Source organism: Streptomyces sp. NBC_00503 (assembly GCF_036346895.1).
Lineage (GTDB): Bacteria > Actinomycetota > Actinomycetes > Streptomycetales > Streptomycetaceae > Streptomyces.
The window spans coordinates 284,841-341,290 of the sequence record NZ_CP107855.1 but is presented as its reverse complement, the minus strand read 5'-3'; the positions used below and the strand labels follow the sequence as shown (position 1 = coordinate 341,290).

Here is a 56,450-nt window from a genome sequence, read left to right as displayed (position 1 = left end):
GGCGCCTTCGCCACCCTCGTCCCCGGAGCCGGTCGCCGCGACCTGCTCCTGCAGATCGAGGAACTCCACCGCCACCAGCGGACCTCCACAGGAGCCGGTCAGCTCACCCTCACCCCGGCCGGCGCAGGCCCGTACCCCGGGCCGAGCGGTCTGCCGGTGATGACTCCGAGCGAGGAGCTGGAGGCCGAGCTGGAGGTCATCGGCATGGACGCCTCCCGGCACCTGATGGAACCGCTGCACCCGCTGCTGGCCGAGCTCGGCGTCACCCCCTCCTACCAGCTGGGGGACCGGCCGGCCGGCGAGACCGTGCTGGTGGCGGGCGCGAAGGTCGCCATCCAGACCCCGCCGATGCGCTCCGGGCGGCGCACCATCTTCGTGTCCCTGGACGACGGCAGCCCGGGTGGCCAGATCGACCTGACCTTCTTCGACGACACCCACGAGCAGGCCGCCTACCCGCTGTTCCACCACTTCCTGCTGCTCGCCCGAGGCGCCGTCTCCCGCCGCGGCAAGTCCGTCTCCGTCATCGGCACCCACGCCTGGAACCTCCAGGACATCGCCGACGCCCACCGGGACGGCGGCCCCGCCGCCGTCCGCGCCCTCCTCGCCACCGCCCCCCGCGCCGATCACTCCGATGGAGCCGAAACGGGCGTCCGCCCCGCCCGGTCCGGGGGAGCGGGACGGCTGTGGCACGCCAGCCAGGGGAGCGCCGGATGAACATCGCCACCAGGGTGACGGTCCTTCACCTGCGCATCCACGGAGCCCCGTTCGACACGTACCGTGAACTGTTCACCGTGCTCGGCGACATCACACCCGTCGTCCAAGCCCTCCCGCCGGACAGCGCACTCCTCGAACTGGACGGAGCCATCCGGTACTTCGGGCAGTCGCCGGCCCAGCTCGCCGACCTGCTGCAGACCCGCCTCGCCGCCCGCTACGGCCTGCTCAGCACCGGTGGGATCGGCCCCAACCGCATGCTCGCCACCATGGCCGCCGACGCCGCCGCCCCCGGCACCGTCTCCGTGCTGGGTGACGACCCCGTGGAGCAGGCCGGATTCCTGCGGACCCGGACCGTCCGCGAACTGCCGGGCGTCGGAGCGGCGTTGGAACGCTCTATGGCCAAGTACGGCATCCAGAGGGTCGGAGACCTGGCCGACCTGCCGGTGAGCACCGTGCAGCGCATCGCCGGAGCCTCGACCGGACGCCTCGTCCACGAACGCGCCCACGGCACCGACCGACGCGCCGTGACCCCGGCCGGACCGCCCGCCACCCTCACCAGCGGCCACCGCTTCGACCACGACGTCCTCGACCACGAGCAGGTCCGCCGCGCCCTGCTCGCCGCCGCGGGCGACCTCGGCACCCGCCTGCGTGCGGCCGGGCAGGCCACCCGCACCGTCGAGCTCCAGGTCACCTACGCGGACCGCTCCACCACCACCCGCTCGCGCACCCTGCGCGAGCCCACCGCCCACACCCCGATGATCCGGGACGCCCTGTACTCCGCCTTCACCTCCCTCGGCCTGCAACGGGCCCGCATCCGGGCCGTCACCGCCCGGACCGGAAACCTGGCCGCCGCCACCGGAACCGCCGTCCAGCTCACCTTCGACCGGCCCACCGAGAGCCACCGCACACTGGAACCCGTCCTGGACCGGGCCGCCAGGCGCTTCGGCTCCGGCGCGACAGTGCCGGCAGTCCTCGGCCGCCGTCTTCCCCGCGGGCAGGACACACGGTGAGGTGCTGCTCCGCATCGGAGCCGGTGGCGGGCCCGGTGGCGATGCCGTGCTGCTCTTCGTCGGGGCGGCCCTTCTTGGGCAGCAGGAAGGTGATCGCGAGGAAGGCCACCAGCAGATACGCCTGGACCAGCAGCGCGCGGTGGAAGCCGCCGACGAAGTCACCGGTTTTGGCCTGGGCGAAGAACACCGAGCCGAAGACCGCGACGCCGATGGAGCCGCCGATGGCCTGCACGGCCGACAGGACGCCGGAGGCGGATCCGATCTCGTCGTCGTCGACCGGGGCCAATATGAAGCTGAACAGGGCGGCGATCACCATGCCGGCGCCGATGCCCGCCACCGCCACGCCGGGAACGATGTCCCGGATCGAGAACGAGGCGGCATCGAGGCCGTCGAGCTCGAACCACAGCACGGCCGCGCCGACCAGCTGGACCAGCGGTCCGGTCTGGAGCACCTTGCGGCCGATCCTGTCGGCGAGGAACGCGCCACTGACCGCGCCGCCGATCGCCGTTCCCACGGCGAGGGGCAGGTTGCCCAGTCCCGCTTCACCGGCGGTGAAGTGCCGGCCGATCTGGAGGAACAGGGTCAGTACGAGCTGGATGCCGATCAGTCCGCCGAAGAACAGGGCGATGCCGCCGAGGCCGATGGTGAAGGCCGGCTTGCGCAGCAGGCCCGGGGTCACCAGCGGCTCGCGGCTCGCGGCCCGCGGCGGCCGCGCGGCGCTGCTGGAGGGCGAAGAGAGCCACGGCCACGGCCACGGCTCCGCGCAGGCGCATCGCCGCGCGTGCGCTCAGGGTTGCGGGCGACCGGCGTTCTCGGGTGCGGCCGTTGTGGTGTCCCAGTCGATGTGGTGGCCGTAGGTCTGGCGGCTCTGCTCGCCGTTGGCCAGCCGCGGCAGGATCAGCGGCATCACCAGGTCGCGGATGATCCGTCCGGCCGGGCCGGCGGCCTTGTTGTTGTTGACCCGGGCGGCCTGCTTCACGATCCGTTCGACGCGCGGGCGGCGCAGGGCCTCGTACGCGGTGAAGGCGCTCTCGATCGTGGGGAGATCGCGCAGGGCCTTGGCCAGTTCCACGGCGTCCTCGACGGAGAGGGAAGCGCCCTGTCCCGAGGTGGGGGAGGGGGCGTGGGCGGCGTCACCGATGGTGATCATCCGGCCGCGGTGCCAGGCGGGGAGCGTCAGCAGGGCGTGCATGGGGCCGGCCGGGGTGATCTCCTGGCTGGCGCGGACGAGGGCCGCGGCGGGGCCCGCGTCGTCGGCGAAGAGGTCGGTGAGCTCGCGGCGCCACTGCTCGGAGCCGATGTTCTCCAGTTCGCCGCGGGCGGGCTCGGCGGGGCGGGGCAGGTTGGCGAACCACCAGACCTCGCCGTCGGGGGCGGGCACGTAGCCGAAGAAGGCGCGCTTGCCGAACATCATCCGGTAGCTGCCCGTCCGCGTGTCCACGGGCACTCCGCGGGTGTAGCCGCCGAGCCCGATGAGCCCGGAGTAGGCAGGGGCGGGGGCCGCGGGATCGATCAGGCCCCGGACCGTGGAGTGGATGCCGTCGCAGCCGATCAGCAGGTCGCCGTACTCCTCGCTGCCGTCGGCGAAGACCGCGCGGACTCCGTTTCCGGTGTTCTGTGCGTCGACCAGGCGCTTGTCGTGCTCGATGCGGATGCCGCGGCGCAGCGCCTCGTCGCGGATCGCACCGTAGAGGTCGGCGCGCTTGAGGGTCCGACTGGTGACGTTCGCGTCCGGGCGGCTGGTGCGGATCCGTCCGAGCGCCTTGCCCGTGGTGGAGACGATGTCCATCGTCGGGGTCGCGAAGCCGGCGGTGATGGCCGGGGCGTCGGCGTCGATGGTGCGCAGGGCGTCGATGCCGTTCGAGCCCAGGGTCAGGAAGACGCCTACGCCGTCGGCGCCGGTGGTGTGGGCCTCGTAGACGACCGGGTCGATGCCGGCCTTCTGCAGCGCCATGGCGGCGGCGGGTCCGGCTATGCCGCTACCGATGATCAATGCCCTCACGGTGGGTCCACCCTTCTGTTTCGTTTCGTTGCGGTGAGTCATTCGGACAATCCAAGGCCGGTCGGCCGGCCTTGCGGGACGGGTTGGTGGCCCGGCTCGGACCGCTGGCGGCGGGCGGACTCGCCCGCCACCTGAACCCTCGAGCCGGCCTCCGCGGCCGTGTCAGGCCGCGGCGTCCAGGGCTGCGGCGTCGAGGGTCGCGGTGATCTTGCGGATCATGGACGCTTCGGCGGGACCGGCCTCGCCCCGGTGGGCGCGGGAGGCGGCCTCCATCACGACGGCGATCGTCTCGCGGAAGTTGTCGACCTCCTGCGGGGCCTTGGCCTTGAGCAGCGCGACCGAGGAAGTCAGCGCGGCGAAGACCCGGTCGGCGACGTCGGCGGTGGACTTGCCGCCGAGCTCCATGCCCTTCGGGCTCGCCGCCATGACCCGGCCGACGGCGCCGGTGGCGGAGGACAGGGCCTTGCCGCCGGCCATGCCGGAACGGGTGGACGAAATGAGGCCGGGGTCCGCGGCGGCCATCAGGCCGACCACGCCGTGGGCGGCGGTCTGCAGGATGAGCTGCTCGTCGGTGGTGAAGGTGATCTCGGACATGGCGGTGCTCTTCTCTGTGGGGTGTGGTGGCGTTCCCTTATTAGCTCGAATCTCAGGTATCTTGGATGTCGAGCGATTGATGTCCACCATGAACGGAGATGGCTTGAATGTCAAGCGAAGAGGAGGGGGTTGCGGCGAAGCTGGGCGGAGCCGTCCAGGGCTACCAGTCGACCGTTGACGACTACGACCGCGAGACGGCCCGCCTGTTGGGCGTCAACGAGACCGATCTGCGGTGCCTGGAGATCCTCATGGCCACCGAGGAGGCCGCCCCCAGCGCGCTCGGCACGCAGCTGGGCCTGACCACCGGCAGCGTCACCGCGATGCTGGACCGCCTGGAGAAGGCCGGCTACCTCACGCGCAGCCCGCACCCCACCGACCGGCGTCGCACCCTGGTGCGGGTCACCCCCGAGGCCTCCGGGCGGGCGTACGCCCTGATCGCTCCGTTCATCGAGGACTCCACGCGACAGGTCATGGGCCGCTACAGCGCCGAGCAGCTCGAACTCGTCGCCGATTTCCTCACCTTCAGCCAGGGCGTCCAGCAGTAGCACGTACAGCGCCTGCGCGAGATGCCCGCACCCGGCCCCACCCGCAGCGGCGGCCGCCAAGCCCCGGGCCCCCGCCGCACCGGCGCCTCCGGGAACCGGTGACTCGGGCCGCGCGTGGGCCGGCCGGCGGGGTGGCGGGCGGGGATGGCGGTAGTAGCGGCCCCCGGCCGCTTTGACCTTGCCGCGACGTCACGGCTTGCCGGTGAATCCCGCGGCCTCCCGGGGCGGGGGCCGGAGGTCCGATCGCGCCGCGCTCCGGGTGGAATCCGCCAATTCGAGCCGGTGCGGCCCCAGTTGGCGAGGCGCGCGGATAGCGTCCCCCAATGCCTTCGAACGCACGGACGCCCTACGTCACTTCGCCCGCCGCCCCGCCCGCAGCGGCACCCAGCCGCCGGACCCTCCTGCGTACGGCCCTGGCGGGCACCGCCGCCGCGGGATCCGTCCTCGGCCTCGGCTCCGCCTCCCCGGCCGCCGCCGCCCCCTCCGGCGGACCGGCCGAGGCCGCGGAAGTCGAGGCCGCGGAAGCCGCGGGTGGTTCCCGTCCCGCGACCCCGGGCGAGGCGCTGCGCCGTCTGACGGCCGGGAACCGGCGCTGGGCCGCGTACTGCCAGCGGCATCCCGACGAGTCGCCTTCGGTGCGTGTTCGGGTGGCCCGGGAGCAGCACCCGTTCGCGATCGTGCTGGGCTGTGTGGACTCCCGGGTTCCGCCGGAGCTGGTCTTCGACCAGGGGCTCGGTGATCTGCTGACCGTCCGCGCGGCGGGGGAGGTGCTGGACGAGGCGGTGCTCGGCAGCGTCGCGTACGGGGTTCTGGAGTTGGACGTCCCCCTGGTCGTGGTCCTCGGCCACGAGTCGTGCGGGGCCGTCGGTGCGGCCGTCCGCGCCGATGAGACCGGCGCCCAGCTGCCCGCCCACATCCAGTACCTGGCCGAGCAGATCCGTCCTTCCATCGACCACGGCCTCCAGGGCGCGGCCCGGATCGCGGCCACCATCGACGCCCATGCGCGCAGCACCCGGGCCCGGCTGGCGGCGGAGCCCGACATCGCCCGCGTCATAGCCGCCGGTCGACTGGCCGTGGTGGCGGCCCGCTACGACCTGCGCGACCAGAAGGTCCGGATGCTGCGATAGCCGACCTGGTTTTCGACGGCACGCGATATCGAGGTCGGCACGCAAAAACACCCCGGAACCGTTTGACGGCCGGGGTGTTTGTCTGCGTATATTTGATGTTTCACATCTTCGCCGAGCGATGACGTGAAGAAGCTTATGAGGACACTGTATCGCGTCAGGAGTGGAATTGTCAACCGAAGAATTCCGGAATGAACAGCAATTCATCACCGCCCTCTACACGCGCCTCGACGACCTGCGTGACCAGGCCGAACGTGCCGTACAAGGGGCCCTCGGCGCCACCGGCAGCGGGTTCCAGGCGCGGCTGGAGAGGGATGTCCTGGTTGCCGAGCAATCCGGTCTGCTTTCCGCTCTGAACTCCGGCGAGAACGGCCTCTGCTTCGGCCGCCTCGAGTTCTCCGACGGGCAGGACCACCACATCGGCCGTATCGGGATCAGGCAGGACGACACCGAGCGCACCCCCCTCGTACTGGACTGGCGGGCCGATGTCGCGCGCCCCTTCTACCTCGCGACCGGCCATTCCCCCATGGGGTTGCGCCGACGCCGCCACATCACCACCCGGGGGCGCGAGGTCACGGCCCTGCACGACGAGATCCTCGACCTCGCCGACACCGAGCGCACGGGACACGAGGGCGCCGACGCGGACGCCGTGCTGCTCTCCGCGCTCGACGCCGCCCGGACCGGCCGGATGCACGACATCGTGCAGACCATCCAGGCCGAACAGGACCGCATCATCCGCTCCACCCACCGGGGGATCCTGGTCGTGGAGGGCGGGCCGGGCACCGGCAAGACCGCCGTGGCCCTGCACAGGGCCGCGTACCTCCTCTACGCGCACCGCGAGCTGCTCGCCAAGCGCGGCGTACTGATCGTCGGGCCCAACCCGGCCTTCCTCGGCTACATCGGCGAGGTGCTCCCGGCCCTCGGCGAGACCGGAGTGCTGCTCGCCACCCCCGGCGAACTCTTCCCCGGCATCCGCGCGACGGCCGCCGACCGCCCCGGCGCCGCCGCGGTCAAGGGCCGCGCCGCGATGGCGGAGGTCCTGGCGCAGGTCGTACGCGACCGGCAGACACTGCCCGAGACCGTGCCGGCGGGCAGCGGCGAGGAGGCCGACCTGGTGCCCGAGCCGGCCCTGGAGATCGACCACGACGACTACGGGACCCTGCTGCTCGACCGGACCATGGCCCACGAGGCCCGGGACCGGGCCCGCTCCACCGGGCTGCCGCACAACCTGGCGCGCCCCTACTTCGCCTTCCGGATCATCGACGCGCTCACCGAGCAGCTCGCCGACCGCCTCGGCGCGGACCCCTACGGCGGCCCGAACCTGCTGGGCCCGGACGACATCGCGCAACTGGGCAAGGAGATCGCGACCAGAGCCGAGGTGCACGCCGCCATCGACACGCTGTGGCCGCCGCTCACGCCCCGGCAGCTGATCCGCGACTACCTCGCCGACCCCACGCACCTCCCGGAACGGGAAGCCGACCTGATCCGCCGTACGACGACGGGCGACGCGGACTGGACACCGGCCGACGTCCCGCTGCTCGACGAGGCCGCCGAACTGCTCGGGGTCGACGACACCGCCCGGCGCGCCGCCGAAGAGCGCGAGCGCCTGGAGCGCGTCGCGTACGCGCAGGGCGTCCTCGACCTGTCCGCGGGATCGGAGTCGTACGAGTTCGAGGACATGGAGAACGAGTTCCTCGCGGCCCACGACCTCATCGACGCCGAGCGGATGGCGGAGCGGCAGGAGGAGGACGACCACCGCAGCGCCGCCGAGCGGGCCGCCGCCGACCGCACCTGGGCCTTCGGCCACGTGATCGTGGACGAGGCGCAGGAGCTGTCCGCGATGGCCTGGCGCCTGCTGATGCGCCGCTGCCCGACCCGCTCCATGACCCTGGTCGGCGACCCGGCCCAGACCGGCGACGAGGCCGGCTGCGGCTCCTGGCAGCAGATCCTGGCCCCCTACGTCGAGGACCGCTGGGAGCTCGTGCGCCTCGGGGTCAACTACCGCACGCCCGCGGAGATCATGGACGTGGCGGCCGCCGTGCTCCGGGCCCGCCACCCCGGCTTCGAACCGCCGAGCTCGATCCGCTCCACGGGCCGGCGCCCCTGGGTGCGTGCGACCGGGGATCCGGCCGCCGCGGTCGCCGCGGCGGTACGGGACGGGGCCCCGGCCGGGGGCCGGATCGCGGTGATCGCCCCGCGCCCGCTGCACGAGGCGCTGGCGGCCGCGCTGCCCGGCGTGCGCGCGGGGGAGGAGCCCGACCTCACGCGCCCCGTCGTGCTGCTGGAGCCGCGCCAGGCCAAGGGGTTGGAGTTCGACACCGTGATCGTCGTGGAACCGGCGGACCACGAGCCCAGCGATCTCTACGTGGCCCTGACGCGTGCCACCCAGACCCTCGGGGTGGTGCACACCGGGCGCCTGCCGGAGGGGCTGGAGCAGGGGCTGGAGGAGCGGCCGTAGGGAAATGAGGTGGCATCGGACGGCGAGGTCCATATGGTGACGATCATGACCGACTTGATCACCACCCCCGTGGAACCCGGCCTCCTGCGCGGTGCGCTCGACGTGGAACGCACCGCGCACGGCGTGCTGCCCCACCGGCTGCCCGCCCGGGCCCGCGCACAGTTCCCCGACCCCTACCTCGCCATGGTGGAGGCCCAGCCCTCCGGAGTCCGGCTGGTCTTCCGCACCCGCGCCACGGTCGTCGAACTGGACGCGCTCCCCACCAAGACCGCCTACGCGGGCGCACCGGCGCGGCCGGACGGCGTGTACGACCTGCTCGTCGACGGCCGGCCGGCCGGGCGGGGCAGCGTGCCCGGCGGCAACCTCCGTACGGTCGTGGACATGGTCACCCAGGCCTCGGAGTTCAGGCCCGGCCCGCCCGGCACCCTGCGGTTCGACGGCCTGTCGGACGAGATGAAGGACGTGGAGATCTGGCTCCCGCACACGGAGGTCACCGAGCTGATCGCCCTGCGCACCGACGCCCCGGTCGAGCCCGCAGCGGACCGCGGTCGCAGGGTCTGGCTGCACCACGGCAGCTCGATCAGCCACGGATCCAACGCCGCGAGCCCGGCCACGACCTGGCCGGCGCTGGCCGCGGCGCTCGGCGGCGTGGAGCTGGTCAACCTGGGGCTGGGCGGCAACGCCCTGCTCGATCCGTTCACGGCCCGCGCCATGCGGGACACGCCCGCGGACCTGATCAGCGTCAAGATCGGCATCAACCTGGTCAACACCGACCTGATGCGCCTGCGCGCCTTCGGCCCCGCGGTCCACGGATTCCTCGACACGCTGCGCGAGGGGCATCCGACCACGCCGCTGCTGGTCGTCTCCTCCGTCCTGTGTCCCATCCAGGAGGACACCCCGGGACCCCTCGCGCCGGACTTCAGCGGCGGCAGGCTGGGCTTCCGGGCCCTGGGCGACCCGGCGGAGGTTCCGGCCGGACGGCTCACGCTGTCCGTCATCCGTGCGGAGCTCTCCCGCATCACCGCGCAGCGGGCGGCCGAGGACCCCAACCTGTACTACCTGGACGGCCGTTCCCTCTACGGCGAAGCCGACTTCGCCGAGCTGCCGCTGCCCGACGACGTGCATCCGGACCCCGCCGCCCACCGCCGGATCGGCGAGCGGTTCGCGGAGCTGGCCTTCGGCGAGGGCGGGGCGTTCGCGGTGTGACCCGCCCGTCCACCCGGGTGAGTCCGCGGCCGCCGGGCCCCGCGGGAGCCCGGGGCCCGCTACAACCTGGATCGTGATCAGGAACCTGCGGGCCCGCCGGCCGTCCCTCCGCAAGGCCGCCGCATGCGCGGCCGCCTTGCTCGCCCTGCCCCTGACGGCAGCTCCGGCGCATCCGGCCGAGGGGGTGCCCCGTACCGGCTTCGAGGCCGCGTACGGCAGGCACTGGACCACCGGGTCCCAGGAGGGGGAGTTCCTCGACGCCCTCGACCGGGACCACGAGGAGGTCCTCGTCCAGCGCATCGGCACGACCGTGCGGGGCCGCCCGCTGCGGCTGGTGAGCATCGGCGGCCACCCTGCGGGCCACGGCGGCCGGGCCCCTGTGAGCGTCCTCCTCGTCTGCAGTCAGCACGGTGACGAACCGGCAGGGCGCGAGGCCTGCCTGAGCACCGTCCGGGACCTCGCGTACGCCCGTGACCCGGCGCTCCGGCGCCTCCTGGACACCGTCACCTTCCTCGTCGTCCCGACCGCCAACCCGGACGGCCGGGCGGCCGGCACCCGCGCGAACGCGGCCGGCACCGACATCAACCGCGACCACATCGCCCTGGCCTCCCCCGAGGCGCGGGCCGTCGCCGCCGTGCTGCGCGACCACCGCCCGCAGGTCGTGTACGACCTGCACGAGTACCGCGCCACGCCGGGCAGCTACGACAAGGACCTCTTCGACCTCTGGCCGCGCAACCTCAACACCGACCCGGGGGTCTACGCCCAGTCCCGCCTGCTGTCCGCCGAGTACGTCAGGGAGGCGGCGCATGCCGCCGGGTACTCCACCGGCACGTACGGCATCCGCACCGACCCGGCCACCGGCGCCCCGGTCGGACAGACCGCCGGCGACGGCCAGGAGCGGATCCTGCGCAACGCGGCGGGCATCAAGCACGCGGTCACCCTGCTCATCGAAAGCCGCATCGAAGCGGCCGGCGAAGCCGAGAAGGCGGACGAGGCCCTGAACCGCCGCCGCCGCGTCGACTCCCAGCTGGCGGGCCTGCGCGGCCTGTTCGGCTACCTCGGCGAGCGTACGGGCCCGCTGGCGGCGGCCACCGCCGCGGCCCGCCGGGCCGGGTACCGGCAGGACGCGGGCCCGGTCCGGCTGGGCGGCGCGGACAACGTACTCGCGGCCGACGGGGAGGTCCTGAACGATCCGCCCTGCGGCTACCGCCTCACCCCGACCCGGTACGCCGAGGTCGCAGCCCGTCTCGCACTCCACGGCGTACGCGCCACCCGTGCGGGTGCGGGGGCGGACGTGATCGTTCCGCTGCGCCAGCCCCTGCGCGCCCTCGTCCCGCTGCTCCTCGACGGCCGGGCCCGCGACCGGCTCGCGGCGGGGGAGCCGGTGACGGACTGTCGAGCCTGACGGGGGGTCGACAAGTGACAAGTGCGCTGGTCATCCGGGTGGTGTGAGCTATCTTGGGACCGGATCGGTGCGAGAGGGAGGACCTTCGGTGTCATCGGGGCAGAAGGCGCGCGCACAAGCGGCCGCGATCACGCCGAGCGGGCAGGCGGCCGACCACGAGCGGGTACCGGTCGACCGGGTCCAGGCGCTCTTCGACGGCCACGCCCTCTCCCCGGGACAGCGCCGGATCGCCCAGTACCTGGTCGACCACCTCACCGAAGCCGCGTTCCTCTCGATCACCGAACTGGCCGAGCGGGCCGGCGTGAGCCAGCCGTCCGTGACCCGGTTCGCGTCCTCCCTCGGCTTCAGCGGCTACCCGGCCCTGCGCGAGGTGCTCCAGCCGATCGCGCTCAGCGCGGTGGCCGGCGCCCCGGACGGCCGCGAGCAGACCCGCCGCAACGAGCTCCAGGCGGCCGTCGACGCCGAGATCGAGAACCTGGAGAACCTGCGCAGGCTCTTCGTCGACACCAACCAGGTGCTCGACATCGGCCGCGAACTGGCCCGTTCGGTGCCGTTGACGGTCCTCGGGCTGCGGATCTCCGTCTCCCTGGCGGAGTACTTCGCGTACGCGGCCCGCCGGATCCACCCCGACGTACGCCTGGTGACCGGCGGCGGCAGCGTCGCCTACGACGCGCTGCTGCAGGCCCGTGCGGCGGGCGGCAGCTGGGTGCTGGCCTTCGCCATGCCCCGGCACGCCAAGGAGACCCTGGCGGCGCTGCGGGCCGCCCGCAGCGCCGGGTTGCGGATCGCGCTGATCACGGACCGCACGCTGGGGCCGCTGGTGGACGAGGCCGACGTGGCGCTGACGGCGGGGACGGGCTCGCGGCTGGTCTTCGACTCCTACGCGGCTCCGGGCATCCTGTCCGCAGCACTGCTCCAGGCCATGGCCGATGCCGAACCCGAGCGGACGCAGGCACGGCTCGAAGGCTATGAGCAGGCCGCTGACCAGCACGGATTCTTCCTCTAGGGCTGATCGTGGGGCCGATCAGGCCAATATATTCAGGCCATCCCCAGGCATGAATATTTTCATACGCTTGCCTACTCTGCGGTATATATGTTTACTGATGGCGGCGCGGTGATCCGTCAACATGCCAGGGAGAGCGACCCCACGCCCTCCCAGAACAGATGCCCGGCGTGACGTTCCTCCTCCTCACGCCCCGCCAGGCGTCCCGTCCGGCTTTCGGATTTCCGGAGCGCCTTTGCGGCCTCGGCCAACCCCTGGGCCGAGGCCGCCGCAGACCCCTCATGGAAACCTCCCGATCAGAGCTCTACACCCTGTGGAAGCGGCAAGAATGTCTCAGACGGCACTCATCACGCGCAGCCCGGACTGGCCCCTCCAGGTCAAGCGCCCCGGGAACCACGACTGGGAGCGCACGGCGATCCGCTGGCTGCGCGACCTGCTGCCGGCCCGCTACGCCGGCTACGTGACCCTGACCCGCAGCCCCGTACTCCTCGCCCGCCACGCACAGTTGCAGGTGCAGCACGAAATGCGGGCCGTACGCGTGGCGTTGACGACCAGCCGGGCCGAACTCCCCGCCCTCGGCGTGGCCGAGGTGGTCATCGAGAACTCGATCAGGATGTACGCGGTCGAGCTCGAACAACTGGCCCGCCTGGCCCGCGGCATCCGCCTCGTCACCGACGCCCTCGCCCAAGCGGCGGCCCCCAGGCGGTAACCCCTGGGCCGGACGCGAACACCTGGGCCGAACGCGCGGAATGCGACAATCGCCGACTCGGTGCCCGCCTGCCCCGGTGCGTGCCTCTTCGGCCAGGTATGTCGACGGCCGCGGACCCGGACGCCCGTGCATCCGCGGCAGGCACCGGGCCGCCCGGCGGGGCGGCGTCCGGATCGGGCCAGCCGGCGGACGGTACGGGATCGGTGGTGGGTGCACCGAATTTGCCACGGGCGTTTGCGCCCCCTCGACGCGGGTCCCGGCGGACTTGTTGAGTCAGGCCGGAGCTCGGCGCGGAACGTGCACCGAGCTCCCTCTCAACAGATTCCGAGGAGACTCCATGCGCATGATCCGACCCGGCCTCGCCCTCGCCGCCACCGCACTCGCGATGGCGACGGCCGCCGCCGGCCCGGCCTCGGCCGCCGAACCGGGCGCCGCCCCGGCTCCCAAGACGCCCACCTTCTGCACGTACGTGGTCGACACCGGCGAGGGCGGCTGCTTCGCCACCAGGGCCCAGGCCGCCGAACTGGGCGCACAGGCCGAATACAAGGACTTGGGCCGGATCTGGAGCGACGCCAACTCCGGCGGCAGCGAGTTCACCTTCCGCGGGAGCGTCGGCTGCAACTGGCGCTACCCGGAGTTCAACGACCTCTCCAAGTGGGGCTGGAACGACACCGTGAGCTCGGCCCAGGGCATCACCTGCCCGATCACCCTCTGGGAGCACAAGGACTTCCGCGGCGCCCACCAGACGTACTACGGCTACAACGCGTACGTCGGTGACGGCATGAACGACAAGGCCACCTCGGTCAGCTTCGACGTCCGCTGATCCCGGGACCGCGGTGGGTGGGCCCGTACGCGTCCGCGCCCACCCACCGCGGTCCCCGCCGGGGGCGCGTACCGTGTCCGCGCACGGGACGTACGCCACCACAGGAACGGGAGACGCGCCATGAACGCGGTCGACTACCGGGGCCAGACCACGCTGATCACCGGAGCCAGCTCCGGTCTCGGAGAGGAGTTCGCCCGCCGGCTCGCCGCACGGGGCTCCGGCCTCGTCCTGGTCGCCCGCCGCGAGGACCGTCTGCGAAAGCTGGCCGAGGAGCTCTCGGCGTCCCACGGGATCGAGGTCGCGGTCGTACCGATGGACCTCGGCGCGGACCGGGTCGGAGAAGTGCTCGCCGAGGAGCTCGCCCGGCGCGGCATCACGGTCACGAGCGTGATCAACAACGCCGGGTTCGGCACCTTCGGGCCGCTCCACCTGGAGGACCCCGTGCAGCTGCGCCAGGAACTCGCCGTCAACATCGGCGCGGTGGTCGACATCAGCCGCGCCTTCATCGGGCCGCTGCGCACCCACGGCAAGGGGGTGCTCGTCAACGTCGCGAGCATGGGCGCCTACCAGCCCGTTCCCCACATGGCCGTCTACGGGGCCACCAAGGCCTTCGTACTGAGCTTCACCGAAGCGCTCTGGTACGAGTCCCGGGGCACAGGACTGCGCGTGCTCGCGCTCTCTCCCGGCGCGACGACCACCGAGTTCTTCGATGTCATCGGCACGCGCGAGGTGAACGGCGGCACCAGGTTCCAGACCTGCGAGGAGGTGGTCCGCACGACCCTGCGGACCCTCGACCGCAAGAACCCCGGCCCGAGCGTGATCTCCGGCGCCCTCAACCGGATGATGGCCGTCGGCGGCCGCCTCCTGAGCCGCCGCCAACTGGTCAAGTCGGTCGGCCGCCTCATGCCCGCCCCGGACGGCGAGGGCACGAAGGCCCCCGCCGCCTGAGCTCACCCGACGGAGGTGAGGCCCGCGAGCTGCTCCGCGATCACCTCGGCGGAGGGGAACCGCATCCCCATCGTCGAGACGTGCTTCCAGTGCAGGGTGCCGTCCGGCGCGATGACGAAGACGGCCCGGCGCAGGCCGATCAGGGGCGCCGCGATGCCCAGCGCGCGGGCCACCTCGCGGTCGGTGTCGGCGAGCAGCGGCATCCGCAGACCGCGCGACCGGGCGAAGTCCTCGTGGCTGTCGACGCCCTGCGGGCTGATGCCCCACACCTGGGCCCCGCAGGCGCCGAGCGCTTCCAGCCCGTCGGAGTAGGAGCACAACTGCGCGGTGCAAATGGGGGTGTTGTCGCCCGGGTAGAAGGCGAGAACGACCGGGTTCCCGCGCTGCCGGCCGAGCGTGTACTCGCCGCGCACGAAGGTGTCTTCGGTGAGCTGACCGCCGGGGAGCGTGAAATCGCCCACGACGTCGCCCACGGCCGGGATTCGGGTCACGATGGCCGTACCTCTCTGTCGGTGAAGGCCGTACGGTACCCCGGTCGCGCTGACTTCGGTTCAGCGGCGGTGCATGGTGTGCAGCGCCTCCAGGAGGACCCGTGGATCGTGGCCGCCCTTGTAGACGGGCGGCGGCTGCCGGTCCAGGTGGAGCAGCCCCGCGACGGCGGTCCAGGCGGTGCGCACCGAGTACTCGACGGTGAACACCACGTCGTCGGGGACCTCGGCGTACTGCCCGATGAAGGCCAGGTTGGTGGAGCCCGCCGGGACGACCTCGGGCCGGTCCCCGCCCTTGCGGACCAGGAACTGGCTGGTGATGTAGGGCATCAGCGCAGGCCGTACGACGGAGGATTCCAGGATCTGCTCGCTCTGCGCGAGGCGCAGGTGCCCGAGCACCTCCGTCAGGATCTCGCGGCCCGTGCACTGGGCCATCGTCTTGCCGACGTGGTCGCCCGGCTTGTCGGGGAAGAGTGCGTAGCCCCACCAGACGAAGGTGCCGTCGGGCTGCTCGTGGAAGTGCGGCTGGTGGTTGAGGACGATGGTCAGCAGCCAGCCGGAGTCCTTGAAGGTGATCAGCCCGCCCTTGCCGGCCTCGCTGCCGGAGAACTCCTCCATGGCCTTGAAGAACACCGGGTCCTGGCTGGTCACGGTGAAGGATCCCCAGGTGGAGTCCGCTACGGAGGAGTCGAACACGGAGGGGTCGCCGAGCCGTCCCGGGCGCTTGGCCGCCAGGGTCTGCCACAGGCGCCACGAGGCATCGGGCGCGGAGGTGTCCAGTACGGCGGGGGTGTCGGTGGTGCCCAGTGTCGAGTTGGCGGTCATCGAACCGTTGGTGACGAACACCAGGTCCTGCGGCCCCACGGCGATCCGCTCGGCGGCGCCCTCGCGCGTACAGGCCAGGGCGCTGACGGTGATCCCGTCTCCCTCGGCCAACTCCACGTCCGTCACCGTGGTGTTCATCGAGAACGAGACGCCCTGGTCGCGCAGCCACGACTGGAGCGGGCGCACGATCGAGTCGTACTGGTTGAACCGGGTGCGGTAGATGCCCGACATGGTGTCGAAGGTCTTGAACAGGTGGACGAACCGGTTCAGGTAGCGGCGGAACTCGATCGCCGAATGCCACGGCTCGAAGGCGAAGGTCGTGCACCACATGTACCAGAAGTTGGTGGTGAAGAACTCCGGGGTGAAGCAGTCCGAGATGCGCTTGCCGTCCAGACGGGACTCGGGGGTGGCCACGCACGCGACGAGATCGAGCCGGTCGCGCTCGGAGAACCCCATGGAACGGGTGTCGACCCGCCGTCCGGCCGCGTCGACCAGGCGGGCCTTGTCGTTCCAGGCGAAGTCCTCGTGGAAGGCGAAGGTGTCCTCGGTGACCGAGGTGCCCGGCGCGTCCAGGGAGGGGATGGAGCGGAGCAGGTCGTAGGTGCACTCGAAGTGCAGCTCGAACATCCGCCCGCCGCGCATGGTGTAACCGTTCTCGGGGTCTCCGGAGGCGTCCAGACTGCCGCCGGTGCGGTCCTGGGCCTCCAGGACGGTGATGTCCGAGCCCGCGAACTTCCCCTCCCGGATCAGCAGCGCGGCTGCCGACAGAGAAGCGATCCCCGCACCCACCAGATAGGCCTTCGCCACGACACGTCTCCTCAGCCAGGCCGCCGCGGCCCCGGTCGGCCGCACGGTCACCCCGCCAGCCCACCACCCCCTACGGCCCGTCGCGACCCGGGGTGCGCCATCCGCATGGTGAGATGCGGTTCCACGGACCGGGGGCCCCGTGCCAGACTCCTCCCCATGCTGCGCCAGCTGATTATTAGCGCCGGCGTGCCGGCCCCGAGCTGACCGGGCGATCGCCCGACAGCTCACCGCCCGCACGCAGACCTTTCGCATCCGCGAGGGGTCTTCTTGTTTTTCCGGGCCCGATCTCAGAACTGCCCCCCGCACAGGACAGGAGACCCCACTCATGACCCTCAGCGCTGTTCTCCCCGCTGTCGCCTCCGCCGCCGCGACCGCCTCCGTCACCGCGACCGCGACCGCCTCCACCGGCTGCCACACGCTGACCGTCACCGTCCGGGACGGGGGCCATGCCCTCACGCGCATCTCCGCGATGCTCAACAACCTGTCCGTCAGAGCGCTGTCCTACCGGGCCGCCGACAGCAGCGGCCTCGCCGTGTGCGAGATCGTCGTACCCGCCGCCGACTCGCCCCGCGCCCAGGCCAAACTCCTGCGCTGCGTCGAGATCGTCGAGCTCACGGCCCACCCCGCCGTCTGAACCCCGGACCGGCCGAACCCGGTCGCGGCTCGCCCGCACGGGTGGTGTCCGGGCGCCGCGTGCGGGTCAATGCCGCGCCCGGAACGGGGCGTCACGAGGATCACACGCATCACCATGCCGTCCCGCGTCCTGGCGGGCGGCGATGCGACCGGGGAGCCCGCTCCATGATCGTCACCCTCGTCGTCGCCGTCCTCGCGCTCGGCGCCGGCATCGCCGCGAACCGGTACCTGCGCCCGAGACTGATTCCGGGTGACGACGGCGAGGGCATGGGCGTCCGCGACCTCGTCGCGCCCCTCATGACGCTGACGATCCTGATCCTCGCCTTCATGCTCGTCACCGCCTCCGCCTCCAACGGGAGGGCCGACGACGCCGCGCGCTCGGAAGCCCACGCGCTGGACCACCTCGCCGAAGTGGCCGACTTCACCTCACCTGGCCTGCGTCAGCGCCTGCGCGGCGACGCGGTCTGCTACGCCCGCGCCGTCCAGCACGAGGAATGGCCGGCCATGGCCGAGGGCAGGAGCTCCTCGGTCCCCAGCGTGTGGAGCGGGGACTTCCGCAAGGGTTTCAAGGAACTCGGCAACAACAGCCCCCTCTTCGGACTGCTGGTCAACGCGGACAACCAGCGCTCCCTGGGCCGGCAGGCGAGGATGGCCGAATCCACGCCCACGATCCCGGGCCTGATCTACTGGTTCATGCTCCTGACCATGGCCGTCACCGTGACCGGCCTCGGCCTGTGCCTGCCCCGCAGCAACAACAGGGGCCCGCTCGCCGCCCTGATCGTCGTCACCGCCCTGCTGACCACGACCCTGCTCATCATCCGCGACGTGGACCGCCCCTTCGGCGGTGTGATCATCGTGAAGGCCACTCAGATGGCGCAGATCGAGGAGGAGTCGACCCGGGACTACCTGGCCGACTACAAGGCGGACCAACTGCCCTGCGACGACCGGGGCCGCCCCAAACCCGGTTACCAGCACTAGGCTTGCGGCGATGGGTCAGCCGGTGATCGAGAAGAAGATCGAGCCGTCCTCGGCCCACCACCAGGCTCCCTCGCCCTTGTTCCATTCCGAGGCCCAGCCGTCGAGGGCCTCGATGAGCTCCCCGAGGTCGTACCGGAGATCGGCGTCGACGCGGTCCAGCACCGCGCGGTAGGCCTCCACCGCGGGGCCGGCCTTCGCGAGGGGCCAGCAGCCGATCTCCGGTGAGCCCTCCAGGGGATGGGGGATGTGGAACCCGATCTCCGAGGGCGGGCCGCTGAAGACGTACTGGTAGGGCAGCAGCTCGGCCGGGACGCCCACCGAGCTGAGGGCGTCGTCCAGGGCGGAGAAGTAGGTGACGGGGCTCCGGTAGCTCGCCAGGGTCGAGCTGTCGCTCGCGTTGTGGTCGATGATGATCTGGAGGGCCGCGTAGTAGGCGCAACCGGCGTAGTCCGCCGAGGAGTCGGCCCGGCCGGAGAGCAGCTCCTCCAGGGCGTCCGGGACCGACAGCCCCCAGTCCACGTCCTGGTGGTCGAGGCTGTCCTGGCGTGCCTCCGCCGTGACGCGCATGTTGTCCAGGCGTCGTGATTCGTCGGCGCTCAGGTCCAGGGCGGGCGCGAAGCGCACGATCTGGCCGCGGTTCGCCATGCTGTAGTTCACTACCTTGCTCATGGGTTCATGCTGCCAAAGGGCACTGACATCCCTGTGTCCGGGACCGGTTCGCAGGTGCCGGAGCCACCCAGCACCCCCTAGCGCACCACCGGCGAGGACCCGCCCGCGACCAGCAGCCGGGGTGCGCCGGTGCCGTCCGCGGGGACGGTCCAGATGTCGCTCGCGCGGCCGTCCGTGCCCGGGAGGGCGTAGGCCAGCGTGCCGTCGTCCGTCCACGAGGCCTGGTCGTCGACGCTCCGCGTCTCCGCGAGCGGGGTCTCGCTCATGGTCCCCAGGTCCAGCACGTACAGCCGCCACGGCGCGGCCGGGTCCTCGGAGACCTTCCTCTTGAAGGCGATCCGGGTGTTGTCGGGGGACAGGGAGGGGCACTCGACGTTCTGCCGCAGCGCCTTCGCCGACCAGTCCTTCATGTTCCCCTCGACCAGGTACGTACGCCCCTTGGTGGAGACCGTCGCGTAGAAGCGGCTGTCGTCGCGGGCGAAGCTCACCCCCCAGTAGTTGAGGTCGGGAGCGTGGTAGCGGACCCCGTCGATGGTGAGGGGGATCTCCTCAATGGACTTGACGAGATATCCGGTCCGCAGGTCGAGCACGGCCGTCCTGGTGGAGAACGCGGTGGTGGCGTAGGAGTCGCCGGTCGCGAACACCGTCCACGCCAGCATCTGCCCGGAGGCGGAGACCCGGGCCCGGGTCGGGATGCCCGGCACGGTGATCCGGCGCTCCTCGCGCAGCCGTTCGTCGAGGACGATCGCGTACGTCTTCGGCAGCACCCCCGGTTCCGCGCGCAGGCACAGTGCGGTGGGCCCGGCGGTGTGGAACCGGTCGCAGACGGGTCCTCCGGAGACCCGGGAACCGCCGGTGGCAGGGGCGGGGGAGTCGGCGGAAGCCGTCGGCAGCGGCTGGTGTGCGACGCGCCCCGTGGCGGAGTCCCGGAAGTACAGGGCGCCTTCGCCGAGGGAGAAGGAGGTGTCGGCGGCGCCGCGCGCGCGGTCCGAGCGGTGTCCCGCGTGCAGGGCGTAGCCGATGGATCCGCCGGTGAGGAGCACCACCGCGGCCGCCACGACGGCGCTACGGGCCCACGGGCCGAGCGGGCGGCCCGCGGATCTCGGGAACCTGGCAGTCATCCGGTGCGCCTCTCGAGGGTGTGGGTACGGGGTCGGCCGTCCGGCGGGTCCGGCGGGTCCTGGGGGCCGGGGCCCGGGCCGCCCGACGGAACGCGGGGCAGCAGGGCCCAGCCGCCGGCCAGGGCGGCGAGCAGCGCCGCCACCGCCGACCAGAGCGCGGGGCCCGGCCCCCAGACCGTCCACGCGGCTCCGAAGCCCGCCGCGGCGAGCATCCGGGCCACCGCCTGGCCGGTCTGCAGCAGGGCGAGCCCGCCCGCCCGGCCCTCGGCCGGCAGCACCGGTCCGGCGAGGGCCATCAGCACCCCGTCGGTGGTGGCGTAGAAGACTCCGAGCAGCACGAGGACGGGCACCAGGAGCAGTGCGGCCGGTCCGCGGTCCGGGGCGAGCAGGGCCCCGTAGGCGCCGAGCAGGGCGAGGTGTCCGTACAGGAAGGGCAGCCTGCGGCCGATCCGGTCCGCGATCCGGCCCGCCGGAACGGCGAGCAGCAGGTACGTGGCCGCCGCGCCGAGCGGGAGCAGCGGGAACCAGGCGGTGGACAGGCCCAGGCGGCGCTGGAGCAGGAGGTAGACGAAGGCGTCGCCGATGGTGGCGGCGCCGAGCAGGGCGGCGGCCGCGAGGATCCGCCGGAAGGCGGGGTCGCGCAGGGCGCGGAACGGGGTCCCGGGACGCGGAGCCGGAGCCGGGATCGGAGCCGGGACCGGACCCGGGATCGGAGCCCGGCCCGGAGGCGGCGCGGTGGGATGCCGGTGCCCGGGAACGTAGAGCACGAGCAGCAGTACGCCGAGCAGGCCGACGCAGAAGCTGACGACGAACACCGTGTCGTACGCGCCCGCGTTCGCCCAGAGCAGGGCGAAGGCGGCCAGCGGGCCGAGCAGGGCGCCGGTGGTGTCCATGGCGCGGTGCACGCCGAAGGACCGGCCGAGGGCGTCGGGGTGGCTGCTCAGGGTGATCAGGGCGTCGCGGGGCGCCGTCCGGATGCCCTTGCCGACCCGGTCGGCGGCCAGCGCCGCCGCGATCCCGCCGGTGGCGCCGCCCGCGAGCAGCAGGCCGAGCCGGGAGCAGGCCGAGAGGGCGTAGCCGAGGCCCGCGACCCGTTTGTGCCGCTGCCCGCGGTCGGCGAAGTGCCCGCCGATCAGCCGCACCAGGGCGGCGGCGCCGTTGAGCAGGCCGTCCAGGAAGCCGAATTGGAGGGGGGAGAGACCAAGTCCGAGGACGAGGTAGAGCGGTAGCACCGCGGTGACCATCTCGGAGGAGATGTCGGTGACGAGGCTGACCGCGCCGAGTGCCAGAACGGTGCCGGGGAGGCGCCGGCCCGCCCCTTCGGAGAGGGGCGGGACCGACGTGTCCCGGCGGCCTGTGGTCGCCAGGTACATCAGTGGCAGGTGTACTTCGGGCTGGTGTCCTGGGTCTTGCCCTCGGTGTCCACGTAGCTCCAGCTGTAGCCGGAGTCGGTGAAGTCCAGCTTCAGGACGCCGTATTGGCCGCTGATCCGCTTCTGGCTGTTGGGCTGGACGTTCTCGATGGGATACGGCTCGGCTCCGCCCATGCCGCCGACGATCTCGACGATCCCGTCCGCGGCCGCCTTGCCGTCGGGGTTCTGCGGGGCGAAGCGTTCGTAGTGGTGGTCGTGCCCGTTGAGCACGAGATCGGCCTTGGCGCCGTAGAGGATGTTCCAGACGGGCTTGCTGACCGGGTCGTTGCCGTGACCGCCCGAGGAGTACAGCGGGTGGTGCCAGTACGCGGCGATGCAGGACTTGCCGTTCGCGGCGAGGTCGGCCTTGAGCCAGTCGATCTGGGCCTTCTGGTCGAAGGAGTTGGAGTCCAGGGCGATGAAGTGCCAATTGCCTTCGTCGAAGCTGTAGTAGCTCTTGCCCTGGGGGTAGGCGACGGCCCCGAAGTAGGACTTGTAGCCGGCCAGGGAGCCCGCCGGGTCGTACGTCTCGTGGTTGCCCGGAATCGGGTGCGTCTTGTCCTTGAAGGCGCCCCAGCTCTTGTCGTAGTAGGCGCGGTAGTCGGAGATCCGGGCGTCGTCGTACTGGTTGTCGCCCATCGTCAGATAGAACTTCGGGTTGATCTTCTGGGCCTGCGCGGCGGTCTTGGGATGGGCGCAGCCGCTGTCGGAGGCGGTGCACTGGGCGGCGATGTCCCCGGCGGCCACCACGGTGAAGGCGCCGGTCTGCGGGGGCGTGCCGCCGTCGAGGGTGCCGTACACCTCCACCTCGTGCAGCGAGTAGCCGTACGCGGTGCCGCGCGCGGTTCCGTACACGCGCAGGTAGCGGCCCTTGCCGGACAGGGCCGTCCAGTCGTCGGAACCGCCGTTCCCGGCGGTCTCGTTGGCGAGCCGGGTCCAGGTGGTGCCGTCGGCGGAGATCTCGACCCGGTACGCCTTCGCGTACGCGGCCTCCCAGCTCAGCCGCACCCGGGTCACGGAGGCGGTGGCGCCGAGGTCCACCCGGATCCACTGGGGGTCCTTGCCCTCGACGCTCGCCCAGCGGGTGGCGGCGTCGCCGTCGAAGGCGTTCTGTGCCCCGAAGCCGGAACCTTCGACGGAGGAGGCGGTGGCGGGCTTGCCGCGGGAGATGAGGGGGTCGGCGGCGGCGCCGGCCCGTTCGGGGTAGGCGAGCAGCAGGCCGCCGACGAGGAGGAGTACGGCGGCGATGACGGCGCCCACCGTGCGGGGGGACGTGGCTGGAGCGGGTGGAGCTTGGGTGTTCAGGCGCATTCCTGACTCCCTGGCCTTGGGGGTGGCGAGAACTGGCACGGGTACGTGACCCCGCGGCCCTGCTCGCGTGCGGGCAGGGCGGGACGGCGTCGCAGCGGCCGGGTCAGAGCTCTCGCTGAGCGCGTCACGCCCACAGGATCGGGGCGCCGCGCCAAGCCGCCGAGCGGGATGCTAGCAAACAGGAAACTTTCCTACCAGTCATTCGACGGCCGTTTGGAATGCGCCTGAACCGGCGCTCCCAGCGGCCTTCCGGCGTCCCCCCAGCGGCCTTCCGCCGTTCTCCCGGCGGCCTTCCCCTCCCGAGCCCCCGGGCGCTTTCAGTCGCGCCCCGTGGCCGGTGGGGGAGCGTGGCCGACCTCGTCCGGCACGGATGGGGCGGCGGGTTCGGGCCCGTACACTGGGCGCATGAGTCGCATGGGTGCTGAGAGCGAGAGCCTGCGGGCCGCCTCGGCGCCGCGCCCGGCCGCCGTCATGGCAGGTCGGGGTCCGGTGCTCGGCTCCGGACCGGTGACCGCCGAGGCGCCGAAGCCCAGCCTCTGCGCCCTGCACGGTCACGGCTAGCTGCAGATCATCCAGTACCGCGGAGCCGCTCGAAGCGGCCCTCGCAGCGTGCCCGCGCAGCGGCGGGCGACGCCGGAAGACTCCCCGCTGACCGGTGAAACGCCGGGCATCGACCCCGTGTGACGGAGCGTCCCGCTCGGGCCTCGTCCACGGATCCCGGCACCCACATCCATCCGCACCGCCCTGGGACCACCAGGGCTCCGGCGGGTCGGGTACGTCTCTTCTTCTCCTCCCTTCCCCAAGGCACCAAGGCTCCGCCGGCCGAGCGCGTCCTGCGCGTCCGGCTCGCCGAGCAGCCTGCTCCACGTCACCACCGCAGCCACCGGCATGCCGCCGCCGCTGCAGTCCGGCGACGGTCGCGCGACCGGGCCGCGCGCCCAGTTCGAAGGGATCACTGTGAAGCTCAGCGACATGCTGGCCGGCCACGACCACGAAGTGCTCCGAGGCGACACCGATGTGCTCGTCACCGCCGGAACGACCTTCGACGTCCACCGGGTCACCTCGGGCTCCCTGTTCATCGCGGTGCCGGGCCACCGGGAGGGCGGCCCCGAGTCCGTCGCGGCGGCCATCGCGCGAGGCGCCGTAGCGGTGCTCGTCGAGAGCGGAGCGTCGGAACTCCCGGCACCGGTACGGGCGTCCGGCCCCGGAGTCTGCCTGGTCCGGGTGCCCGACACCCGGAAGGCGGCCGCGATCGCCTCCTCCCACTACTACGGTGAACCGGGCCGCCGGATGGACATGGTGGCGATCACCGGCACCAACGGGAAGACCTCGGTCTCGTACATGGTCGAATCGGTGCTGCGGATCGCCGAGGGCGCCAGCGTCGGAGTCATCGGGACGGCCGGCAGCCGGATCGGCGACGAGCTGATCCCGATGCCGCCCTCGGTCCTGACCACCCCGGAATCACCCGACCTGCAGTACCTGCTCGCGTGCATGCGGGACCGGGAGGTCGCCGGGGTGGTGCTGGAGGCGACCTCGATGGCCCTCCTGACCCACCGGGTGGACCGCGCGTTCATCGATGTCGGGGTCTTCACCAACCTCACCCAGGACCACCTGGACGACCACGGCACGATGGCGAACTACCGGGACGCCAAACTGCGCCTGTTCCAGGGGCTGTGCCGCCGCGCCGTGGTCAACGCCGACGATCCGGTCGGAGCCACGATCCCGGCGATGATGCCGGGCGCGGTGACCACGTACGCCCTCGACGCCGAGGCGGACTACCGGGCGACCGACATCTTCATGGACGCCTCGGGTACGCGGTTCACCCTGCGCCACGGCGGCCGCGCCTACCCGGCCTCGATCCCCGTCCCCGGCCGGTACTCGGTGGCCAACGCGCTCGCCACCGTGGCGGCCTGCCACACCCTGGGCCACGACCTGGCCGGGCTGGTGGCGGCGCTCGAGCGGATGCCCCCGATCCCGGGCCGTTTCGAACGCTTCGAAACCTCCGACAAGACCTCCGTGATCGTGGACTACGCCCACTCTCCCGACTCCCTGCGCAACGTCCTGACCACCATCCGGGGCTTCGCCACGGGCCGGGTCGTCACCGTCTTCGGCTGCGGCGGGGACCGCGACACGACCAAGCGCGCCGAGATGGGCGAGATCGCCGGAACCCACTCCGATCTCTGCGTCCTCACCTCGGACAACCCGCGCACCGAGGACCCCGAGGCCATCCTCGACCAGATCACCCCGGGCCTCACCGCGACCGGCACGCCCTTCGCGCGCTTCGCCGACCGCCGCCTCGCCATCGCCTACGCGCTGGCGTCCGCCGGGCCGGACGACATCGTCCTGGTCGCGGGGAAGGGCAGCGAACCGCACCAGATCGTCGGCGAGGAACTCATTCCGTTCAGCGACATGGCGACGGTACGCGAGCTCGCCGGCGCCTGACCCGGCCGCGCGGGAACGCGGGCCGTCCGGGCGGCGTCAGCATTGCCACAGGAAGTCAGCACTGCCACAGGAAGGCGGCCCGCGCGCAGGCGGCGCAGGCGAACGCGAACGCGCTGCCGCCACCGCCGAAGTTCATGGCCGTGGCGGGAGCGGGGCCCTCCTCCAGCTGCGCGACCAGGTCCATGGGGCGGGCGCAGGCCGGGCACGGGGGTGTCTCGTCGCCCTGGAGCCAGTCGGGAGTTCCGCCGAGCTGTCCCAGGACCTCCCGCGGGTTGTTCCCGCCCAGGTCGGCCCATTCCTGGCGTGCGCCGCGGTAGTCGGCGGCCGGCATCACCACCAGGGCAACGGAGTTGACGGCTCCCAGGACGAAGGCGTCCTCGTCCTCCGGCGGCTCGGGAGCGGGCACCGGCATCGGCCGCAGGGCCCCGGCGGGGAACAGGAGGGCGCGGTTGCCGCCCTCGGTCGGACTCCACTCCTCGCACATGCCGGGATCGTTCTGGCACATGAAGACCGCCATGACACGGTCGGCCCGGATGTCGCCCCCGGTGACCGGGCGCCCCTGTTCGTCCAGGACGATCTGGGCCAGGAACTGCATCGGCCCGTCGCAGGTCGCGCAGCGGGGCCAGGCCGTGCCCGCCGGGGCGAGCGGATTTCCTCCGGTCCGCGTCACCAGGGCATCGGGCTCGCCAGGTCCCGCGTACGTCATCAGCGTCGTCGTCATGGGACCGACCCTACGGCGGATGCGCGAGCGCGGCGTCGAAGCCGTCGCCGTGTCACCCGTACCGCCGGTCGGGTGAACCGCGTGGCCCCGGGCCCGGCGAATGCGGGGTGGTGGGGGGCCGCGTACGTGTACCCATGGAGGTACAGGTGAGGGGCTCCTCCGCGGGTACCTCGCGCTCGGAACCGCATCGCAGGAGGAACGCATGCTCGGCACCGACTACCGCACCGGCTCGCCCAACTGGATCGACCTCGGAAGCCCCGACATCCCCCGGGCCGCAGCCTTCTACCGGGCCGTGTTCGGCTGGGAGTTCCAGCTGCTCGGGCCCGAGACGGGCGGGTACGGGTTCTTCCAGATCGACGGCAAGACCGTCGGAGCGGTGGGCCAGCTGGACCCGGGCGCGAGCTCCGCGTGGACGGTGTACTTCCAGTCAGAGGACGTGGACGCGACGACCAAGGGCGTGCGGGACGGCGGCGGAACCGTCCGCGTCGAGCCCATGGACGTCATGGGGGAGGGGTGGCTCGCGCAGTACACCGACCAGCAGGGCGCCGACTTCGCGATCTGGAAGCCGACCAAGACGCCCGGACTGGGGGTGACGTCCGCCGACAACACCCTGTGCTGGGTCGAACTCCACGTGCCGGACCCGCTGGCGGCCGTCGAGTTCTACGGCACCCTCTTCGGGATGCGCTCCCAGGACATGGACGCGCCCGGCATGACCTACCGGGTGCTCAGCATCGCCGACGGGGACCAGCAGGACGGATCCTTCGGCGGGGTGGCGCCGCTGATGGAGGGCGAGACGAACGCGCGCTGGGTGCCGTACTTCGCCGTCGCCGACGTGGACGCGGTGGTGGGCACCGCCCGGACCAGCGGCGGGACGGTGCTGATGCCCGGGGCGGACGTGCCGGACGTCGGGCGGATCGCGTGGCTGGCGGACCCGAGCGGGGCCGTCTTCGCCCTGCTCAAGCCCAATCCGCGAGCGAACTGACCGACCGCACGGGACCGGACCACGAGCCGGGATCGGCCTCGGGCGAGGGATTGGCGTGAGGCGGGCCGAGAGTCGCGTACAGTTGGGTTTACCGACGCGGGGTGGAGCAGCTCGGTAGCTCGCTGGGCTCATAACCCAGAGGTCGTAGGTTCAAATCCTGCCCCCGCTACCAAATGATTCGGCCCCCTCGGCGCGCAAGCGCCGAGGGGGCCGTTTTGGTTTGTCCCCGCGAGTGCGAGACTTCTGCTCACCTCACGAGGGGGCGGGGCGATGAACGGCGGGAAGAAGCGGGCGGCGCCGGTACGGGGGCTCGGGCCGCGGGGTATGGCGGTGGCGTGGATCGCGGTCATCGTGCTGGCCGCGGTCGGCACGTTCGGGCCGGCGATGTTCGACCCCGGCCTCGGGATCGTCTTCGGCGTCATCCTGCTGATCACGCTCTACGCATGGGTGCTGCGGCGGATCTCCTTCGGCAGCAGACCCGTACCCCGCTGGGCCAGGACGGCGTACTGGACCGGCGGCGCCCTGATGGTCATCGGCGGGTTGCACGCACCGGACGCCTTCCTGGCCCTGACCGGCGAGCAGGGCACGGCCACGGTCGCCTACAACTCCACGGGGACCGGCGCCCACGGCACGCAGTACACCCGCTGCTGGATCGACCTGCCGAACGGCAACAACGAGCAGCTCCCCGGGACGGGCCCCTGCCCCGCGCCGCACGGCACGCCGCTCACCGTCGTGTACTCGCCGGGCGGCGTCGTCGGCCCGATCCTCGGGGCCGAGGACGACCTGAAGTGGTGGTGGGCGGCCGCCTTCCAGCTCGCGGGCATCGGGCTGCTCACCGCGACGGCGGTGGTGACCGTCCGCGATCCGGTACTGGAGTGGCGGCCGGGGTGGCTGGTGGGACGCTGAAGGGGTGCGTGTCCTCGCCGGCCTCCGGACGGGCACCGGCACCCTGCCGGCGGCCGCGCGCCGGGCCGTCCGGGTCACCCTCGCCGCCTGCGCCGGCTTCTACGGGTTCCTGTACGGGCTGGACCAGCACGTCGGCGCCACCTACGCACTCTTCTCGGCCGTCGCGCTGGGCGCGCTCTCGCAGGTCCCCGGGACCGGTCGCCGGCGGGCCGCCTTCCTCGTCAGGGCGTTCCCCACCGCCTGCGCGCTGGTGATCGTGGGCACCTGCCTCGCCGTACGGACCTGGGCCGCTGTGACCGGCATGCTGCTCATCGGCTTCTGCGTGGCCTTCGCCGCGGCGGCCGGACCCCGTCAGGCGGGCGCCGCTCCCGGGCTCCAGCTGCTGTACATCCTGCCCAGCTTCCCGCCGTACGCCCCCGACACCATCGGTCAACGGCTGACCGGCACCGTCACCGGGATCCTGCTGCTGATCCTCGCCGAGCGGTACGTCCTGCCCGACCCCCGCGTCCCCCGCTACCGGGACCGGGTCGCCGAGGCCGCCGCCGGGGCCGCGCGGTGCGCCGCCGCGCTGGAGGAGCCGCCGTACACCCTCGGGGAGGCGCGGGAAGCCGAAGCCGCGGCGCTGGCCCAGGCCCTGCGGCCCTCCCGGGTCCCCGAGGCGGAGCGGCCCGCGGGACCCGGCGTACGCGAACGCGCGCTGGCCCACACCGGGCTGGCGGCCCGAACCCTGCTGGCCAGGCTACGGGCCCTGCCGCCCCCGGATCCCGGCCCGCGGGCCGGGCCGGCCGGGCCGGACCTCCGGCTGGAACTCGTACGGGCCGTGCGGGATTCGGCGACCGGGACCGCCGCCCTGCTCGGCGCGGGCCGGCCACCCGCGCCGGACTCCGCCGCCCTGCGCGAACTGCGGGACTCCCTCGCCCGCAGCCCCGTCCCGCAGCCCGGGTCGGGGCGCCGGCACGCCGCGCTGGTGGAGCTGGCGGACGCGGCGCTGATCCTGCGCGGAGCCGCCGGGATCGCGGTACGGGGACGCGCGGCAGCCCCGGCCCCGGAACCGGAGCCGGGATCGGGCCCCGGGGCGCGGTTGGCCGCCGACCGGTACTGGTACGCCCGACGGAGCACCCTCGCACTCTGGTGGCACCGGCTCTCAGGGCACACCGGCCCCCGGTCCGTGCACTTCCAGAACGCCGTCCGGCTCGCCGTGGCCCTCGCCCTCGCCCGGACCGTCGCCGGTGTGAGCTCCCTGCCGCACGGCTTCTGGGCGATGCTCGCCGTCCTCGGCCTGACCCGCACCACCGCCGTGCAGACCCGGGCCACCGTCCGCCTGGCGCTGATCGGCACCAGTCTGGGCGCGCTCGCCGCCGGCGGGGTCCTCGCGCTCGCCGGGGAAACGGGCCTGGTGTACGCGATCGCGCTGCCGCCCCTGATGCTGTTCGCCTTCTGCGTCGGACCGGTGCGCGGGGTGGGCTGGTCCCAGGCCATGTTCACGCTGGTCATCGCCCTGGCCTTCGCCCAACTGGCCCCCGTCACCTGGCGGCTGGCCGAAGTGCGGCTCATGGACGTGCTCGTCGGCAGCGCGATCGGGATCGTGTGCGGGCTGCTGGCCTGGCCCCGCGGCGCCCAGGAGGAACTGGGGCGCGCGGTGGCCGAGTTGCTGCGCGCCGCCGCCGACGACGTCCAGGCGGCCACCGCCGCCGTCGGGCGGGACCGCTCCCCGGAAGCCGACGAGCGGGTACGGCACGCGCTGACCATGGCCGAGAGCGCGTACGCCCAGTACCAGACCGAGCGGCAGCGCCCGGCCGGGCCGCCGGGCCAGGACTGGCACGCCGCGATGATGGCGGGCCACCACGTGCTCTGGGGAGGCCGCCGCCCCCGCGGAGCTCCTCCCGGGCCGAGCGAGGAAGCCGCCGTCAGGGAGTACGGGGCCCGGGTGGCGGCCGGGCTGCGCCGGGCGGCCGACCGCGCCGATCCGGCCTGCACGCGGGCCTCCGGCCCCTCCGGCCCCGTACCGCCCCGGCCCTCGCCCGCGGCGGCCGCGCCGCCCGTGTTCTTCGCCGCGATGGCCTGGCTGGACACCCTCACCGCCGACCTGGCCCTGCTCGACCAGGGCGCGGCCGAGCCCGCGCAGGCCTGAGCGGGCCAACGGACCGGCGGGAACGGGCGGATGACCCGCTCAGCCGTGCGGGCGGTCCTGGCGCCTGCGGCGCTGGAAGAGCCAGCTGGCGGCGGCTCCGGCGAGGAAGGTGACCACGAGGACCAGCCACATCGGGGCCTGGGCCCAGAAGACCCAGAAGTGGATCCGGACCGTGCGGGTGTTGATGAGGACGAACCAGACGCTCAGGACCACGAGCGCCGCACCGACGAGAACACGGGGAGAGGCGGGCAGCCCCGCCGTCTTCCTTCCATGCTGTGTCGTCATGGACCCTCTCCTCCGCCGTCGCGCGGCGGAGATCGCCGCAGGCCGCTTCGATTCAGCCTTTCACGAAGGATGTGATGGCGCACCCGCGGCGGTTCGCCGGGCTCCCCGGGGCAACTCGTAAAGTGGCCGGGATGTGGCATGACTTGTTCGACGCGGGAATCACCTACGGCGAGAAGGCCGTCCGGACCGTCGTGGTCTACCTGGCCCTGATCGTGTTGCTGAGACTGGTCGGCAAACGCGGGCTCGCGCAGTTGAACACCCTCGACCTGGTGGTCATGCTCCTGCTCTCCAACGTGGTGCAGAACGCCGTGATCGGCGAGGACAACTCGCTCAGCGGCGGACTGTTCGGCGCGGCCGTGCTCATGGCGGCCAATTCCTTGCTGGTCCGCTACGCCGCACGCTCCGACTGGCTCACCTGGTTGTTCGAAGGCAGTCCCAGTGTGTTGGCGAGGAACGGCGCCTACGACGAGCGGCAGGTACGGCGCCTGGGGCTGCGGCGCGCCGATCTGGACGTGGCGGTGCGCCACCAGGGCGGGGACGGCATCGCCGAGACCAAGCTGGTGGTCCTTGAACCCGGCGGCACGATGGTGGTCGACCTCCTGGACGGTGACCAGACCGCGGACAAGAACGACATCGCGGCCCTGCGGGAGCAGCTGGACCGGCTCCAGCTCAGGCTCGACCGGCTCGCAGCCGAAGGCGCCCCGGCCTCCCGCTGTTGCGGCGGGGGAGCCGAGGGGCCGGGCGCAGCGGAGTAGATCCGCCTCCTACGGGACTACCGGCCAGCGGAATCCGGGGAGGGCTTCGGGCGCAGCCGGAGCAGCGGGGTCGTGGGTACGCGTCCGGAACCGGAGCAGGCCGCGCCCGAGAGCTCGTCCCAGTGCGCGGGCAGGCGGCCGTCCTCCATCGGCTTGAAGAGCTGGTCGAGCCGCCCGCTGGTGCACTGCTCGCGGGCGGGGCACAGGGCCATCCCCACGGCCCATTCCACGTCGGTGAAACCGGCGTCCAGCTCGGCCCGCCGGAGCTCGATCCCGGTCGGCGCGGGTTCCGCCTCTGCCTCCGCCTCCGGTTCCGGGGCGACCGGCGGGGCCTGTCGGCCGAGGAGTTCGGTCAGCCGGTCGACCTCCGCGAGGGCCGCGTGCAGGTGCGCGGCCCAGCTTCCGGGTTCCGGGTGCGCCGCGGTGGCCGCGGCGGCGCGGGCCGCTTCCAGCGGAGTCGGGTCGGTCACGGGGATTCCTTCCGTCTCCCGGAGGGCCGGGGTTCTGCGTTCGGACAGGTCAGCATACGTGCGGGCCGGTCGGTCGGCGGCCGTGGTGCCGGCGGACGCGCTCCGGACCGACATGAGATGATCTTGAGCGGAGGAGGACCCCGGCGCGGCGATGCCGGGGCCCTCCTCTTTTCCTCACCCGGCCCGGGAGCGGTGCGCCAGTCCCGTGCGCCAGTCGCGCGTGTCAGTCCCGCGCGACGGCCTCCAGCGGGCTCAGGGCCGCTGCCCGGCGGGCCGGGGCGGCCGCCGCGACCGCACCGATGATCGCGAGGGAGGCCAGGCACACCACGAGCAGCGTCCCCCAGGGCGCACCCGAACATCGCGTCCTGCAGGTTGTCCACCGAGGCGTCCTTCGCCCCGGTCAGGGACACCAGCAGCCCGGCGCCGAGGAGGAGCAGGACCAGACCCAGTACGCCGCGCACCCGGGAGGCGGTGGCGGTCGGCGGCTGCTCGGACGAGCGCAGCGCCTCGACGGGCGCGACCCCGGCCGCCCTGCGGGACGGCAGCCACGCGGAGAGCACCGTGATGCCGACGCCCACGCCGAGCGCCGCCACGACCGGGAACGAGCCGATGAACAGCGAGACTCCGGCGAAGACCATCGGCATCTTCTGGTAGCCCCGGGTCAATACGTCGATGTAGGTGGCCTGTTGGGCTGCCTGGGCGGCGCGGCTGGTGGCCTCGGCCCCTTCGGGCTCATCGCGAAGCGGTCGGATGTCGTGCCCCCAGCCGCCCCCGCCCCCCTCGAACCCCCAGGTCAGACCCAGTGGAGCCGCCGCGACCGACGGCACCCCGGCGAGCCCGTTCCGCCGTGCCGGCGTACCGATCGATGGGCAACCACGCGCTGCCCGATACCCGTCGGATACAAAACCCGCCGCGCCCGTGTCCGTCACGCCGGTTGGGGCTCGGGGACCGGAGCTGCCCGATTTCCGGCGGGCCTTGCCACGTGGCGTCGGTAGGCGCTGGGCTCCATGCCGACCAGCTCGGTGAAGCGCGTACCGAAGATGCCCGGCGACGGGCAGCCGACCGCGAGGCGGACCTCACTGACGCCGAGGTCGCCATGGCGCAGCATCGCCGTGGCACGCTCGATGCGGCGCGCCGTGAGGTACGCGTACGGGGACTGGCCGAAGGCCAGCCGGAACTCGCGGCCGAGGTGCCTGGGGGCCATGCCCGCGTCGCGGGCCAGCGCCTCGACGTCCAGCGGCCGTGCGTACTCCCGGTCGATCCGGTCGCGGACGCGGCGCAGCCGTGCGAGGCCGCTCAGGCGCTGCGCCGCGGTACGCGCGCGCCCCCATGCGGGGAGACACATAAGGGAACTCCTCTTCGAAGACGACAGGAGGGCAGGGCGGCGCGACCTGCGGCGCGACGCGGCAGGACAGGACGCGACCGGAGCGGGCGGCTCAGCGGCGTTCTTGGATGCGGATCAGGTTGCCCGCCGGATCGCGGAAGGCGCAGTCGCGGACCCCGTAGGGCTGCTCGGTCGGCTCCTGCACGACCTCGGCGTCGGTCGCCTGCACCTTCTCGAAGGTGCCGTCGAGGTCCGGGGTGGCCAGCAGGATCCAGCCGTAGGTCCCCTTGGCCATCATCTCGGCGATGGTCCGCCGCTCGTCCTCGGTGATCCCGGGGTCTACGGCCGGCGGAGCCAGCAGGAGGGAGGTGCCGGGCTGACCGACGGGGCCGACCGTGATCCAGCGCATCCTGCCCTGGCCGACGTCGCTGCGGACCTCGAAGCCGAGGGCGTCGCGGTAGAACGCCACGGACGCGTCGGGGTCGTCGTGCGGCAGAACGCTCGTGTGAATGCTGATGTCCATGACGCAGATGCTAGGCGGGGCCGTGCGTCCCCCGCTTCTCGAAACCTGACCGATGGGCGCGGAGTTCGTAGCGGGGTCAGACGGGTCGCCTCGCGTAGCAGAAGAAGTGCTCCTCGGGCCCCGCCAGAGGCCCGGCGGGGACGAAGGACGAGGTGTGGTGGTGCAGTACCTCGAGGCCCGCCCCGGACAGCCGCGCCAGGTGCTGCTCCACGGAAAGGCTGCTGACGGTGACCGGGTGGCCCATCCACTCGATGTCCAGCCCTCGGATGTCTCCCGGCACCGTGGCCAGCACCAGGTACCCGCCCGGTGCGACCCACGACGCCATCCGGTCCAGGGCCGCCTCGATCTCCGGCTGGTCCATCACCAGGAGCGGGAAGAACGAGCAGACGCCGTCGAACCCGCCCGCCTCCGGTACGTACGTGCGCACGTCGGCCTGCTCGAACCGCGCACCCGGGACCAGGGTTCGGGCCGCCTCGACCATGGCCGCCGAGACGTCGATGCCGGTCACGGCGTACCCGGCGTCGGTGAGCGCCTGCGCGGTGGGCCGGCCGGTGCCGCTGCCCACGTCCAGCACCCGGGCCCCGGCGGGCAGCCGGTCCGCGAGCCAGTCCAGCGCGGCCAGTTGGTCGGGCACCCGGCCGAACAGGTCCTCGTACCGCTCACCCAGCGCGTCGAACAGCTCCGCGGCACTCTTGCGTCGTGTCGTCATGTCCCCTCCTGGACTCGGCTGTTGCCACGCTACCGGCGGCAACGTCCGGACACACGGGGTCCGTCGCCGCGGGGGCGACCGGAATCTCATCCGCGCTCACGGAGGTACGCCTCCAGCTCGGCCGCCCCGTTCAGCATCGCCCGTCCGCGGGCGGACAGCCGGCCGTGCCAGTCGCGCAGCGCGCCCTCCAGCGGCTCCAGCCCGCCGGCCTCCCGGACCCGGGCGATCAGCGGGGCGATCTGTTCCAACAGGTAGCCGCCCCGCCTGAGCTGGTGGACCATCCGGACGTCCCGTACGTCGGCCTCGTCGTAGACGCGGTACCCGGTCCGTGCGTCGCGGCGCGGGCACACCAGCCCGGCGTGCTCCCATTTGCGCAGCGTCGCCGGCCGGATTCCGAGCCGCCGTGCCAGCGGCCCGATGAACGTGCCGCCGGGCCCGGCCGCCGTATCCGGTTCGGGCGCCGGGGTGGGGCCGAGGTCGCGCAGGGCGTCCTCCACGGCCCGTAGGGTCCGCCGGTCGTCGAGGAGCTGGGCGTGGCTCTCGTCGATGAGGCGCAGCGCCTCGTCGACCGCGCCCTCGTTCACGGCCCGCATGATCGACGTCGCCGTCCGGTGCCCGTGGCCGGGCAGGAGGGCGAGGAACGCGCGCAGGGCCCCCGCGTGCAGCGGCGTATAGGTGCGGTAGCCGTGGGGGGTCCGGGCGGCGGCCGGAAGGATGCCGGCCTCTTCGTAGTTCCGAACCGCCTGCGTGGACAGGCCGTGCCCGCGCGCCAGATCGACCGGCCTCAGGCGCTCACTGCTTTGAAGGTTTCGCCCCATGCTCCTGCCGATTTCCCGGAAAAGTTTCAACCGAAAGTTCAACGATACCGTTGAAGGCATGGTCACTGACAGCGACATCAAAGACACCGACATCCAGGACATCGACATCAAGGACACCGCCCGTGCCGTCGGGGCGGCCGCCGTCATGCGGCTGCTCCAGGGCCGGCCCCGGCTGCTCGCCCTGGGCGAGCCCACCCACGGTGAGGACGCCCTGCTCGACCTGCGCAACGAGATCTTCCGACAGCTCGTCGAGGAAGAGGGCTACCGGACGATCGCGATCGAGAGCGACTGCCTGATGGGCCTGGTCGTGGACGAGTACGTCACCTCGGGCACGGGCTCCCTCGACGAGGTCATGGAGCGCGGGATCAGCCACGGATGGGGCGCGTCCGCGGCCAACCGTGAGCTCGTGCGCTGGATGCGCGACTACAACGACGGCCGGCCCGCGACGGACCGGCTCCGCTTCGCCGGGTTCGACGGCCCGCTGGAGATCACCGGCGCCGCCAGCCCCCGACAGGCCCTGACCGCACTCCACGGCTACCTCTCGGCCGAGGTGGACGCGGACCTGCTCCCCTGCACCGCACACACGCTGGACGGGCTGCTCGGCCCCGACGCCCCGTGGTCCGAACCCGCCGCGATGAGGGACCCGTCCCGGTCCGTGGGTCAGTCGCCGGAAGCCGGTCGGCTGCGGCTGATCGGCGACGATCTGGTGGCGCTGCTCGAAGAGCAGGCGCCGCACCTGATCGCGGCGACCTCGCGGGAGGACTGGGACCGGGCCCGCCTGTACGGGCGCACCGCGACCGGCCTGCTGCGCTATCACCACTGGATGGCCGACACCTCAGCGGCCCGTATGACCCGGCTGGTGGGCGTGCGGGACCAGATGATGGCCGACAACCTCCTCGCCCTCGCCGCTCGGGGCCCGGCGCTCGTCCATGCCCACAACGGCCACCTGCAGCGGGAGAAGAGCTCGATGCGGATGGGCGGGAAGCCGCTGGAGTGGTGGAGCGCCGGTGCGCTGGTGAGCACCCGGCTCGGTGAGGAGTACGCCTTCGTTTCCACGCTCCTCGGCACGATCCGGCACCGTGCTGTGGACGCGCCGCCGCCGGACACCCTCGAAGGTCTCCTGTACGCGCTCCCACAGGACCGCTGTGTCGTCGACGCCCGACAGCTGGCCGCCGCCCTCGGCGACACCCCGCCCGCACCCCAGGTGTCCCCCTGGTTCGGCTACGCCCCCTTCGACCCGGCCCACCTGGCGGACAGCGACGGCATCGTCTTCGTCAAGGACGTCCCGCGGCAACCCTCTCCGCAGTAATGGCGGGCCGGTCGAGCACGCCCCTCACGGCCCCCGCCAGACATTGGCGAACGCGGCCTTCTCGATGGACCGCCGCTGGCGTACGGCCTCCAGCTCCATCACCGCGTCGTTGACTCCGGCCAGCACGGTCGTCACCGCCTCGTCGTCGAGGCCCGGCCCCTGCGACTCACCGTTGTGGATCCCCACGGCCGAGGCGAGGGCGGCGAGGACGGGTTCCTCCGCCTTCCAGCGGCTCACCGCCCCGCGGCGCGCGGCCGAATCGGTCAGCTCCAGGCGGTCGGCGCCGAAGGGCGACCGGCCGCGCCGCCCGCGGATCAGGTGGCCGTCCTCCTCGAGGGCGGCCTGATAGGCCGCGGAGAGGTCCCGGCCCCTGCGCCACAGCCACTCCTCGACGGGCTCGTAGGGCGCCTGCCGGTTGAGCGCCGCCGACGCCCGGTCGAGCAGTCCGTCCTCCAGCGCCGGCTGTCCGTCCGGCACGATCCGGTCGCCGTCCAGCGCGACGGCCCGCGCACCGATGAGGTCGATCAGTTCGGCTCCCGCCAGTGCGAGTGAAAGGTCACCCTGTCCCACGGCGGCGTCCGGCTGTGCGTCCATGGAGATGATGAACAGGTCTTTCGCCGTGCTCATGAACGGCTCCCCTCGCAGTCATCGGGCCAGCTGCCTCCAGTATCGCCCCGGGCCCCGCCAAGCAGGGCCGACCCCGTAGAACGCGCGGGAGCCGGGCCCGCGGTCCGCGGGCCCGGCTCCTTCCCCTTCGGGGGCTCGCGTCGGGTCAGACGCGGTCGGCCGCGATCAGGAGGTACTGGAACGAGCCGTCCTTGTACGAGTTGATGAATGCCTCCTCGATGCCCGTGACCAGGGAGGAGGTGGCGCGCAGCTCCCAGTAGGGCAGGGTCGCCGGGGTCAGGTCGATGACGGCCTGCGGTACGAGGCGGTTGTCGGCCATGGCGCGCATGTACTCCCGGCGGGAGTGGATGTTGCACTCGAAGTGCGCGTTGATCTGGGAGACCCACTTCGAGGGCTGGCCGTAACGCGGGTTCCAGCAGCCGGTGATGGTCACGTAGCGGCCGCCGACGGACAGGATCCGGGAGTGCTCGGCGAAGAGGTCCTGGAGGTCGACGTACATGCTCGACTCGTTGTTCCAGGAGGCCGCGGCCGTGCCCGTCTCGAAGGGGGTGTCGAGCATGTTGCAGACGCGGGCGCGCACGGAGTCCTCGATGCCGAGTTCACGGGCGCGCCGGTTCGCGAAGTCGGCCTGCTTCGCCGACAGGGTGACGCCCTCCGCCTTGCAGCCGAAGCGCTGGTGGGCCATCACCAGGGAGCCGCCGCGGCCGCAGCCCGCGTCCACGAGCGTGTCCTCGCGCCCGATGGGGCCGAGGTGGTCCAGGAGGACGTCGGTCTGGGCCGACTCCAGCCGGTGCAGCTCGGCGATCAGGTTCTTCTCGTAATTGCTGTCCTCGGTGGAGCCGAGGGCGGCGTGGTCGACGTCGCCGATGCCGTAGTGGTGGTGGTACAGGCCGTCGACGTCACCGAGGCGCAGGTTCACCGGCCGGGCCTCGTGGTCCCAGTAACGGGCGATGTCGCCCTGGTACGGGGTCACGGGGGAGGGGATGAACGCGGTAGCCGGAGCGGTGGCGATGTTCGTGCTGGTGCTGGTCACAGATAAATCCATCCTTACCAGAAGTCGGGCAGGCTGTATCGATAGGTGTTGGTCTGGTGCCAGTAGTGGTTGCCGTCGACCCATACGGCCACACCCCGCAGGAAGCGCAGCATGCTCGGTACGGGGAAGGCGGCGGCCACGTCGGCGGCCGCGGCCTCGAAGGCGTGCATGAGGTCGTTGTGGACCTCGACGGCCTTGAGGAAGGCGTCGCGGACCGAGCAGCCCTCGCGTTCGGCGATCACCACGGGCAGGTTCAAGTGCAGCCCGGGGCTGGCGAGTTCCTTGGTGTAGGAGTACAGGTCGTTCACGATGGTGGTGGCGTTCCCGGCCAGCGCGATGACCCGCTGCACCGCGGGCTGTGCGTGCAGGTCCGCGGGCAGTTCGTAGCCGCCCACGGTGTCGGTGATGGTGGGGCAGGGGCGGAAGTTGTTGAACTGCCGCATCGACAGGTACTCCCAGACCTCCGGGACGTAGTCCGTCTCGGTCCAGGCGGCCTCGGCCAGGTATCCCAGGTGCAGCCGGGCCATGTCGTGCCGGAAACGGTCGGCCTGGGAGGGGCTGGCGGCCTGGACGAAGTACTGCATCGCGGAGCCGTAGGCGCGCCGGGGGGCGTCCGAACGCAGTGACTCGGCCCACTGCGGCTGATATTCCGCCGTCGTGTGCACGGGGTCCAGGGCGGTGTGCGCGAGCAGCAGGCGTCCGCCGAGGCCGACGGGCGAGCCTCCGTGGTCCTCGCAGTAGACGTCGTCGACCGCGTTCTCGGCCGCCATCAGCCGCGTGGCGATCATCAGGTGGTCGACGGTGGGAGCGTCCGGATGGCAGGCGACCATGTAGCGACCCAGCGAGAACCCGTCGAACTGGTCCTCCCAGTCCGGCGGGAACAGCTCGACCTCCTCCACCGCCCACTCCTTGATCCGGCGGCTGACCTCCTCCACCCGTACGGGGTCGGGTTCCGGCACCGGGTGGAAGTACAGCCCCGGCACCGGATTCCCCACCGCCTCCGGGACTCCGGGCACGGCCGCCGCAGCCCCGGACCTGACCAGATGGAGCCCCGCCGCCCCCAGACCGCTGGGGCCGCGCAGGATCCGCTCCAGGTCGGGAAGGGGTGTCCGCAGCGCGGCGGCGCCCTCCGGGACGAGAGCAGCCGTCAACTCGCCCACAGCGACCACGCTTTCCGGGCCCACGGCTACGGGTGCTGCGGGTACGAGCACGGGCGCGGGCTCAGCCGCCCGGACGGGCACGGTCCCCGTGACGGGTACGGACCAGGAGGGCGCTTCGGGGACGGGAGAGGGATCGACGGGATCGACGGGATCGGTCGGGGTGGTCTGGGCGGACGGAGCGGGCAGGACGGGCAGCGCGGACGGACCGCTGCCGACGGCTCCGATGCCATGACCATGGCCGTGGGCCCCGAATTGGGCCCCGAATTGGGCCGCGGCGGCAGGCAGGCTCGACTTCGGGGAGGAAGGCCCAGGATCGGGCATCCGTAGCTCCTTGGTGGGGTGGTTGGGCTGTCCCGGATCCCGGGCACACTCGGCCCGGCCGCGGCGCGGGCGCGCCACGGCCGTGGGGCAGGGGTCCGCTAGTGCCTGCGGGCGATCTGCACGTTCTCCAGCACCCCGAGCGCGTCGGGCACCAGGATCGCGGCGGAGTAGTAGGTGCTGACCAGGTAGGAGATGATGGACTTCTCGTCGATGCCCATGAAGCGCACCGACAGGCCGGGCTCGTACTCCTCCACCAGACCGGTCTGGCGCAGGCCGATGACGCCCTGCTTGTCCTCGCCGGTTCGCATCACGAGGATCGAGCTGGTGTTGTCCTTGTTGATCGGGATCTTGCTGCACGGCAGGATCGGGACCCCGCGCCAGGCCGGGACCTGCTGTCCACCGAGGTCGACGTGGTCCGGGTACAGTCCGCGGGCGTTGAACTCGCGGCCGATCGCCGCGATCGTCTTGGGGTGCGCGAGGAAGAACTTGGAGCCACGGCGCCGGCAGAGCAGCTCGTCGAGGTCGTCCGGGGTCGGGGGACCGGAGTGGGTCTGGATCCGCTGCTTGAAGGCGGCGTTGTGCAGGAGCCCGAACTCCGGGTTGTTGATGAGCTCGTACTCCTGGCGCTCGCGCAGCGCCTCGATGGTCAGCCGGAGTTGCTCCTCGGTCTGGTTCATCGGCTCGTTGTAGAGGTCCGCGACCCGGGTGTGGACCCGCAGTACGGTCTGGGCGATGGAGAGTTCGTACTCGCGCGGGTTGAGGTCGTAGTCGACGAAGGTACCCGGCAGTTCGGCCTCACCGGTGTGGCCGGCCGACATCGCGATCTCGGCCTCGCCGTGACGGTTCTGCCGTTGGAGCGGAAGCGAGGCGAACTGCCGCACATGGGACTGGAGGTGCGGAGCGCCGGCCACGATGGCGGCGAAGTCGGCGCGGGACAGGGTGAGCAGGGTCCCGGAGGTTTCGGCGGTGGCGGTGTAGTCCCACGTCGCATCGGCGTCCAGCAGGGCGTTCTCGCCGAACTGGTCGCCGTCCGCGAGGACGGCGACGGCGACCTCGTCGTCGTACTTGCCGACGGTGGTCTGGCTGATCCGGCCGTGGGCGATCAGGTGGATCCACTCGGCGGGAGTGCCGCGCTGGACGAGCACCTCACCGGCGCGGAAATCACGCTGCACGCAGCGCCCGGCCAGCGCGTTCAGCACGTCCTCGTCGTCGAAGTCGCGCAGTACCGCGAGCTCGCCGAGCTCGCGGGGGATCACCCGGACCCGGGAGCCGTCCTGGACGAACTCGATCCGCCCGTCGCCGACGGTGTAGGTCAGTCGGCGGTTCACCCGGTAGGTGCCGCCCTTGGTCTCCACCCACGGGAGCATCCTCAGCAGCCAGCGGGAGGTGATCTCCTGCATCTGAGGTGCGGACTTGGTCGTGGTGGCGAGGTTGCGGGCAGCGGCCGTACCCAGGCTGGACTGCCGGGGATCCGACTGCGCCTCGGGGCTGGTGTCCACGGTCATCAGACTGGCTCTCTTTCGTAAGGGCAGTGATCGACGTCCGCGCGCATCAGCCGGTGAAAGAAGAAAAAGAAGGCGAATATCCGGGCATTCCGTCGAGATCAAGGAGCACACTAACGGCCGGTTCGGCAGGTCAGGCCCCGTAAGCCATGGGCATTACCTCGATGCGGTGATCTTGTCCGCTAAAGCGTTTAGGGGCGGCCCGGGTGATATTTCGAGCCCATTCGAACACCCGATGCCGGACCTGCGGATCCCGGCCCCGGCGCGACATGCGACGTTTGGTCCGCTGCCAGGCGATATGCGACCCGGACGCGGCGATTGTGCCGGGCGGCGGCAGTGGCGCCGCCCATCATCAATCCACGGAAATGGCTGAATTAATGTTCCGCGATGGCGAATTCCCCCTATCGCCGCACCGGCTTCAGCTGGCCGAATCACGGCGGACCGTTATGGGGCGGGTGAACGCACTACCGTAGCGGGGGAGTGGGTAGCGGGGCGCCCTGCCTGGCGCTCAACGCCATGACTGCCAGGGAGTCCGTCCAGCCGAGCGGCGCGACGGATGAGGGGTTCCCCGCGCCGTTGACCGTCTCGGGAAACTCGCCGAGCCCGTTGCGCTTGGCGAGGACCCAGTTCAGCACCGCATCCGCCCGGTTCGTGTCGCCCAGTTGCGCCCAGGCCAGCGCGAAGAAGCTGGTGCTCGCGGTCCAGGCGTACGAACCCCATGGCGCGCCAGGGTCATTGCCCGGGAGCAGTCCCCCGTTGGGCAAGAGCAGGGCGCGGTAGGTGGATGCCAGGTCGGCCGGTAGATCGGCCGGGGCACTGTTGAAGGGCGGCGCCATGAACGTTGCCGCGCTGTCCCGGCCGTGTTTGCCGTCGACGGTGCGCTGGTAGCCCAGCGGCGCGAAGTACCGGGCGATCGCGGCCGAGAGCTTCCGGGCCGCGGTGGTCCACTTCACCCGGTCAGCGTCCTGCCCGAGATCTCCCGCGAGGTCGGCGGCCGCGTTGAGACCGGCGAGGAGCGGCGCCGCGGTACCGATGTTGGTGGTGGCGGTCGGCAGTTCCCAGTAGTCGGGGGAGGCCGGCGGGAGCCCGTTGGAGCCGAGTGAGGCAGCGGACCGGTCCGCTGCCTTGCTTACCATCGGGTAGAGAGCGCTCAGCCGCGCGTTCCGGTCGTCGGCGGGTGCCGCCTGGTACCACTGCCATGTGGCCCAGGGCACCCAGCCGTTGGCGTCGAGCTGCCAGGGGCGCGCGTCCGGCGGACCGCTGCCGTCCAGCTTCGTCCGGGCCTCCCAGGTCCCGTCGGCCCGTTGCGTGTGGGCGTCGTACTGGAGGATGCGGTACGCCTCTTCATCGTGGCCGGTGGCCGCGAAGGCCGCCGCCACGAAGGCACCGTCGCGCGGCCAGGAGTACTCCCACGGCGGCGACCAGGCCGCTGCCGAGGCCCCGTTGGGCTTGAGGAGGGCGCGCATCGACAGCAGCGCACGGCGTGCGGCAGCCCGCTGGTCGTCTGTGTTTCCGGGGACCGTGCCCGAGGCCAGCCAGCGCTTGCTCTCGGCGATCTGGGAGAGCGCGCCCGGGTCGTTCGCGGGGACCACGACGGAGGTCCGTGCCCCAGCAGGGAGGTATCGCCAGCGGCCGGACGGCAGGCGCAGCACGTTGCTGTCACCCACATAGGAGGCCCCGACCGCGAAGTCAGGGAGCACAGCTTCAGTGGAGCCGAGGTTACCGAGCACCCCTGAGGTACGGGCTTCGAGCGCCGTGGTGGGGACGTAGCACTGCTGCGTCTCGCCACACCGCTCGCTGCCGGTGGGCTCGACGTAGAACGCGAGCCGGGAGTCGTAGGCGTGCCAGCCGCCCCAGTACGCCTTGTCGTAGTTCCAGCTGGTCAGGGAGCCCGGCGCCGAGGAAACGGTGCCGTACCAGGCGATCGGCTTGTTCTCCGTCGTGGTCGCCTGCAGGTGGAGGTAGTAGGTGGCGCCCGGGGTGACGGCAGCGTTCACAGGGAACTCCAGCCACCCCGCGCCGGCCCCTCCCAGAGAAGCCAGGTTGATGGTCCTGCTCGCGATGGAGGAGGCACCGTCCGCCCTGTTCCTGCGGATCTGTGCTGTGATCTGACCAGTGGCGGCTCCGCTGGCCACGTACGCGCTCACTCGAGTGATGCGGCTGTTCCCCGTGGTGAAAGCCTGCGCTGCCGCGTTGTTCGTCGCTTTGACGCTGAACAATGCCGTGCCATGAAGCGACTGGCCGTCGTACGGCGTCGCCGCGACGGAAGAGGGCGCAGCTCCCCCCATCACGGTCACGGCCATCACGGGTGCAAGGATCTTAGCCACCGGAATGATCAATGCCCATGCCTTTCCGAAGCCGTGCGGCTTGGAAGGGCCGCAGCACCGGCACAGCATGCCATCGCGTGACCGCAACTACAGGAGCACCCGGCGGCCTCCCACCCGGACAGCGTAAGCATGCAGTCGTCGACCTCGGCACCCCACGTGGCCCTGATCCAGCCCCGGGTCGAAAGGCGGCACCGTGCGGCCAGTACGGCCTGTACGTGCCGCACGGCTTCCGGCTAACGGCTGAGCGAGCCGAGCGCCGCCGCGTCGTACGGCTTCAGCTCGTCGAAGCGGTTGCCGAGGACCTTCGCGGCCCACTGCGGGTCCTGGAGCAGCGCCCGGCCGACGGCGACCATGTCGAACTCGTCGCGTTCCATACGGTCCAGGAGGTTGTCGATGTCGCCGAGCGCCGCGCCCTCGCCGGCGAAGGCGCGGAGGAAGTCGCCGTCGAGGCCGACCGAGCCGACGGTGATGGTCGGCCGGCCGGTGAGCTTCTTGGTCCAGCCCGCCAGGTTCAGGTCCGAGCCCTCGAACTCCGGGAGCCAGTAGCGCCGGGTGGACGCGTGGAACGCGTCGACGCCCGCCGCCGCCAGCGGGGCGAGGATGGCCTCCAGCTCCTCGGGGGTCTGCGCGAGCCGTGCGTCGTAGGCCTCCTGCTTCCACTGCGAGTAGCGGAAGATCACCGGGAAGTCGGCCGGGACGCGCTCGCGGACCGCGGTCACGATCTCCGCGGCGAACTTCGTACGGGCCACCGCGCTGCCGCCGTATTCGTCGGTGCGGCGGTTGGTCCGGTCCCACAGGAACTGGTCGAGCAGGTAGCCGTGGGCGCCGTGCAGTTCGACGCCGTCGAAGCCGATCCGCGCGGCCTCCGCGGCGGCGTCGGCGAACGCGCCGATGACGTCGTCGAGGTCGGTGCGGGTCATCGCCCTGCCGGTCCCCTCGGTGCCGTCGACGCGGATGCCGGAGGGGCCGACGGCGGGGGCATCGGCGTACGGGGCTTCGCCGTGCTTGCGCACCATGCCTATGTGCCACAGCTGGGGCACGATCGTGCCGCCGGCCTCGTGCACGGCCGCGGCGACCTTCGCCCACCCCGCCAGCTGGTCCTCGCCGTGGAACCGCGGCACCTGGTCGCTCTGCCCGGCGGAGTCGTGGCCGACGTAGGTGCCCTCGGTGACGATCAGGCCCACGCCCGCGGCGGCGCGGCTGGCGTAGTACGCCTGCACGTCCTCGCCGGGCACGCCGCCGGGGGAGAACATCCGCGTCATCGGCGCCATGGCGATGCGGTTGGGGACGGTCAGACCGTTCAGCTCGATGGGCCGGGACAGGATCTCGGCCGCACGGGAGGCGGTGGACGTGGTGACGGTCATGCGGGTCCTCCGGGTTAAGGCTGTGGCTCGTCGGACGGCAACGAGAAGTGCATAGTACACAGGCTATGTATCATGCATATTGCAGTGTCCGCGATAATCGACGATCGACCATGGAGCGGCGGGCCGGACCGGGAGGCGCAGTGCTGGAGAAAGTGGAGCGGGAGCTGATGCTGCTCTCGCGGCACCAGGTGCTGGCCCGGCGCGAGCGCGATCCCGAACGCCTGGAGCGCTCGGCGTACCTGCTGCTCAGCCGGATCGACACACAAGGCCCCATGTCCATCGGGCAGTTGGCGGATGCCTTCGGGCTCGACACCTCGACCGTGAACCGTCAGACGGCCGCGCTGCTGCGTTGCGGACTGGCCGAGCGCGTCGCGGACCCGGACGGCGGCATGGCCCGCAAGCTGTGCATCACCGTGGAGGGCGGGCGCCGGCTCGCCGAAGACCGTGAGGTCAACCGGTCCTGCCTGGCCCGGGTGGTCGCCGACTGGTCCCCCGAGGAAGTGCGGGAGCTGGCGGAGGTCCTGGTCCGGCTCAACCGCAGTGCCGAGGCCCTCGAAGGACGGTACTGGCCGCGCACGGAGGACGAGTAGCGCCCACCGGCACGCCGAGCCGGTGCCCGGCCCCTGCGGGGGCGGGACACCGGCTCCGTGGGTCAGGAGACGGTGACGAACTTCGCGATGCTCGGCACCCCCTGGGCGTCGAGCGCGAAGAGCATGTAGGTACCCGGCAGCACCACACCGGGATCGGCGGGTACGGACACCGCGTACGTCCCGGTCCCCGTGGCGGCCGACACCAGCGGGATCCGGCGCTGGTCGTTGTCGGTGGAGTGCGTGGCGGCCGCGGCCCGCATGAGGACGAAGGAGGCTACGGGGCCCTGGGTGCTCACCGTGAGGGAGGTGCCCGGGGCGGTCCTGGGGGGCACGCCCGCGGTGATGAGCGGACGCGGCTTCGGCGAGCCGTCCGCGTTGAGCAGGTACGGCGGGGTGAAGACGGCCCCGTCCGGGTGGTTGGTCGCGCAGTCACCGCACAGCCCTCCACCGCCCGAGAAGATGCGCCCGTCCGGCAGCAGGTTCGCCACGCTGTGGTAGTTGCGCGGGATGGCCATGGTGGCGAGCGGGGTGAAACCGCCGGTCGCCGGGTCCCACAGTTCGGGGGTCAGGACCGAGGTCGCGTCGCTGAACGGCACCGGAAGGGCCTGTCCGCCGAAGACGGCCACCTTGCCGTCGGGCATGACGACGCTGTTGCCGAAGCCGCGGGCGTACCCCATGTCGCCGGTACGGGCGGCCCGGACCTGGTCGCCGTCGACGGTCACGGTGTAGGCGCGCTGGGTCGCGGGGGTGTTCTGGTAGGCGGGCGAGCCGCCCAGGGTGAGCAGCTTGCCTATGTCGTAGGCGACGGCGTTGCCGGTCATCGCGTCCCCGCTGTCGGCCCGCGGGCCCGCGGAGGTGATGCTGCCGCTCCCGCTGGTCGAGATCCAGTTCATCTGCTTGCTCGGGCCCAGCTGGAGCACCTTGCCGCCCGAAGTGGCGTGCAGCCACATGTGGTTGTCGGCGCGGTACGGCCCGGCCGGGTCGGCCGTCTGGGCCGGAGCGGCGGGGACGCCCGGGAGGGTGCGCCAGGTCCGGGTGTCCGGTGACCAGACCTCGCCGGCCTTGTCGCCCGCGGTCCCGCTCCAGGATCCGCCGAGGACGAAGGCCTCGCCGGTGGAGAGCAGCGTCATGGCCTGGTAGCCGCGGGCGATGTTCATGCTCGTGGTGGCCGACCAGTCGTCGGTCGCCGGGTCGTAGATGCTCGCCTTCTCGGCGTTGCTGCCCCCGGTGACCAGCACGCGGCCGTCCGCCAGCATCGCGATCCCGGGACAGAACATGTCGTGCCCGGTGTTGTCGATGCGGCGCTGGGTGACCTTGCCCGTCTTCAGATCCAGGACCGCGGTCTGGGTGTACCCGTTGCTGCCGCCGAACCGGTCGACGGCGTACGCGGACCAGGCCAGGAGTTTGTCCCCCGGCAGGACCGCGGTGGCCACCGGGACCAGGGGGAAGCCGGTGATCCGGTCCCAGGACCCGTGGACGGCCGGGCTGGCCGGTCCGCTCAGGCGTATCTCCGCCGCCGAGGTCCACGGACCGCGTGCGCCGGCCTCGCCGGTCACGGTCAGGCGTATGAAGCGGGTGTTCTCGGCGCGGGTGAAGGTGGCGGTCTTGACGGTGTCGTCGTCCCGCCAGGCACCCGCGGAGACCGGTGCGCCGAAGGTGGCGCCGTCCGTGCTGGTGGTGATGGTGTACGCCCCCACCCGCCCGTTGGCCCCGTCGGGGCGGGGCTGGTAGGCGAGCGCGGAGACCACGGCCGTGCGGTGCATGTCGATGGTGATGCTGTGCGGGAAGGGGGCGGGGGCGGCTCCGCTCCACTTGCTGTGCCAGATGGTGTTGCCGTTCCCGTCGAGCACGTTCGCGGCGCGCCCGTTCTCGCCGCTGGTCTCCTCGTCGCTCGCCGCCGCCGTCCACCCGGTCCGGGGCAGGTCGACGGTGGCCGCCGGGGTTCCGGGGTCACCCAGCAGGTTGATCTCGGCGGCCGAGGTCCAGGGCCCGCGGCCGCCGGCTTCGGTGAGCGCCGTCAGCCGTACGAACCGCATCCCCTGAGGGGCGAACCCGAGCGTCTTGGCGCCGGCGTCGTCCGCGAGGGTTCCGGTGGCCACCGGGCTCGCCCAGCTCTGCCCGTCCGCACTGACACTGATGCTGTACTCGCCGATGCGCCCGTTGCCCCCGTTGGAGCGGGGCAGGTAGACGAGCGCGGAGACCACGGCCGTGCGGTGCATGTCGATGGTGATGCTGTGCGGCAGGGGAGCGGGGGTGCCGCTCCACTTGCTGTGCCAGATGGTGCCGCTGTCACCGTCGAGCACGTTCGCGGCGCGCCCGTTCTCGCTGCCGGTCTCCTCGTCGCTCGCCGCCGCCGTCCACCCGGTCCGGTCGAGGGTGGGGGCCGCGGGCTCCATGGCGTTCGCAGGGACGATGCCGTGGTGCGGGGACTTCGTCGCCGGCTGCTGATCGAAGGGCGCGAGAGTGGATCGGGGATCGTGCCCCCGGTCGGCCGCCGCCGAACTCTCGACCCCGAGCATCGGCGTCAGCGCGAGCAGCAGCGAGCCGATGCCGAAACCGATGAGCAGATGGGACCGGCGTAACGCGCGGCCGAGGAAATGGGGCTGCCTGGACTGCAATCTGACCTCCTGAAGCGAACTGGTGTGCCCACAGAAGATAGGCCAGATGGGCAACAACCCCCTTGAAAGGACAGGGAGTCAGCGTGAAACCGCGAGTGCCTGGCCGATTTGGCGCAGGCCTGCGACCGGCACCGGGCCGGGGCCCGAACGGCCTTCCGGCGGTGGTGGCCCCGCGGACCCGCCCTTAACTTCGTTTCATGGACTCGACGAGCGGCGACCCGCCGGCTGCCGGGAGATCGCCTGCCGGGGATCTGCCTGCCGGGACACTGCCCGCCGGAACGCCGGCCCGCCTCCCGGCCGGACTCGTCGTGCTGGCCTGGCTGACGCAGTTCCTCGTGGGGACCGACCTCTTCGTGGTGGCCCCGCTGCTTCCCGCCATCGCGACCTCCCTCGACGTGTCCCCCGCCGGCACCGGGCTGATGATCACGGTGTTCTCCATCGCCTACGTGGTGGCTTCGCCCTTCGCCGGCTGGCTCTCCGACCGCAAGGACCGCGCCACGATCCTGGTGTGGGCCCTGCTGCTGTTCTCCGTGGCCAACATCGCCACCGCCCTGGCTCCGAACTTCGGCCTGCTGCTGGTGACCCGCGTGGTGGCCGGCGTCGCGGCCGCGGCCACCGGCCCCACCGTGTACTCGCTGGTCAGCAGCCGTGCACGGCCCCAGGCGCGAGCCCAGGTACTGGCCGTGGTGGGCTCGGGACTGCTGACCGCCCTGTGGGTGGGCGCCCCGGCGGGGGCGCTGCTCAGCCAGCACGTGGGCTGGCAGGCCACCTTCGTCATCCTCGCCGCGGGCACGTTCCTGCTGGCCCTGCCCAACGCGTTCGTCTGGCGCCGCGGGCCGGGTTCCCCGAGCGGCCCACCGAAGGAGGCGGTGAAGAGCGGGCGCAACAGCACGGGCGTCGCGGTGTTCGGAGTCGCCGTCACCACCCTGTGGGCCTTCGCCGTCTACAGCCTCTACACCTTCCTGGCCATCGCCCTGCACTCCGACGGCAGGAAGGGCGACGTGACGTGGCTGCTCGTCGTCTACGGGGTCGGAGCCGTCATCGGCGGGCAGGTCGGCGGCCGGTTCGCCGACCGGGCCGGCGCCGTACGCGTCACGAGGACGGCCCTGGCCCTGACGGCCGTACTGGAGGCGGCGGTGGCCCTGGTCTATCCGGCCACCTGGGCCCTGGCCTGCGCGCTGGGACTCTTCGCACTGGCCGCCTACGCGTTCTTCCCCGCCCAGCAGCGGCACCTGGTGGACATGTTCCCCGAGCGGGCCACCGGCATGCTGTCGTGGAACAACAGCGCGCTGTTCGTGGGCCTCTCCCTGGCGGGCGCCGTCGGGGGACAGGCGGTGGATGTCCTCGGATACCCGACGTTCCTGTACATCGGCGCCGCCGTGGCCGTAGCGGCCTGCCTGGTGGCGGGCGGGCGACCCGCCCGTCCACCCCGCCCGGCCCCGCCCGACGGGCAGGAGGCCCGCACATGACCGATTCCCCTTCCCCCGATTCCCCTTCCACCGCACTGACGCCACCCGATAGCGGCCGGTACGGAGCGGACCTGTTCGAGCCCGAGCACCCGCGCGAGGCCGAGCGGATCGACGCCGGCGCACTGGTCTACGACCCCTTCACCACCGGGCGGCTACGGGAACTGGGCGTCGGGCCGGGCCTGCGCTGCCTGGAGGTGGGCGCCGGGACCGGAACGGTGGCGCGCTGGCTGCTGGAGGAGGCGGGCGTCGACGAGGTGGTCGCCCTGGACAGGGACACCAGCGCCCTGGCCGGCCTCGCGGACGCCCGGCTGCGGATCGTCACCGCCGATCTCACGGACGAGGACCTGCGGCCGGGAACCTTCGATCTGATCCACGCCAGGTTCGTCCTGATGCACCTGCCCGAGCGCCGCCGACTCCTCTCGCGGCTCGCGGGCTGGCTCAACCCCGGGGGCTGGCTGGTGCTCGGCGACGCCGTGGAGGTGCCGGGTACCCCCGATCTCCCTTCCGCCTACCGGCGGACCATGGACGCCATGTGGCAGGCGCTGAGGACGACCATCGGCACCGACACCTCCACCGTCCCCGCGTACCCGCACTTCCTGAGGGAGGAGGGCCTGCGACACGTCGCCGCGGAAATGTTCGTACCGCCCCTGGTCGCCGGAAGCCCGCTGGCCCTCTTCTGGTCGCAGACGTGGAGCCGGATGCGCCCCGCCCTGGAGGACACCGGCCGGGTGGACGCCGCCGTCATCGACGAGGCCCTGGCCTACCTGGCCTCGCCCCGGCTCGCCGAACTGGGGCCGGGCCTGATGACGGCCTGGGGACAGCGCCCCTGACGGCTGTGGCAGCACGGCGGAAGTGCTGAACACAGAGATCAACGGCCGGCCCGCCACCGTCGGGGACGTGCACAGGGCCGTGACGTGGAACTACGGCCACTTCACCTCGATGCAGGTGCGTGACGGGGCGGTTCGCGGTCTGGAACTGCACCTGCGGCGGTTGGAGGCGGCCTCGCGCGAGCTCTTCGCCCATGCCGCCGGGATCGACGGGGACAGGATCCGGGGGCCGGTCCGCCACGCGCTCGGCGACGAGCGCGCCGCGTCGGTCCGCGTGAGCGTCCTGCCCGCGGTCACCGCGCCCTCGGCCACCGACGTCATGGTGTCGGTCTCCGACCCCGTCGCCGATGCGCCGGCCCCAGCCCGGCGGGTGGTCACCACCACGTACGAGCGCGATCTGCCCCATCTCAAGCACATGGCGACGTTGGGCCTGACCTACCGGGCGCTCCAGGCACGGGAAGCGGGATTCGACGACGTCCTGTTCGTGGGCCGTGACGGGTACCTGCGCGAGGGATCGGTCTGGAACGTGGCGTTCTGGGACGGCGAACGAGTCCTGTGGCCCGAGGCCGAGGTCCTGACCGGCATCACGATGCAATTGCTGCGCAGCGGACTGGACGGGACCGGCGTGCCGTGGGCGATCCGCCGTCTGACCAAGAACGCCCTGCCCGCGCTGCGGGCCGCCGCGGCGACCAATTCCCACTGCCCCGGCCAGCCGTTGGCATCCATCGACGAGGTCACCTTCCCCGACGACGGCACCTTGACCAGGGCCTTGAACGCCGCTTGGGCCGAGATCCCCTGGGAGGCGCTCCAGGCCCGGTGCCGCGCCATCTGCTGATCCTCCTTGACCTCAAGCTGAGTTGAGGTCCTACCGTCACGTCTTGTTGATCACCACCTGACGGCAGGAGAAGACAGATGATCCTCGTGACCGGGGCCACCGGAAACATAGGCAGCGCGCTCTTGAGGGAGCTCGGAGAGTCCGAGGCCGGACCGTTGAGGGGGCTCACGCGTGACGTTGCGGGAGCCGCCTTCCCGGCCGGGGTCGAGGCCGTCGAAGGCGACCTCTCCCGGACGGCTTCGCTGGAGCCCGCCCTGGAGGGGGTGCGTTCACTGTTCCTCGTGTCGCGCATGGGCTCGGACGCCGAGATCATCGAGGCCGCCCGCCGGGCAGGCGTGGAGCACGTGGTGCTGGTGTCCTCCATCACCGCCCAGACCCATCCGCACCTGGGGCCCGCCCGCGAGAACCTGGTCGTCGAGCAACTGCTCAAGGACAGCGGAATGGCATGGACGATCCTGCGGCCGACGCAGTTCGCCTCCAATGCCCTGTGGTGGGCGGGAACCATCCGCGAACACGAGACGGTCCGCGTGCCCTACGCGGACATCGGCCTCCCCACCATCCACCCCGCGGACATCGCCTCCGTGGCCCGGGCCGCCCTGACCGGGCCGGGCCACCGCGAGCGTACGTACGCGCTGACCGGTCCGGAGCGGATCACGGCCCGGGAGCAGGTCGCGGCCATCGCGGCGACGCTGGGACGGGATGTGCCGTTCGCCCGGATCAGCCGCGAGGAGGCCCACGGGGCAGCTGGCGGCCATCCTGGGGGACGAAGGCGCGGACGCGGTCCTCGATCTGACGGGCGGCGACATCAACGACGAACTGCAGGCCGTGCGCGATACCGTCTCCGAGGTCACCGGTGCCCCGGCCAGGACGTTCTCGCAATGGATCTCGGAGAACGCCGCCGCGTTCCGCGGAACCGCCCGGCCCTGAGCACCGTCTGGTTCGACTGACGTATCCCCTGGAAGGAGGGCCCCAGATGCCCGCGACACTGCCGGTACCGATCGAGTTCCGCATACCCGGGCCCCGTGTACCCGGCGGCCGCCTCGCCGTGCGCCCGGAGACCGGGGAAGGGGTCTGACGATGGGTCGACTCTGGGACAAGTACACGGGCACCCTGCGGCCGGACGAGGGCGCCACGGCGATCCCCACCCAGGAGCTGCGCGCCGCACTGCTCGCGCTGAACGCCCAGGGCGTGCCGTTCACCGTTCGCGAGACCGGCAGCGAAGCAGCCCACCTGGTGGCGGAGTGGAAGGTGCTGGAACCCGCCACGGGCTCCGGCGTGACCCGCCGGCAGGTGGAGCGGACGTTCAAGATCTGGATGCGCCTGCTCCCCATGGAACGCGAGGTGCGGGCCGTGGACGAGCAGTGGGCGGTGACCCGGGCCGGCAACGCACCCGGCCGCACCGTGCGGCGCGAACGCGGTCGCGGCCCCATCCACCACGTACAGAAGGAGTGGACCTTCGAGCGGGGCCCCGACGGACGCCGGCGCAAGGTGGAGACGTTCAGCCTGGACACCCGGGACATGAAGGACCCGCTGCGGAAGACCGCCGTCGCCGCCGGCTGGACCTGGCGGGGCGCGCTCAAGCTCTAGGGATCCCAGCCCTCCCGACGGTGCCAAAAAATCTTTGGCCGGGGATGTCGAGAACCTGTGCCCGGCTCCGTCCCCGTAGTGAACGCGACCAGAATGGGTCGCACCCGCACCGAGGAGAACGACCATGGCCAAGTACCTGCTGCTCAAGCACTACCGCGGCGCCCCGGCCCCGGTGAACGACGTCCCCATGGACAAGTGGACCCCGCAGGAGATCACGGACCACATGCAGTACATGCACGACTTCGCGGCCCGGCTCGAGGGGACCGGCGAGTTCGTCGACGGTCAGGCGCTCGCCCCCGAGGGGACCTTCGTCCGGTACGACGGGGAGGGCCGCCCGCCGGTCACCGACGGACCGTTCGCCGAGACCAAGGACCTCATCGCGGGCTGGATGGTGATCGACGTCGACAACTACGAGCGCGCCGTCGAGCTGGCCGGGGAGCTGTCCGCCGCCCCCGGCGCGGGCGGGAAGCCGATCCACGAATGGCTCGAGGTGCGCCCCTTCCTGGCCGCGCCCCCCACCATCACGGAGTGAGTACTCAGATGAACGAGGCCCTGCTCCGGAGCCTCACACCGAGCGTGCTCGGGATCCTCGTCCGCCGCGGAGCCGACTTCGCGGCGGCCGAGGACGCCGTACAGGACGCGCTGGTCGAGGCGGTCCGCGTCTGGCCGGCCGACCCTCCGCGCGACCCCAAGGGCTGGCTGGTCACCGTCGCCTGGCGCCGGTTCCTCGATGCGACCCGGTCGGACACCGCCCGCCGTCGCCGCGAGGACCTCGTGGACGAGGAGCCGGCCCCCGGGCCCGCGCCCTCGGTGGACGACACCCTCCAGCTCTACTTCCTGTGCGCCCACCCGTCCCTGACCCCGTCCTCCGCGGTCGCGCTCACGCTGCGCGCCGTCGGAGGGCTCACCACCCGCCAGATCGCCCAGGCCTACCTGGTGCCCGAGGCGACCATGGCGCAGCGCATCAGCCGGGCCAAGCGCACCGTCGTGGGCGTCCGGCTGGGCGAGCCCGGCGACGTCGCCACCGTCCTGCGCGTCCTCTACCTGGTCTTCAACGAGGGCTACTCCGGCGACGTGGACCTCGCCGCGGAGGCCATCCGGCTCACCCGGCAGCTCGCGGCCGCGATCGACCACCCCGAGGTGGCCGGGCTGCTCGCCCTCATGCTGCTCCACCACGCCCGGCGTGCCACCCGGACCGCGCCCGACGGCAGTCTGGTGCCCCTGGCGGAGCAGGACCGCCGTCGCTGGGACACGCGCCTGATCGCCGAGGGCGTCGGCATCCTGGGGGCGGCCCTCGCCCGCGACCGGCTGGGGGAGTTCCAGGCCCAGGCCGCGATCGCGGCTCTGCACGCCGACGCGCCCACCGCGGAGGAGACCGACTGGGTGCAGATCGTCGAGTGGTACGACGAGCTGGTGCGCCTGACCGACAGCCCGGTCGTCCGGCTCAACCGTGCGGTGGCCGTCGGCGAGGCCGATGGACCGCGCGCGGGCCTGGCGGCGCTCGCGGCGCTGGACGACGGGCTGCCCCGGCACACCGCGGTGGCGGCCTACCTCCACGAGCGCGACGGCGACCCGGCGACGGCGGCACGCCTGTACGCCGAAGCGGCCCTCAAGGCCGCCGACCTCGCCGAGCGCAACCACCTGACCCGCCAGGCGGCTCGTCTCAACACCAGCCTGCGGCCCTGAGGTTCAGGTTCCGGCCAGCTCGGCGGCGCCGAAGGAGACGTCGAAGCGGTCGCACCAGATGGTGACGCTGCTGTACTCGGCGAGGTTCAGGTCCGCCGGGATCTCGTAGTTCTGGTCGCCCTTGTTCCCCTTGAGCTTGCCCAGGCTGACGTACTTGCCGTCGTCGAACACGCGCCAGCCGGCCGCGCCCTCCTTCACCGGCGCGTCGGTCAACCAGACGCGCAGATCGGGCCCGTTGCTCGTGTCGAGGTCCTCCAGGCGCAGGGTGCGCGAGCCGTCGGGCAGCCGGATGAGCTTGGCGGTCCCGGTCGTGCTGTGCTCGTGGCTGATCAGCGTGCCCTGGGCCAGCGTCCGCGGACCGCTCGGGGCGGGCGCGGCGGTGGTGGCGGAGCCGGGGGAGGGGCTGGCAGCGGGGGCCGACCGCGCGGTCGGCAGCGCCTCGTTGACCGCCCGGTCCTGCCAGAGCTTCCACGGCTGGAACCAGTACAGCCCGACGCCCAGTACGACCACGGCCGCCACCACCGCGCCGGTGACCAACCCGCCCCGCCTCTTCCCGCTTGCCACGACGGCTCCCTCGCTCTCGTCCCCGACCCGGTCGCCCGACCGGTCGCTCCCCAGTCAACGGCCTCGGAGCCGGGCAGGCCATGACTCCAGGCATGACGAATGCCTTACGGACGCCCCGGCGCGGGGGGTTGCGGGGCGGGCGGCTGCGCCGGATCGGGCGGTGCGGTGACCGATTCCGTCTCAGCTCTCGGGCGCTGTGCGCCGACAGCGGTTTCGGGCTGCATCCTGGTTCCTGCCGAAGCGATCTAGTAGGGGGCGCTGGATGTGGTCAGTGGTGTCAACAGGCGAGCTACCGGCGGAGGAACGGTTCGACTGGTACTCCGACATCGTCGCGCGTGAGGTGATGCCCGCTGCCCTCAGCAGCGAGCGCCCCACCGAATTCCAGGGCGAGGCCGCAGTGCTGGACCTGGGGGAAATCCGTGCGTCGAGGTTCTCCTTGTCGCCCCTTCGATCGCGGCGCACGGCCGCGATGATCCGGCGCGGGGACCCGGAGCAGTACCAGCTGGCCCTTTTGCGCAAGGGAGCCACGTCGCTGTTGCAGCACCGCAGTGAGTGCACCATCGGAGCCGGCGACCTCATGCTCTGGGACACCTCCCGGCCCTCCGACAACCAGATGTCCGCCGCGGGCGGTCGGGTGCAAGCCACGATCCTGCTGCTGCCCCGGAACATCATGCCGCTGCGCACCCAGCGCCTGGACCAGGTGCTGGCCCGGCGCATTCCGGGCGACCGGGGCATGGCCGCGATCCTCGCCTCCTTCATGACCTCACTCGAAGACCACGGTGCCGACTGCACTCCGGAAGAACTGCATCGACTCGGCACGGTCGCCGTCGACCTCGCGACGGCCTGCCTGGCCCAACACCTGGACGCCGAGGATCACCTTCCCCTCGAAATCCGGATACAGGCTCTGGTACAGCGGATCCACGCCTTCATCGAGCACAACCTCAGCGATCCTGAGCTGAATCCTTCGGCGGTCGCGGCCCACCACAACATCTCGGTGCGCACTCTCCACCAGCTCTTTCACGGCCAGAAGGAGAGCGTCCACGCCCGGATCCGCCGACGCCGCCTTGAGCAGTGCCGCACCGACCTCGCCCACCCCGGCCTCCGCTCCCGCCGTGTGGGTGCCATCGCCGCCCGCTGGGGCTTCAGCGGACCGGAGGTCTTCAGCCGTACCTTCCGCGAGGCGTACGGCATCAGCCCCAGCGAGTTCCGCGCGGTGAGACTCGACCGTTCCTGCGCCGAACGTTCAACGCGTGACGATCGGTCGGGCTAGGGTGTTGCAGAAGGTGTGATGCGGCGCATCTTGCCTGTATTGGTGGGGGGCCACACCATCGACGCCGACACCTGGCTGGTCGTTGCCCCGGCCCGACCTGCGCCCGAGAACAATGCCGACGCCCACGTCTGGCGGGAGTCTGACCTGCCAGCCTCGGTGGCCAGGACGACGCCGGTCGCGGACGGTGCCGACCTGGGCGCCACTTTGATCGTCCCGCAGGAGAAGGGCCGGACGGTCCCTCAGCTCATCCTTGAAACTTTCCCACAAGGATCTTGACTTCGGCGACTTGTGCATCGAGGGCAGTCTTTACCTCCGTGAGCTCCTTCGAATGCTCGGTGATGGCGGCCTGCTGGTATGACGACTCCGCCGCGAACCACACACCGACCAGGTTCGTCTCCTGCTTGCACGCGACATCTGCCTTGGCCTGAGCGATCTCCGCGCCGCTCGGCTCGGCAGCGCTCACGGACGGCGCGGAGGCTGCGTGCAGAGGGTCGGCCAGCTCATAGCCCCT

At 72.1% G+C, this 56,450-nt stretch carries 53 protein-coding genes, 1 tRNA gene and 2 pseudogenes (2 of these 56 cut by a window edge); 31 read left to right on the top strand and 25 right to left on the bottom strand.

Annotated elements, in window-relative coordinates:
* Positions 1-714, top strand: the 3' portion of a protein-coding gene (locus OG490_RS01720; protein ID WP_330294476.1) for a DNA polymerase III subunit alpha. Its footprint begins 2,754 nt before the window's first position; 714 of the gene's 3,468 nt are visible here — the last part of the coding sequence; the start codon falls outside the window, past its left edge; it ends in the stop codon at positions 712-714.
* Positions 711-1,724, top strand: a complete 1,014-nt coding sequence (locus OG490_RS01715) for a DNA polymerase Y family protein (protein WP_443065733.1) — start codon at positions 711-713, stop codon at positions 1,722-1,724. The genes OG490_RS01720 and OG490_RS01715 overlap by 4 nt, the downstream gene beginning before the upstream one ends.
* Before the next feature lie 265 nt (positions 1,725-1,989).
* Here OG490_RS01715 and OG490_RS39075 read toward each other — a convergent pair.
* From OG490_RS39075 to OG490_RS01700, 3 genes and pseudogenes are all read right to left on the bottom strand, one after another.
* A pseudogene (locus OG490_RS39075) lies at positions 1,990-2,403 on the bottom strand (MFS transporter); the annotation flags it as partial.
* 108 nt (positions 2,404-2,511) lie between these two features.
* Entirely contained in the window at positions 2,512-3,717 is a 1,206-nt protein-coding gene (locus OG490_RS01705; protein ID WP_330294474.1) for an FAD-dependent monooxygenase, read from the bottom strand.
* Positions 3,718-3,888: 171 nt separating this feature from the next.
* The gene (locus OG490_RS01700; RefSeq protein ID WP_330294473.1) at positions 3,889-4,320 is read right to left on the bottom strand and encodes a hypothetical protein; all 432 of its coding nucleotides are present in this window, start codon (positions 4,318-4,320) and stop codon (positions 3,889-3,891) included.
* A 107-nt stretch (positions 4,321-4,427) separates the two neighbouring features.
* Here OG490_RS01700 and OG490_RS01695 point away from each other — a divergent pair, with 107 nt between their 5' ends.
* The 9 genes from OG490_RS01695 to OG490_RS01655 all read left to right on the top strand — a co-directional run bounded on the left by OG490_RS01695 (position 4,428) and on the right by OG490_RS01655 (position 14,541).
* Entirely contained in the window at positions 4,428-4,865 is a 438-nt protein-coding gene (locus OG490_RS01695; protein WP_330294472.1) for a MarR family winged helix-turn-helix transcriptional regulator, read from the top strand.
* A gap of 323 nt (positions 4,866-5,188) precedes the next feature.
* On the top strand, positions 5,189-5,992 hold the full coding sequence (locus OG490_RS01690) for a carbonic anhydrase (RefSeq protein WP_330294471.1): 804 nt from the start codon (positions 5,189-5,191) through the stop codon (positions 5,990-5,992).
* 166 nt (positions 5,993-6,158) lie between these two features.
* Positions 6,159-8,447 (top strand): HelD family protein, encoded by a 2,289-nt coding sequence (locus tag OG490_RS01685; RefSeq protein ID WP_330294470.1) that lies wholly within the window; start codon positions 6,159-6,161, stop codon positions 8,445-8,447.
* Between the two features lie 45 nt (positions 8,448-8,492).
* Positions 8,493-9,653 (top strand): GDSL-type esterase/lipase family protein, encoded by a 1,161-nt coding sequence (locus OG490_RS01680; RefSeq protein WP_330294469.1) that lies wholly within the window; start codon positions 8,493-8,495, stop codon positions 9,651-9,653.
* Between the two features lie 70 nt (positions 9,654-9,723).
* A complete protein-coding gene (locus OG490_RS01675) occupies positions 9,724-11,058 on the top strand; it encodes a M14 family metallopeptidase (protein WP_443065926.1) in 1,335 nt (444 codons plus the stop codon).
* Between the two features lie 88 nt (positions 11,059-11,146).
* Positions 11,147-12,064, top strand: a complete 918-nt coding sequence (locus OG490_RS01670; RefSeq protein ID WP_330294467.1) for a MurR/RpiR family transcriptional regulator — start codon at positions 11,147-11,149, stop codon at positions 12,062-12,064.
* Between the two features lie 325 nt (positions 12,065-12,389).
* Positions 12,390-12,770, top strand: a complete 381-nt coding sequence (locus OG490_RS01665) for a hypothetical protein (protein WP_330294466.1) — start codon at positions 12,390-12,392, stop codon at positions 12,768-12,770.
* Between the two features lie 337 nt (positions 12,771-13,107).
* Positions 13,108-13,593, top strand: coding sequence for a hypothetical protein (locus OG490_RS01660; protein ID WP_330294465.1), 486 nt, complete (start codon positions 13,108-13,110; stop codon positions 13,591-13,593).
* Between the two features lie 120 nt (positions 13,594-13,713).
* Positions 13,714-14,541, top strand: a complete 828-nt coding sequence (locus tag OG490_RS01655; protein WP_330294464.1) for an SDR family NAD(P)-dependent oxidoreductase — start codon at positions 13,714-13,716, stop codon at positions 14,539-14,541.
* A gap of 2 nt (positions 14,542-14,543) precedes the next feature.
* On the opposite strand, the gene OG490_RS01650 is transcribed toward OG490_RS01655, so the two are convergent.
* Positions 14,544-15,032: a peroxiredoxin family protein gene (locus OG490_RS01650; RefSeq protein ID WP_330294463.1), complete on the bottom strand. Its 489-nt coding sequence runs from the start codon at positions 15,030-15,032 to the stop codon at positions 14,544-14,546.
* A gap of 60 nt (positions 15,033-15,092) precedes the next feature.
* Complete coding sequence (locus OG490_RS01645) at positions 15,093-16,661, bottom strand: oleate hydratase (RefSeq protein ID WP_330294462.1); 1,569 nt, start codon at positions 16,659-16,661, stop codon at positions 15,093-15,095.
* Positions 16,662-16,986: 325 nt separating this feature from the next.
* Between OG490_RS01645 and OG490_RS01640 the strand changes: the two genes are divergently transcribed.
* On the top strand, positions 16,987-17,295 hold the full coding sequence (locus OG490_RS01640) for a hypothetical protein (protein ID WP_330294461.1): 309 nt from the start codon (positions 16,987-16,989) through the stop codon (positions 17,293-17,295).
* A 164-nt stretch (positions 17,296-17,459) separates the two neighbouring features.
* On the top strand, positions 17,460-18,272 hold the full coding sequence (locus OG490_RS01635) for a bestrophin-like domain (protein WP_330294460.1): 813 nt from the start codon (positions 17,460-17,462) through the stop codon (positions 18,270-18,272).
* A 15-nt stretch (positions 18,273-18,287) separates the two neighbouring features.
* Here OG490_RS01635 and OG490_RS01630 read toward each other — a convergent pair whose 3' ends face one another.
* The 4 genes from OG490_RS01630 to OG490_RS01615 all read right to left on the bottom strand — a co-directional run bounded on the left by OG490_RS01630 (position 18,288) and on the right by OG490_RS01615 (position 22,784).
* A complete protein-coding gene (locus OG490_RS01630; RefSeq protein WP_330294459.1) occupies positions 18,288-18,941 on the bottom strand; it encodes a DUF7691 family protein in 654 nt (217 codons plus the stop codon).
* Between the two features lie 77 nt (positions 18,942-19,018).
* Entirely contained in the window at positions 19,019-20,062 is a 1,044-nt protein-coding gene (locus tag OG490_RS01625) for a TolB family protein (protein WP_330294458.1), read from the bottom strand.
* Entirely contained in the window at positions 20,059-21,435 is a 1,377-nt protein-coding gene (locus tag OG490_RS01620; protein ID WP_330294457.1) for an MFS transporter, read from the bottom strand. Before OG490_RS01620 ends, OG490_RS01625 begins: the two co-directional genes overlap by 4 nt.
* A complete protein-coding gene (locus tag OG490_RS01615) occupies positions 21,435-22,784 on the bottom strand; it encodes a discoidin domain-containing protein (RefSeq protein WP_330294456.1) in 1,350 nt (449 codons plus the stop codon). The genes OG490_RS01620 and OG490_RS01615 overlap by 1 nt, the downstream gene beginning before the upstream one ends.
* A 405-nt stretch (positions 22,785-23,189) precedes the next feature.
* On the opposite strand from OG490_RS01615, the gene OG490_RS01610 reads away from it, so the two are divergent.
* Positions 23,190-23,345, top strand: coding sequence for a hypothetical protein (locus OG490_RS01610; RefSeq protein WP_330294455.1), 156 nt, complete (start codon positions 23,190-23,192; stop codon positions 23,343-23,345).
* A gap of 396 nt (positions 23,346-23,741) precedes the next feature.
* Positions 23,742-25,226, top strand: coding sequence for a UDP-N-acetylmuramoyl-L-alanyl-D-glutamate--2,6-diaminopimelate ligase (locus OG490_RS01605; protein ID WP_330294454.1), 1,485 nt, complete (start codon positions 23,742-23,744; stop codon positions 25,224-25,226).
* Between the two features lie 55 nt (positions 25,227-25,281).
* Here OG490_RS01605 and OG490_RS01600 read toward each other — a convergent pair whose 3' ends face one another.
* Positions 25,282-25,947: a hypothetical protein gene (locus tag OG490_RS01600; RefSeq protein ID WP_330294453.1), complete on the bottom strand. Its 666-nt coding sequence runs from the start codon at positions 25,945-25,947 to the stop codon at positions 25,282-25,284.
* Between the two features lie 202 nt (positions 25,948-26,149).
* On the opposite strand from OG490_RS01600, the gene OG490_RS01595 reads away from it, so the two are divergent.
* The 4 genes from OG490_RS01595 (at position 26,150) to OG490_RS01580 (ending at position 29,966) form a co-directional block, all read left to right on the top strand.
* Positions 26,150-26,929, top strand: coding sequence for a VOC family protein (locus tag OG490_RS01595; protein ID WP_330294452.1), 780 nt, complete (start codon positions 26,150-26,152; stop codon positions 26,927-26,929).
* Between the two features lie 95 nt (positions 26,930-27,024).
* Positions 27,025-27,101 (top strand) — tRNA-Met (locus OG490_RS01590).
* A 98-nt stretch (positions 27,102-27,199) separates the two neighbouring features.
* On the top strand, positions 27,200-27,835 hold the full coding sequence (locus OG490_RS01585) for a hypothetical protein (RefSeq protein WP_330294451.1): 636 nt from the start codon (positions 27,200-27,202) through the stop codon (positions 27,833-27,835).
* A gap of 4 nt (positions 27,836-27,839) precedes the next feature.
* Positions 27,840-29,966: an FUSC family protein gene (locus OG490_RS01580; RefSeq protein ID WP_330294450.1), complete on the top strand. Its 2,127-nt coding sequence runs from the start codon at positions 27,840-27,842 to the stop codon at positions 29,964-29,966.
* Between the two features lie 39 nt (positions 29,967-30,005).
* On the opposite strand, the gene OG490_RS01575 is transcribed toward OG490_RS01580, so the two are convergent.
* Positions 30,006-30,251, bottom strand: coding sequence for a LapA family protein (locus tag OG490_RS01575; protein ID WP_330294449.1), 246 nt, complete (start codon positions 30,249-30,251; stop codon positions 30,006-30,008).
* A gap of 131 nt (positions 30,252-30,382) precedes the next feature.
* On the opposite strand from OG490_RS01575, the gene OG490_RS01570 reads away from it, so the two are divergent.
* Complete coding sequence (locus tag OG490_RS01570) at positions 30,383-31,006, top strand: DUF421 domain-containing protein (protein WP_330294448.1); 624 nt, start codon at positions 30,383-30,385, stop codon at positions 31,004-31,006.
* A gap of 17 nt (positions 31,007-31,023) precedes the next feature.
* Here the strand turns inward: OG490_RS01570 and OG490_RS01565 are convergent, their stop codons facing one another.
* Positions 31,024-31,476: a hypothetical protein gene (locus tag OG490_RS01565; RefSeq protein ID WP_330294447.1), complete on the bottom strand. Its 453-nt coding sequence runs from the start codon at positions 31,474-31,476 to the stop codon at positions 31,024-31,026.
* Between the two features lie 372 nt (positions 31,477-31,848).
* Here OG490_RS01565 and OG490_RS01560 point away from each other — a divergent pair, with 372 nt between their 5' ends.
* Positions 31,849-32,130 (top strand): hypothetical protein, encoded by a 282-nt coding sequence (locus OG490_RS01560; protein ID WP_330294446.1) that lies wholly within the window; start codon positions 31,849-31,851, stop codon positions 32,128-32,130.
* A 271-nt stretch (positions 32,131-32,401) separates the two neighbouring features.
* Here the strand turns inward: OG490_RS01560 and OG490_RS01555 are convergent, their stop codons facing one another.
* The 4 genes from OG490_RS01555 to OG490_RS01540 form a co-directional block, all read right to left on the bottom strand.
* A complete protein-coding gene (locus tag OG490_RS01555; protein WP_330294445.1) occupies positions 32,402-32,821 on the bottom strand; it encodes a helix-turn-helix transcriptional regulator in 420 nt (139 codons plus the stop codon).
* Positions 32,822-32,912: 91 nt separating this feature from the next.
* Positions 32,913-33,323, bottom strand: a complete 411-nt coding sequence (locus OG490_RS01550) for a VOC family protein (protein WP_330294444.1) — start codon at positions 33,321-33,323, stop codon at positions 32,913-32,915.
* A 76-nt stretch (positions 33,324-33,399) separates the two neighbouring features.
* Positions 33,400-34,032, bottom strand: a complete 633-nt coding sequence (locus OG490_RS01545; protein ID WP_330294443.1) for a class I SAM-dependent methyltransferase — start codon at positions 34,030-34,032, stop codon at positions 33,400-33,402.
* A gap of 86 nt (positions 34,033-34,118) precedes the next feature.
* The gene (locus OG490_RS01540; protein WP_330294442.1) at positions 34,119-34,850 is read right to left on the bottom strand and encodes a TioE family transcriptional regulator; all 732 of its coding nucleotides are present in this window, start codon (positions 34,848-34,850) and stop codon (positions 34,119-34,121) included.
* Between the two features lie 58 nt (positions 34,851-34,908).
* Between OG490_RS01540 and OG490_RS01535 the strand changes: the two genes are divergently transcribed.
* Positions 34,909-36,159, top strand: coding sequence for an erythromycin esterase family protein (locus OG490_RS01535; protein ID WP_330294441.1), 1,251 nt, complete (start codon positions 34,909-34,911; stop codon positions 36,157-36,159).
* A 24-nt stretch (positions 36,160-36,183) separates the two neighbouring features.
* Here the strand turns inward: OG490_RS01535 and OG490_RS01530 are convergent, their stop codons facing one another.
* The 6 genes from OG490_RS01530 to OG490_RS01505 all read right to left on the bottom strand — a co-directional run bounded on the left by OG490_RS01530 (position 36,184) and on the right by OG490_RS01505 (position 44,493).
* Complete coding sequence (locus OG490_RS01530) at positions 36,184-36,786, bottom strand: GOLPH3/VPS74 family protein (protein ID WP_330294440.1); 603 nt, start codon at positions 36,784-36,786, stop codon at positions 36,184-36,186.
* Positions 36,787-36,931: 145 nt separating this feature from the next.
* The gene (locus OG490_RS01525; protein WP_330294439.1) at positions 36,932-37,831 is read right to left on the bottom strand and encodes a geranyl diphosphate 2-C-methyltransferase; all 900 of its coding nucleotides are present in this window, start codon (positions 37,829-37,831) and stop codon (positions 36,932-36,934) included.
* A 2-nt stretch (positions 37,832-37,833) separates the two neighbouring features.
* Complete coding sequence (locus tag OG490_RS01520) at positions 37,834-39,300, bottom strand: family 2 encapsulin nanocompartment cargo protein terpene cyclase (RefSeq protein WP_330294438.1); 1,467 nt, start codon at positions 39,298-39,300, stop codon at positions 37,834-37,836.
* Positions 39,301-39,398: 98 nt separating this feature from the next.
* Positions 39,399-40,805, bottom strand: a complete 1,407-nt coding sequence (locus OG490_RS01515; RefSeq protein ID WP_330294437.1) for a family 2B encapsulin nanocompartment shell protein — start codon at positions 40,803-40,805, stop codon at positions 39,399-39,401.
* 461 nt (positions 40,806-41,266) lie between these two features.
* On the bottom strand, positions 41,267-42,799 hold the full coding sequence (locus OG490_RS01510; RefSeq protein WP_330294436.1) for a hypothetical protein: 1,533 nt from the start codon (positions 42,797-42,799) through the stop codon (positions 41,267-41,269).
* Positions 42,800-43,362: 563 nt separating this feature from the next.
* A complete protein-coding gene (locus tag OG490_RS01505; protein ID WP_330294435.1) occupies positions 43,363-44,493 on the bottom strand; it encodes an NADH:flavin oxidoreductase in 1,131 nt (376 codons plus the stop codon).
* A 110-nt stretch (positions 44,494-44,603) separates the two neighbouring features.
* On the opposite strand from OG490_RS01505, the gene OG490_RS01500 reads away from it, so the two are divergent.
* On the top strand, positions 44,604-45,083 hold the full coding sequence (locus OG490_RS01500) for a MarR family winged helix-turn-helix transcriptional regulator (protein WP_330294434.1): 480 nt from the start codon (positions 44,604-44,606) through the stop codon (positions 45,081-45,083).
* A gap of 62 nt (positions 45,084-45,145) precedes the next feature.
* On the opposite strand, the gene OG490_RS01495 is transcribed toward OG490_RS01500, so the two are convergent.
* Positions 45,146-47,701, bottom strand: coding sequence for a discoidin domain-containing protein (locus OG490_RS01495; protein WP_330294433.1), 2,556 nt, complete (start codon positions 47,699-47,701; stop codon positions 45,146-45,148).
* Between the two features lie 197 nt (positions 47,702-47,898).
* Here OG490_RS01495 and OG490_RS01490 point away from each other — a divergent pair, with 197 nt between their 5' ends.
* The 7 genes and pseudogenes from OG490_RS01490 (at position 47,899) to OG490_RS01460 (ending at position 54,105) form a co-directional block, all read left to right on the top strand.
* Positions 47,899-49,170, top strand: a complete 1,272-nt coding sequence (locus OG490_RS01490; protein ID WP_330294432.1) for an MFS transporter — start codon at positions 47,899-47,901, stop codon at positions 49,168-49,170.
* Positions 49,167-50,000: a class I SAM-dependent methyltransferase gene (locus OG490_RS01485; protein WP_330294431.1), complete on the top strand. Its 834-nt coding sequence runs from the start codon at positions 49,167-49,169 to the stop codon at positions 49,998-50,000. The genes OG490_RS01490 and OG490_RS01485 overlap by 4 nt, the downstream gene beginning before the upstream one ends.
* Positions 50,001-50,022: 22 nt before the next feature.
* A complete protein-coding gene (locus OG490_RS01480) occupies positions 50,023-50,832 on the top strand; it encodes an aminotransferase class IV (protein WP_330294430.1) in 810 nt (269 codons plus the stop codon).
* Positions 50,833-50,909: 77 nt separating this feature from the next.
* Positions 50,910-51,759, top strand: a pseudogene (locus tag OG490_RS01475) (NAD(P)H-binding protein).
* A gap of 150 nt (positions 51,760-51,909) precedes the next feature.
* The gene (locus OG490_RS01470) at positions 51,910-52,419 is read left to right on the top strand and encodes a hypothetical protein (RefSeq protein ID WP_330294429.1); all 510 of its coding nucleotides are present in this window, start codon (positions 51,910-51,912) and stop codon (positions 52,417-52,419) included.
* A 124-nt stretch (positions 52,420-52,543) separates the two neighbouring features.
* Complete coding sequence (locus OG490_RS01465) at positions 52,544-52,951, top strand: YciI family protein (RefSeq protein ID WP_330294428.1); 408 nt, start codon at positions 52,544-52,546, stop codon at positions 52,949-52,951.
* Positions 52,952-52,959: 8 nt separating this feature from the next.
* Positions 52,960-54,105, top strand: coding sequence for an RNA polymerase sigma factor (locus OG490_RS01460; protein WP_330300734.1), 1,146 nt, complete (start codon positions 52,960-52,962; stop codon positions 54,103-54,105).
* Positions 54,106-54,108: 3 nt separating this feature from the next.
* Here the strand turns inward: OG490_RS01460 and OG490_RS01455 are convergent, their stop codons facing one another.
* On the bottom strand, positions 54,109-54,669 hold the full coding sequence (locus OG490_RS01455; protein ID WP_330294427.1) for a DM13 domain-containing protein: 561 nt from the start codon (positions 54,667-54,669) through the stop codon (positions 54,109-54,111).
* Positions 54,670-54,931: 262 nt separating this feature from the next.
* Between OG490_RS01455 and OG490_RS01450 the strand changes: the two genes are divergently transcribed.
* Entirely contained in the window at positions 54,932-55,939 is a 1,008-nt protein-coding gene (locus tag OG490_RS01450) for a helix-turn-helix domain-containing protein (protein WP_330294426.1), read from the top strand.
* A gap of 244 nt (positions 55,940-56,183) precedes the next feature.
* On the opposite strand, the gene OG490_RS01445 is transcribed toward OG490_RS01450, so the two are convergent.
* Positions 56,184-56,450: the 3' end of a hypothetical protein gene (locus OG490_RS01445; RefSeq protein WP_330294425.1), read on the bottom strand. The gene runs 561 nt beyond the window's last position; the window shows 267 of its 828 coding nt (coding positions 562-828); its start codon lies beyond the right edge, outside the window — the gene reads right to left on this strand; it ends in the stop codon at positions 56,184-56,186.

Coding starts and splice junctions, on each gene's coding strand:
- OG490_RS01545 (WP_330294443.1), bottom strand. CDS start 34,032: ATGACGACACGACGCAAGAGTGCCGCGGAGCTGTTCGACGCGCTGGGT.
- OG490_RS01470 (WP_330294429.1), top strand. CDS start 51,910: ATGGGTCGACTCTGGGACAAGTACACGGGCACCCTGCGGCCGGACGAG.
- OG490_RS01485 (WP_330294431.1), top strand. CDS start 49,167: ATGACCGATTCCCCTTCCCCCGATTCCCCTTCCACCGCACTGACGCCA.
- OG490_RS01500 (WP_330294434.1), top strand. CDS start 44,604: ATGGAGCGGCGGGCCGGACCGGGAGGCGCAGTGCTGGAGAAAGTGGAG.
- OG490_RS01695 (WP_330294472.1), top strand. CDS start 4,428: ATGTCAAGCGAAGAGGAGGGGGTTGCGGCGAAGCTGGGCGGAGCCGTC.
- OG490_RS01700 (WP_330294473.1), bottom strand. CDS start 4,320: ATGTCCGAGATCACCTTCACCACCGACGAGCAGCTCATCCTGCAGACC.
- OG490_RS01595 (WP_330294452.1), top strand. CDS start 26,150: ATGCTCGGCACCGACTACCGCACCGGCTCGCCCAACTGGATCGACCTC.
- OG490_RS01665 (WP_330294466.1), top strand. CDS start 12,390: ATGTCTCAGACGGCACTCATCACGCGCAGCCCGGACTGGCCCCTCCAG.
- OG490_RS01620 (WP_330294457.1), bottom strand. CDS start 21,435: ATGTACCTGGCGACCACAGGCCGCCGGGACACGTCGGTCCCGCCCCTC.
- OG490_RS01655 (WP_330294464.1), top strand. CDS start 13,714: ATGAACGCGGTCGACTACCGGGGCCAGACCACGCTGATCACCGGAGCC.
- OG490_RS01525 (WP_330294439.1), bottom strand. CDS start 37,831: ATGGATTTATCTGTGACCAGCACCAGCACGAACATCGCCACCGCTCCG.
- OG490_RS01640 (WP_330294461.1), top strand. CDS start 16,987: ATGACCCTCAGCGCTGTTCTCCCCGCTGTCGCCTCCGCCGCCGCGACC.
- OG490_RS01460 (WP_330300734.1), top strand. CDS start 52,960: ATGAACGAGGCCCTGCTCCGGAGCCTCACACCGAGCGTGCTCGGGATC.
- OG490_RS01615 (WP_330294456.1), bottom strand. CDS start 22,784: ATGCGCCTGAACACCCAAGCTCCACCCGCTCCAGCCACGTCCCCCCGC.
- OG490_RS01535 (WP_330294441.1), top strand. CDS start 34,909: ATGGTCACTGACAGCGACATCAAAGACACCGACATCCAGGACATCGAC.
- OG490_RS01570 (WP_330294448.1), top strand. CDS start 30,383: ATGTGGCATGACTTGTTCGACGCGGGAATCACCTACGGCGAGAAGGCC.
- OG490_RS01715 (WP_443065733.1), top strand. CDS start 711: ATGAACATCGCCACCAGGGTGACGGTCCTTCACCTGCGCATCCACGGA.
- OG490_RS01690 (WP_330294471.1), top strand. CDS start 5,189: ATGCCTTCGAACGCACGGACGCCCTACGTCACTTCGCCCGCCGCCCCG.
- OG490_RS01515 (WP_330294437.1), bottom strand. CDS start 40,805: ATGACCGTGGACACCAGCCCCGAGGCGCAGTCGGATCCCCGGCAGTCC.
- OG490_RS01630 (WP_330294459.1), bottom strand. CDS start 18,941: ATGAGCAAGGTAGTGAACTACAGCATGGCGAACCGCGGCCAGATCGTG.
- OG490_RS01530 (WP_330294440.1), bottom strand. CDS start 36,786: ATGAGCACGGCGAAAGACCTGTTCATCATCTCCATGGACGCACAGCCG.
- OG490_RS01465 (WP_330294428.1), top strand. CDS start 52,544: ATGGCCAAGTACCTGCTGCTCAAGCACTACCGCGGCGCCCCGGCCCCG.
- OG490_RS01540 (WP_330294442.1), bottom strand. CDS start 34,850: ATGGGGCGAAACCTTCAAAGCAGTGAGCGCCTGAGGCCGGTCGATCTG.
- OG490_RS01450 (WP_330294426.1), top strand. CDS start 54,932: ATGTGGTCAGTGGTGTCAACAGGCGAGCTACCGGCGGAGGAACGGTTC.
- OG490_RS01585 (WP_330294451.1), top strand. CDS start 27,200: ATGAACGGCGGGAAGAAGCGGGCGGCGCCGGTACGGGGGCTCGGGCCG.
- OG490_RS01550 (WP_330294444.1), bottom strand. CDS start 33,323: ATGGACATCAGCATTCACACGAGCGTTCTGCCGCACGACGACCCCGAC.
- OG490_RS01680 (WP_330294469.1), top strand. CDS start 8,493: ATGACCGACTTGATCACCACCCCCGTGGAACCCGGCCTCCTGCGCGGT.
- OG490_RS01635 (WP_330294460.1), top strand. CDS start 17,460: ATGATCGTCACCCTCGTCGTCGCCGTCCTCGCGCTCGGCGCCGGCATC.
- OG490_RS01490 (WP_330294432.1), top strand. CDS start 47,899: ATGGACTCGACGAGCGGCGACCCGCCGGCTGCCGGGAGATCGCCTGCC.
- OG490_RS01555 (WP_330294445.1), bottom strand. CDS start 32,821: ATGTGTCTCCCCGCATGGGGGCGCGCGCGTACCGCGGCGCAGCGCCTG.
- OG490_RS01520 (WP_330294438.1), bottom strand. CDS start 39,300: ATGCCCGATCCTGGGCCTTCCTCCCCGAAGTCGAGCCTGCCTGCCGCC.
- OG490_RS01660 (WP_330294465.1), top strand. CDS start 13,108: ATGCGCATGATCCGACCCGGCCTCGCCCTCGCCGCCACCGCACTCGCG.
- OG490_RS01505 (WP_330294435.1), bottom strand. CDS start 44,493: ATGACCGTCACCACGTCCACCGCCTCCCGTGCGGCCGAGATCCTGTCC.
- OG490_RS01610 (WP_330294455.1), top strand. CDS start 23,190: ATGAGTCGCATGGGTGCTGAGAGCGAGAGCCTGCGGGCCGCCTCGGCG.
- OG490_RS01575 (WP_330294449.1), bottom strand. CDS start 30,251: ATGACGACACAGCATGGAAGGAAGACGGCGGGGCTGCCCGCCTCTCCC.
- OG490_RS01625 (WP_330294458.1), bottom strand. CDS start 20,062: ATGACTGCCAGGTTCCCGAGATCCGCGGGCCGCCCGCTCGGCCCGTGG.
- OG490_RS01600 (WP_330294453.1), bottom strand. CDS start 25,947: ATGACGACGACGCTGATGACGTACGCGGGACCTGGCGAGCCCGATGCC.